We start from the raw sequence: 55,763 nt of genomic DNA on the forward strand, positions 1-55,763 counted from the left end.
CACGACGTCCACACAGCCCGCAAAACCGACACCGCCACGTCCCGGAACAAGAAGCCGACGACCCCACGACCTCGCCGCACAGGTTAAAGATCAAGCTAGACCGGGGCCCGGTCAGGCTCCGCCCCCGGCCCCGACGCCCCGGACCAGCAGCGCCACCGGGCGCTCGGCGAACAGTTCTCCGGCGGCCACCGCGCCGCCGGAGAACTTCCGGCCCGGCGTCAGCAGATCGCTCCACACCCCCTCGTCCGGCAGCGCCAGCGCGGTCTCCCGCCAGCCACCGGACTCCGCCAGCCGCAGCGACAGCCGGGTCACGGCCGTGACCACCTCGCCGGAGCGGCAGAACGCCAGACAGTGCCCGGCCGCCGGACCGGACGCGGCCAGCGGGGCGTAGGTGCCCGACTCGCCGAACACCTCGGGCCGCTCCCGGCGCAGCCGCAGCGCCGCCGCCGTCAGGGCGGCCTTCTCGTCGACGGGCGCGCCGTCGCCGGGCGGCGCGAACGGGCGGCGGTTGTCCGGGTCCACGAGGGCCAGGTACTCCCGTTCGCTGCCCTGGTAGAGGTCCGGTACGCCGGGCATCGTCAGATGCACCAGCGCCGCGCCCAGGACCTGGGCGCGCACATGGGGGGCGAGCCGTGCCGCGAAGCCTTCCAGGAGGGCGCTCGCCGGACCGGTGCGGGCGGCGGGACCCGCGCCCACGAAGTCGGTCACCGCGCGCTCGTAGACCGGATCGGGCTCGGTCCAGCTGGTGAAGAGACCCGATTCGCGCACCGCCTTGAGCAGGGCCGGCTCCAGCCGGGCCGCCCGCTCCCCGGCCGGCAGGCCCGCGCAGCCGAGCGCGGTCTGCCAGGCATGCCAGGCCAGTTGCGGATCGGGGGCGGCGGGCGCGACCCGGGTCAGCTCGGCGACCAGTTCCGCCCACTCCCCGGGGCACTGCGCGAGCACCGCGATGCCCGCCCGGACGTCCGCGCTGCGCTTGGTGTCGTGCGTGGTCAGCACCGTGCCGGTGGCGGGCCAGTCGCGGGCCAGCCGGGCGCAGAAGGCGTGGAACTCCTCCGGCTCCACCGCCGGCCGCCCCGGATCGCCGCCCACCTCGTTGGCCGAGACCAGCGGCACGTACCGGTAGTACGCCGTGTCCTCGACCGCCTTGGCCCGCAGCGCCGACGCGGTCTGCGCGAAGCGGGCGCAGAACGCCGCCCGGTCCTCGCCACCGCCGAGCCGGCCCAGAGCCAGCTCCCGCACCACGTCCACGGCCCCGGCCTCCTCCCGTACGGCGAAGGCCGCCTTGGCGTCGCTCACCGCCGTCGCGTCGAGCGCCGCCTCGGCCGTCCGGGTGCAGGGCCCGCCCGCCGTCGCGTACGGCCGGTAGACCGGCACCCGGACCAGCAGTTCGCGCACCGCCGTGTGCAGGGCCCAGGGGGCGTGGTCGCGCAGCGCGGGGTCCGTGTCGCAGATCCGCGAGGCCAGCCGGGCCAGCACGGCGGTCTCGGCGGCCAGTTCGTGTGTGACCACCCGGTACGCGGCCCGGCGCACGGTCCCCGACCAGTAGCCGCCCCGGTCCCCGGCCGGGGACGCGTGGTCGCGGTAGCCGCCGAGCAGCGCCGCCGCGCCCTCGGCGTCGGTGAACAGGCCGTCGATCCGGTGCAGCGCGTCGTAGCCCGTGGTGCCGGCGACCGCCCAGTTGGCGGGCAGCGGCTCCGTGCCGGTGAGGATCTTCTCCACCACCGTCCACACCCCGCCGCTCGCCGCCGAGAGCCGTTCCAGATAGCCGGCCGGGTCGGCGAGCCCATCGGGGTGGTCGATCCGCAGCCCGTCCACGACCCCGTCCCGGACCAGCTCCAGGATCTTCGCGTGGGTCGCCTCGAACACCGCCGGGTCCTCCACCCGCACCCCGATCAGCTCGGAGACGGTGAAGAACCGCCGGTAGTTCAGTTCGGTACGGGCCAGCCGCCACCAGGCGAGCCGGTAGTGCTGGGCGTCCAGCAGCTCGGGCAGCCCGAGACGGGCGGTGCCGGCCCGGAGCGGGAACTCCTGCTCCCCGTAGCGCAGCACCTCCCCGTCCACCCGCATCCGCTCCCGCTCCTCGCCCAGCCGTCCGGCCAGCACGGGCAGCAGCAGGCGCCCGCCGCCCGCCGCCCAGTCGATGTCGAACCAGCGGGCGTACGGGGAGCCGGGGCCCTCGCGCAGCACCTCGCGCAGGGCGTGGTTGTGGCGGGGGTCGGCGGCCATGTGGTTCGGCACGATGTCCAGCACCAGGCCGAGACCGTGCCGGCGCGCGGTGCGGGCGAGCCGCCGCAGCCCCTCCTCGCCGCCCAGTTCGGCGCGGACCCGGCCGTGGTCGACGACGTCGTACCCGTGCCGGGAGCCGGGCACGGCCTCCAGGACCGGGGACAGATGCAGATGGGAGACGCCGAGCGAGGCGAGGTACGGCACGGCGTCCTCGGCGGCCGAGAACGGGAACTCCGGCTGGAGCTGGAGCCGGTAGGTGGCGGAAGGCGTCATGGGGCGTTCGTACCCAGATCCGGGCCGCCTGTGTCACCCGGACGCGCACAACGCCCCGACCGGCGGCCCCCGCGCCCCGTCCCGGTCCTACGCCGGCCGCTGGAGCACCACCATGCTGCGGCCCACCAGCGTCACCCGATCGCCCGCCGCCACCTTGGGGCCCGAGCCGGTGAGGACGCCCACGGGGCGGGCCGTGTCGACGACCTTGAGCCACTGGCGTCCGTGGTTGACCGGCACGGCGAAGTCCAGGGTCTCCGCGCTCGCGTTGAACATCAGCAGGAAGGAGTCGTCGCAGATGCGCTCGCCGCGCGGACCGGGCTCGGAGATGGCGTGCCCGTTCAGGAAGACGGTCAGCGCCTTGGCGTGTGCGGCCTGCCAGTCCCGCTGCGTCATCTCCCGGCCCTCGGGGGTGAACCAGGCGATGTCCGACAGCTCGTCGTGGGTGCCCTCCACCGGCCGCCCGTGGAAGAAGCGCCGGCGCCGGAAGACCGGGTGGTCGCGGCGCAGCCACACCATGGCCCGGGTGAACTCCAGCAGACTGCTGCCGCCCCCGTCGCCGTCCTCCCCGGTCTCGTCGCCGTCGGCGCCGGCCGGTGCGGAGGGTTCCGGCCAGTGCACCCACGACAGTTCGCTGTCCTGGCAGTAGGCGTTGTTGTTGCCGTGCTGGGTGCGGGCGAACTCGTCGCCGTGGCTGAGCATCGGCACGCCCTGGGACAGCATCAGCGTGGCCACGAAATTGCGCATCTGGCGTTCGCGCAGCTCCAGCACCTCGGGGCGGTCCGTCTCGCCCTCCACGCCGCAGTTCCACGACCGGTTGTGACTCTCGCCGTCCCGGTTGCCCTCGCCGTTGGCCTCGTTGTGCTTGTCGTTGTACGCGACCAGGTCGTGCAGGGTGAAGCCGTCGTGGCAGGTGGTGAAGTTGATCGAGGCGAGCGGCCGCCGTCCGTCGTCCTGGTAGAGGTCCGAGGAGCCGGTCAGCCGTCCCGCGAACTCGGCCAGGGTGCGCGGCTCGCCGCGCCACAGGTCGCGGACCGTGTCCCGGTACTTGCCGTTCCACTCGGTCCACAGCGGTGGGAAGTTCCCCACCTGGTAGCCGCCCTCGCCCACGTCCCAGGGCTCCGCGATCAGCTTCACCTGGCTGACCACCGGGTCCTGCTGCACCAGGTCGAAGAAGGACGACAGCCGGTCCACCTCGTGGAACTGCCGGGCCAGCGTGGCCGCCAGATCGAAGCGGAAGCCGTCCACGTGCATCTCGGTCACCCAGTAGCGCAACGAGTCCATGATCAGCTGGAGCACGTGCGGGGAGCGCATCAGCAGCGAGTTCCCGGTTCCCGTGGTGTCCATGTAGTAGCGCGGGTCGTCGGCGAGCCGGTAGTACGAGGCGTTGTCCAGCCCCCGGAAGGAGAGCGTCGGCCCCAGGTGGTTGCCCTCGGCCGTGTGGTTGTAGACCACGTCGAGGATCACCTCGATCCCCGCCTGGTGCAGGGCCCGCACGGCCTGCTTGAACTCCAGCACCTGTTCGCCGCGGTCGCCCCAGGAGGCGTAGGCGTTGTGCGGGGCGAAGAAACCGATCGTGTTGTAGCCCCAGTAGTTGGCGAGGCCGGCGTCCGCCAGCCGGTGGTCCTGGACGAACTGGTGCACCGGCATCAGCTCGATCGCCGTCACCCCCAGCTCCGTCAGATGCGCGATGACCTCCGGATGGGCCAGCCCGGCGTACGTCCCGCGCAGTTCCTTCGGCAGCCCCGGATGGAGCATCGTCAGGCCCTTCACATGCGCCTCGTAGATCACCGTGCGGTGGTAGTCCGTCCGGGGCCGGCGGTCGTCGCCCCAGTCGAAGTACGGATTGACCACGACGGAGGTCATCGTGTGCGGGGCCGAGTCCAGGTCGTTGCGGGCGTCGGGCCGCCCGAAGGGGTAGCCGTACACCGCCTCGCCCCAGCGGATCTGTCCGGCGACCGCGCGCGCGTACGGGTCGAGCAGCAGCTTGGCGGAGTTGCAGCGCGCGCCGCGCTGCGGTTCGTACGGGCCGTGCACCCGGAACCCGTAGCGCTGACCGGGCATCACCCCGGGCAGATAGGCGTGGCGGACGAACGCGTCGGTCTCCCGCAGCTCCACCGCGGTCTCGGAACCGTCGTCGTGCAGCAGGCACAGCTCGATTCGGTGGGCGGCCTCCGAGAAGACCGCGAAGTTGGTGCCGGCGCCGTCGTACGTGGCACCGAGCGGGTACGCCTGTCCCGGCCAGACCTGCATGGATTCGACTCTTCCCCTTCTGATGCGGTTGCCTGGGGATTGCGGGCTCCTGGGGCAGATCTTCCCCGAAAGAGGGCCCCGTACCTAGGACCGCTCGGCAAACGGGGGACGGCGTCGCCCGCTCCGGTCAACTTCGCTCCCCTCGGTGTCGCCCGGAACCGGAATCCGGCGGCCGATCACGGCGCGACGACCGGAACCAGGCCCGTGATGGGGTGTTTAATCCCTATGAATCCGCTCACTCCGCCCGGAGGGGCTGCGGGGAACAGGCTTGATCCACGGGGGAGTTGAGATAAGGAGCCTGCGCATCCGGCTGCACCGGATCCCGCTCCCGGAGTACCCTTCCTTGATCGTTGGTGGGGGAGTGGAAGGCGGTGCGCGGGTGAGCTCGGGAGGGTTCGAGCTGCCCCCGGGTGACACGGGTCACGAGGGGGATCTGGCCGATGTCCCGCCCGGGGCGGTCTCGGTGGCGCAGCCGCTGGAGATCGGTGCGGAACTGGACTGGGGCGCGGACGCCTGGAGCGAGGTGCGCACCCGTGCGCAGCGGGCCGGCCGCGCCTACATCTGGCTGAACCTCGTGGAGCAGCGGCTGCGCGCGGTCGTCGCCGCGGTGCTGCGGCCCATCTACGAACCGGTCCACGGCGAGGACTGGGTGGTGGCCGCCGCCGGCCCGGCCGGCCAGGAGTGGGTGCAGCGCGCCGTCGCCGTGCGGGAGGTCTCCCGGCGCAAGGGCTATCTGCTGGACCCGGCCGACGACAACGTACTGAGCTTCCTCACCCTGCCGCAGCTGCGCGAGCTGATGGTCCAGCACTGGCCCTGCTTCGAGCCCTACTTCGACGACCGCCGCGACGTCGAGCTGGCGCTGGACGAGCTGGAGGTCGCCCGCAACGTGGTCTCCCGCAACCGCGCGCTCAACGAGGCGGTGCTCGCCCAGGCCGAGCGGGCCTCGGCCCGGCTGCTGGAAATCCTGGGCAGCGGGGCCGGGGTGCCCTCCGCCGACCGGCTCCCGGTCGACGCGGTGGAGGAGCTGGTCGGCGACCGGTACGCGGACGTGGTCTCCGTCCATCCCGACCGGGTGCGGCTCCAGCGCCAGCTGCCCGCCGAGGACCTGTTCGGCGGGGCGCGCCGGCTGGACGCGATCGGCATAGGGCTCAATCTGCTCGTGCAGAACTTCTCCGGGCGCCGGCTGATCCGGCTCGCGGAATCGGGCTGCCGGGTCCGGCTGCTGTTCATCAATCCGGCCAGCAGCGCGGTCAAGCGGCGCGAACGGGAGCTGGGGCTGAAGAAGGGCGAGCTGAGCCGCTCGGTGGAGATGAACATCCTCCACATGCGCCGGGTGCGCTCCAAGCTCCGCGACCCGGGCGCCTTCGAGATCCACGTCTTCGACGAGACCCCGCGCTTCACCGCCTACCTGGTGGACGGCGACGGGGCCAACGCGGTGGGCGTCGTCCAGACCTATCTGCGCCGGGCCCGGGGCATGGAGGCCCCGGTGCTGGTGCTGCGGGGCGGCGGGCGGGCGGTGGTGCGGGCCGGGCAGGACACCGAGCACGGACTGTTCGAGACCTACCGCGAGGAGTTCGAGTCCGTGTGGACGGACTCCCGTCCGGTCTCCTGAGACCGGGGGGCGGGCCCGGGGCGTTGTCAGTGGGCCGTGCGAAGGTGTTCGTCATCTGGGGGAGCACCACGAAGGAGGTACGGGATGAGCTGGCACCGGCAGGCGCTGGTCGGCTTCGACCTGGAGACGACGGGAACGGAGCCGCTGGAGGCCCGGATCGTGACGGCCGCGGTCGTCCGGGTCGACGGCGCGGGGGGCGAGCCGGCCGAGCGGCGCACCTGGCTCGCCGACCCGGGGGTCAGAATCCCGGCGCAGGCGTCCGCGATCCACGGCATCAGCAGTGAGCGGGCCGCCGCCGAGGGCCGGCCGGTGCGCGAGGTGGCCGACGAGATCGCCGACGCCCTGACGGACCACTGGCGCCGGGGGGTGCCCGTCGTGGCGTACAACGCGGCATTCGACCTGACGCTGCTCACGGCCGAACTGCACCGCCACAAACTGCCCTCGCTCACCGAGCGGCTGGGCGGCCGGGCCATCGGCCCGGTCGTCGACCCGTACACGATCGACCGCGCCGTCGACCGCTACCGCAAGGGCAAGCGCAATCTGGAGGCGGTCTGCGTCGAGTACGGCGTGGTCCACGGGGGAGCCCACGACGCGGGCGCCGACGCGCTGGCCGCCGTGCGCGTGGCGTACGCCATAGCCGCCCGGCACGGCTCGGTGGCCGACCTGTCGGCGGCCGAACTGCACGAGCGCCAGATCGTCTGGTACGCGGAGTGGGCCGACGACTTCCAGCGGTTCCTGCGCCGCAAGGGCACACCGGACGCCGTGGTCGACGGCCGCTGGCCGGTGCGGGAGCCGGTGTCCGAGTCGGCGTCGGCGTCGCCCCTGTCCGGCAGATAGGGCATAACGGGGCGGATCGTCCGGACGCGGGTGTGGGGGATGATCCGGTGCGGTTCCGTCAGAACGGGTGCCAGCGCACCTCCGGGTCGCCGTCGCGCAGGGACGCCACCCTGCGGCGGAACTCGGCGAGTGCCTTCGGGTTCGCCGGCGCGTGCTGGGCGACCCAGGCGCAGCTGGCCGTCTCCCGCGCCCCGCGCAGCACCGCGCAGCCGTCCCACTCGCGCACGTCCCAGCCGTAGGCCGCGGTGAACGCGTCATAGGACGCGGCCGGCAGGCCGTAGCGGTCGCGGGACAGGGCGAGGACGACCAGATCGTGCTCGCGCAGATCCGAGGAGAAGGTCTCCAGGTCCACCAGGACCGGGCCGTCCGGGCCGACATGGACATTGCGCGCGAGCGCGTCGCCGTGGATCGGGCCCGGGGTCAGCCGGGGGACGAGTCCGGCGGCGGCAGCCGCGAAACCGTCGCGCCGCTCGCGCAGATAGGCCGCGTCCGCCGGGTCGATCGCCTCGCCCGCCAGCCGCAGCCAGCGCTCGACACCGCCCAGCAGCTCGCGTGGGGGCAGCGTCAGGCCCTCCGGGGAGGGCAGCGCGTGCACGGCGGCGAGCAGCGGTGCCAGATCCTTCGCCTCGGCGGGGCGCACCGCGTCCGGCAGCCGGTGCCACACGGTCACCGGATGGCCGTCGACCAGCCGCGCCCCGGGCTCGGCGGCCCGCACGGCCGGCACGCCGGAGCCGGCCAGCCAGCGGGCCACGGCGACCTCGCGCTCGGCCCGGTCCCACAGCTCCGGGCTCGCCCCGGCGTCCCGGCCGACCTTGACGACCAGGTCCCCGACGGCGAAGACCGCGTTCTCGCCCAGCGCGATCAGCTCCGCGTCGCCGGACAGACCGGCGGCGCCCAGCACCTCGCGCGCTCGCATCTCGTTCATGGATCCGATTTTCGCATCCGTGCACGCCGCCTTGACGAACCGACGGCCCGTCAGGACCATGACGGTGGCCACCTGAGCGGCCAGAACGGTATCAAGCCGGTCGAATCACGCAAGGGGGTCGCTTTTATGACATTGGCTGGTGCAACCGTCTCCTCCGGGCGGAGTGCCCCACCGGGAACCCGGCGCGGCGGCCGGGGCGGACCGCCCGCCCGGAGCGGCGCGGGCGCCTGGTTCCTGGTGCTCCCCGCCCTCATCCCGATCCTGCTCCTGAGCGTCGTCCCGATCCTCTACGGCATCGCGCTGGCGTTCACCGACGCCCAGTCCGGCCGCACCCGCTCCACCCAGTGGATCGGCACCCTGAACTTCCGGGACCTGCTCCACGACGGACTCTTCTGGGAGTCGTTCCGGATCGGCCTGGTCTGGGCCGTCGGCGTCACCGTCCCGCAGTTCGCGCTGGCCCTCGGGCTGGCCCTGCTGCTCAACGAGAACCTGCGGCTGCGCTGGCTGGCCCGCGCCCTCGCGATCGTCCCCTGGGCGATGCCCGAGGTCGTCGTCGGCATCATGTGGCGGCTGGTCTACAACCCGGACGCCGGCATCCTCAACGAGACGATCCGCGACCTCGGACTCGGCGACGGCCGGGACTGGCTGACCGGGCTCGCCACCGCGCTGCCCGCCGTGGTCCTCGTCGGCGTCTGGGCCGGGATGCCGCAGACCACCGTCGCCCTGCTGGCCGGACTCCAGAACACCCCGCACGAACTCCACGAGGCCGCCGCGCTGGACGGCGCGGGCGCCTGGCGCCGGTTCAGGACGGTGACCTGGCCCGCGCTGCGGCCCGTCGCCCTGTCCATCACCGCGCTCAACTTCATCTGGAACTTCAACGCCTTCGCCCTGGTCTACGTGCTGACCAACGGCGGCCCCGGCGGCCGGACCCGGCTGCCGATGCTCTTCGCGTACGAAGAGGCTTTCCGCTACGGGCAGTTCGGCTACGCCGCCGCGATGGGCTGTGTGATGGTCGCGGTGATCTCCGTGATCCTCGCCGTGTACCTCGCCGGACGGCTCGGGGGAGGCGAGGACCGATGAGCATGCGCACCAGCCGGCCCGTACGCGCCGGACAGTACCTGGCACTCCTGTGCTACCTGGTCTTCCTGGCCTTCCCGTTCCTCTGGCTGATCTCCACCGCCTTCAAACCCGCGCCCGAACTGGGCTCGCTCCACCCCACCTGGATCCCCGAGCACCCCACGCTCGACAACTTCCGGCAGGCATTCGACGAACAGCCCCTGCTGCGTGCCGCCGCCAACTCCCTGCTCGTGGCGCTCGGCGCCGGGGTGATCGCGGTCGTCGTCGCGACCCCGCTGGCCTACGTCATCGCCCGCGCCCGCACCCGGCTCTCCGCCGCCGCGACCGGCTGGGTCGTCGTCAGCCAGGCGTTCCCCTTCGTCCTGCTGATCATCCCGCTCTTCCTGATCCTCAAGGAACTGCGCCTGATCAACACGCTCTGGGGGCTGACCCTCGTCTACGTGGTGTGGGCGCTGCCCTTCGCCCTGTGGATGCTCGTCGGCTACGTACGGGCCGTACCGGCCGAACTGGAGGAGGCGGCGGCGGTGGACGGGGCGGGCCGGCTGCGCGTCCTCGTCTCGGTCACCGCCCCGCTGCTCGCCCCGGGCATCGTCGCCACCGCGCTCTTCGCGTTCGTCACCGCGTGGAACGAGTTCTTCTTCGCCCTGGTCCTGCTCAAGACGCCCGAGAAGCAGACCCTGCCGGTCGTCCTGACCCACTTCCTGGGCGCGGAGGGCGCCAGCGACCTCGGACCGCTCGCCGCCGCCGCGTTCCTCGCCACCCTCCCCTCGCTCCTGCTGTTCGCGGTCATCCAGCGCCGGATCACCGGCGGGATGCTGGCCGGGGCGGTGAAGAGCTGATGCGCGCCCTCGCCCGCACCGCCGCCGCGGCCACCGCCCTCGCCCTGCTGCTCACCGGCTGCGCCGGGGGCGGCGACGGCGGGACGGACGGCACGATCCGGCTCCGCTTCCAGTCGCTGGCCTGGCAGAAGGAGTCCGTCGACATCAACAAGCGGCTGGTGAAGGAGTGGAACGCGAGCCATCCGGACGTCCAGGTCCAGTACGTCCAGGGCAGCTGGGACAGCGTCCACGACCAGCTCCTCACCTCCTTCGAGGGCGGCGAGGCGCCCGATGTCATCCATGACGCCTCCGACGACCTGGCGGACTTCGCGTACGGCGGCTACCTCGCCGATCTGCGCCCCCTGCTGCCGGACCGGCTGAAGGCCGACATCCCCGAACGGAGCTGGGAGACCGCCACCTTCGACGGCGGCGTCCACGGCGTGCCCTTCCTCCAGGAACCGCGCGTCCTGATCGCCAACAGCCGGATCCTCAGGGAGTCCGGGGTCCGGATCCCGACCCCGGCGAAGCCCTGGACCTGGCCCGAATTCCGGCAGGTCACCCGGGAACTGACCGGGAAGGGCCGCTACGGGGTCGCCTGGCCGCTCAAGGAACCGGTCTCCGTCACGCTCAACCTCGGCCTCTCGGCGGGCGGAGCCCTGTTCCACCGGGGCGCCGACGGCAAGGTCACCGTGGCCGCGGAAGCGGGCGACCGGGTGGTCCCCGACACCATCGCGGCCCAGGTGAACACCGACCGCAGCGCCGCCCGCACCGCGCTCGGCATGGGCGGCGGCGACACCCTCCCCGGCCTCTTCGGCGGCAAGTACGCGATGGTGCCGCTCGGCTTCTCCTACCGCCAGCAGGTGGCGGAACAGGCCCCGGAGGGCTTCGAGTGGACCGTGCTCCCCGCCCCGGCCGGCCGCGACGGCACCGCCCAGGGGGTGAGCCCGCAGACGCTGTCGGTCGCCGAGGACAGCCCGCACAAGAAGGAGGCCGTGGAGTTCATCGACTTCCTGCTGCGGCCGCGGAACATGGTCCGGCTGGCCAAGGGCGACTGGATGCTGCCCACCGGCACGGCCGCGCTGGCCGACCCGGCCCTGCACACCCCGGAACTGGGCTGGGCCACCGGCGCCGCCCTCGCCGCCGGGCTGCGCCCCGCCCCGGCCCAGTCCGTGCGCGGCTATCCCGAATGGAAGGACAAGGTCGCCACCCCCGCGTACCAGGAGTACTACAGCGGGGCCATCGACGCCGGGGAGCTGACCGGCCGTCTGGTCGGTGACGGCAACCGGGTCCTGGCCCGCTACCAGCGCTGACGCGCGGATCCGCCCTCCCCCAGGCTCGGGGGAGGGCGGATCCGTGTGCCGGCGTCAGCGGGCCTGCCCCCCGGGGCACCGGCTCAAAGCCCCTTGCGCGTAAAGGTGGTCGGGGCATCGCGAAACGGGTGCGGACGTCCTGTGACGAAAGATTCACGACTGCGTCGGAGCCGTGGCAGGCCCTTGAACTGTGCGCGTCAATCGGTCAGGGTTTCGAGCCAGCCCCCGGAGATCTTCCGGCCGAGGGCCAATCCCCCCACAAAGAATGACGAGGAGACCCCTCTTCATGGCACTTCACAAGCGCGCACGCCGGTTCAAGCTGACCGCCGCCGTCACCGCGGTGGCCGCGGCCGCCGGAGTCACCCTGCTGGGCACCCCGTTCGCCGGGGCCGCACCCGCCCCCGCCACCGGCAAGGTGTACGGCGCCGACGCGGCCACCGCCGTCGCCGGCAGCTACATCGTGATGCTGGACCACAAGGCCGACAAGTCCGAACTCGCCGCCAAGTACGGCGGAAAGCTCAAGCGCGACTACAGCTCCGCCATCAACGGCTTCTCCGCCAGCGGGCTTTCCGAGACCGAGGCGAGCCGTCTCGCCGCCGACCCGGCCGTCTCCAAGGTCGTCCAGAACAAGAAGTTCCACATCGACGCCACCCAGGACAACCCGCCCTCGTGGGGTCTGGACCGCATCGACCAGACGGAGACCGCCGGCGACAACGCGTACACCTACCCCGACAGCGCGGGCGAGGGCGTCACCGCGTACGTCATCGACACCGGGGTCCGCACCACCCACGAGGAGTTCGAGGGCCGGGCCACCTCCGGCTACGACGCCGTGGACAACGACGACAGCGCCGACGACGGCCACGGCCACGGCACCCATGTGGCCGGCACCATAGCCGGGGCGACGTACGGGGTCGCCAAGAACGCCAAGATCGTTGCCGTCCGGGTGCTCGACGACTCCGGCTCGGGCACCACCGAGCAGGTCGTCGCGGGCATCGACTGGGTCACCGAGAACCACGAGGGCCCGTCCGTCGCCAACATGAGCCTCGGCGGCGGCGCCGACGAGGCGCTCGACGCGGCCGTCCAGAAGGCCATCGCCTCCGGCGTCACCTTCGCGGTCGCCGCCGGCAACGAATCGTCCGACGCCGGCGGGGGCTCCCCCTCGCGGGTGCCCGAGGCCATCACCGTCGCCTCGTCCACGGTGGACGACGAGCAGTCCTCCTTCTCCAACTACGGACCGGTCGTGGACATCTACGCCCCGGGCTCGGACATCACCTCGTCCTGGAACACCAGCGACGACGCGTCCAACACCATCTCCGGCACCTCCATGGCGACTCCGCACGTCGTCGGCGCCGCCGCTGTCTACCTGTCCGGCCACCCGGACGCCACCCCGGAGGAGGTGGCGACGGCACTCACCGAGGGAGCCACCCCGGACGCCATCACCAACGCCACCGACGGCACCGCCAACAAGCTGCTGAAGATCGTCGAGTAGCCCGAAACCGCCCTCCTCAGCGACCGCCGCGCCCTCCCCCACGGGGCGCGGCGGCCGCGCGTTTCCCGAGGACTGTCCTAGGGTGCGCACATGATCAGAACCGAACAGACGGCCGGAGGCGCCGCGTGAGCGATCCGTCCCCGGCGCTGGCCGCGGCCGTCGAGGGCGAACTGCGCCTCCTCGACCCACTGGTCCGGTCCTCCGCCGATCTCCTCCTCCAGGTCCTGCACCCCGACTTCCACGAGGTCGACACCACCGGCCGCCGCTGGGACCGCGCCACGGTGGTCGCCGCCCTGATCGCGGACGAGGCCCCGAGGCCCGGCCAGCTCACGGCCTCCCGGATGCGCGGCGTCCAGCTCGGCGACACCCTCGTCCACCTCACCTACGAGACCGAGATCAAGGGCAGGCGCGCCCACCGCAGCTCCCTGTGGCGGCGCGCCGGGACGCGGTGGCTGCTCTACTACCACCAGGCCACCCCGTACGACGGCGCGGGACCGGCCCCCGGCAGCTGAGCCGGGGTCAGCGGCGCGCCGCCCGCCTTGCCCGCGCCGCCCACCGGCCGTCCGTGCGCGAGATCCGCACCGGATGGCCGAAGCAGTCGCTGACCAGCTCCGTCGTCAGCACCTCGTCGGCCGGCCCCGAGGCCGTGCACCGGCCGCCGCGCAGCAGCATCGCGTGCGTGGTGGAGGCCGGCAGCTCCTCCAGATGGTGGGTGACCAGCACCGTCGCCAGCTCCGGATGCTCCTCGCGCAGGGCGTCCAGGCTGTCCAGCAACTGCTCCCGGGCGGCGAGGTCGAGACCGGTGGCCGGCTCGTCCAGCAGCAGCAGCCGGGGGCGCGGCATCAGCGCGCGGGCGATCAGCGTCCGGCCCCGCTCGCCCTGCGAGAGCGCCGGCCAGCGCGAGCCCGTCTTGCCGCCCATGCCCAGCATCGTCAGCAGCCGCTCGGCCCGCTCCCGCTGCTCCGGCCGGGGCGACCAGCGCGGCACCGGCTCGACCGAGTTCGTCAGACCGGTCAGCACCACCTCGTGCACGGTGAGCGGGGAACGTAGCGGATGACGCGGATTGACGTGCCCCAGCAGGGTCCGCAGCTCCCGCAGATCGACCCGGCCCAGCGTGCGCCCCAGCACCTCCACCGAGCCCCGGGTGGGATGGGTGACCGCGCCCAGCAGCCCCAGCAGGGTGCTCTTGCCCGCGCCGTTGGCACCGAGCAGCGCCCAGTGCTCCCCGGCGCGGACGGTCAGCGAGACCGCGTCCAGCAGGACGTTCCCGTCGCGGACGAGCGCGACGCCGTCCGCCCGGATCACCGGGACCGGGTCGGTGGGGGAGGACGGGGCGGGGACGGTGGTCGTGGTCACGTGCGGGAGCTCCTTCATGCCGGTGCGAGCGCCTCCAGGCGGCTCATGTCCTCGGTGGTCAGCCGGATGTCGCGGGCCCCCAGGTTCTCCGCGAGATGGGCGGCCGAACCGGTGCCCGGGGTCGGGCACAGCACGGGGGAGCGGTGCAGCAGCCAGGCGAGGGCGATCTGTCCGCGGGTGGCCCCGTGGCCGTCCGCGACCGCGTCCAGCGCGGCGGCCGTGTCACCGGTCAGCGCGCCGTTCGCCAGGGGGAACCAGGGCAGGAACGCCAGGCCGTGGGCCTCGCACATCCTCAGCACCGCGTCCGAGGCGCGGTCGAGAAGGTTGAAGCGGTTCTGCACCGAGACGATCCCGGTCAGGGAGAGCGCCTGCTCCAGCTGCTCGGCGGTGAGGGTGTCCAGGCCGATGCAGCGGATCTTACCCTCCTGCCGCAAGCCCTCCAGTGCCCCCAGCTGCTCCTCCATCGGCACCCGGGGGTCCAGCCGGTGCAGCTGGTACAGGTCGATCCGGTCGGTCCGCAGCCGCCGCAGGCTCGCCTCGCACATCGCCCGCAGCTCCTCGGGCCGCCCCGCGATGTGCCAGGCGCTGTCGCCGGTCCGTACGACCCCGCCCTTGGTCGCGATCACCAGCCCGTCCCGGTACGGGTGCAGGGCCTCCGCGACCAGCTCCTCGGCCAGCTCCGGCCCGTAGTTGTCCGCCGTGTCGATCAGCGTCACCCCCGCGTCGACCGCCGCCCGCAGCACCGCGACCGCGTCCCGGCGGTCCCCGCGCGGGCCCCAGTACCCGGGGCCGGTGAGCTGGGCGGTGCCGTAACCCAGCCGGTGGACGGGCAGCTCGCCGCCCAGGAGGAAGGTGTCGCCGGGCGGAGGAAGTGCGCTGTTCATGGGGGAACGGTAGTCCGTGCCCGGAACCGGGCCGGGCCCCGGGGGCTGTCGCCTTTCTTCAATACGGGCCGCCCGCGCCCTCCTAGCGTGGAACGCATGAAGACCGAGCACGCCCATATGACCGAATGCGCCGCCGAGGCGGCCCGGGTGGCCCGCGCCGTGCGCCCCGCCCAGCTCGACGGCACCGCGACCCCCTGCGCGGACTGGGACGTCCGCACCCTCGTGAACCACTGGGTGCTCTACACCTCGCACGGCCTGGAGCACCGCGCCCTGCGCACCGAACTGCCCGGGGACCTGGTCGCCCGCGACTTCACCGCGGACGCCGACTGGGCCGAGCGCTACGCCGCCCAGCTCGACCGGGCGGTCGCCGCCTGGTCGGACCCCGCCGTCTGGGAGGGCACCATCGGCAGCGGCGACCTGGCCTCCCCGGCCGCCGAATACGCCGCCATGCTCATCGAGGAGACCGTCCTGCACACCTGGGACGTGGCCCGCGCCACCGGCCAGGAACTCCGGCTCTCCGACGAGGCCGCCGCCTTCGTCCTGGCGACCGTCGAGTCGAACGCCGCGCTGTACCGGCAGTACGAGGGCTTCGCCGGGGAGGTCGCTGTCGCCCCCGGGGCCACCGTGCTCACCCGCGCCCTGGCCGCGTCCGGCCGCGATCCCGAATGGCGCGCCGCCGGGTGAATGGCCCAGTGGAAGGCTCCCCGATTGGCCCGTGAGACCGAGCCACCGGGTGCCTAGGCTCGTCCCATGACCACACAGCGCGCCCCGGAGACGGGCAGGACCGCCGTCGACCTCTACTTCGACCCGGCCTGCCCGTTCGCCTGGATCACCTCACGCTGGCTGCTGGAGGTCGAACGGCACCGGCCGCTCGACCTCCGCTTCCATGTGATGAGCCTCTACCTGCACAACGCCGGCAACGAACTCCCCGACTGGTACCGCACCCTGGTCGACAAGTCGATCGGCCCGGTCCGCGTCGCCGCGGCGGCCGCGGCCCTGCGCGGCGAGGAGATCCTGCGGGACCTCTACACGGCCTACGGGACCCGGATCCACCGGGAGAAGAACGAGGACTTCGACGAGGTGATCGCCCAGTCCCTCGATGAGCTGGGCCTGCCCGCCGAGCTCGCCGCCGCCGCCCGCTCCGAGGAGTACGACGAGGCGGTCCGCGCCCGGCACGACGCCGGAAAGGACCCGGCCGCCGACGGCTATGTGGGCACCCCCACCCTGCACGTCGACAAAACCGTCTGGTTCGGCCCCGTCCTGCGGGCCGTCCCGCGCGGCGAGGAGGCGGCCCGGCTCTTCGACAGCTTCCGGGTGCTCGCCGCCCACCCCGACTTCTTCGAACTCAAGCGCACCCGCACCGGCGGCCTCGACCTCGGCTGAACCCGGACGGGACGCCCGGCCCGGGTCAGGCGCTCAGCCGGGCCGGACGCGTCCGCTCGGCGCGCGCCTCGTCGTACCGGTCCAGCAGCAGCCGCGCCAGCTCCGGCGCCGGGCCCAGCACCCCGGACAGCACGTCGGCACCGGCCTCGGCCGCCCCCGCCGCGATGCGGTCCGGGAGCCGGCCCGGCGCGACGACGTACGGGGCGACCGCCACCCTGCGGACCCCCTCGGCCCGCAGGGCCCGTACCGCGTCCTCGGTCCGGGGGAAGCCCCCGGCACGTACAGCGGAGGCGAACGCAGGCCGCACGGAACACCAACCGGTGTGCCGCAGCTCCCGCGCGATTTCAGCGATCACTGCGCTCGCCTCCGGGTCTGTGGAGCCCGCCGAGGCCAGGACCAGCCCCGTCGAGCCGCGGTCGCCGGGACGGACCCCGGCCTCCCGCAACCGCCGCTCCAGCGCGGCGTTCAGCAGCGGCGAGGGCCCCAGCACCTCGGCCTGCCGTACCCGCAGGCGCGGAAGCCCGGCACGGGCCTCCCGCAGCACCGCGGGGATGTCGGACTTGGCGTGGAACGCCCGGGTGAGCAGCAGCGGCAGCGCCACCACCTCGTCCGACCGCTCGGCGGCCAGCCGCTCCAGGACCCTCGGCACCGAGGGCGCGTTGAAGTCCAGGAACCCCGTCTCCACCCGCAGCCCCGGCCGCAGCGCCCGCACCCGCGCGGTCAGCGCGTGCACGGTCGCGGCGTGCCGGGGGTCACGGCTGCCGTGGGCGACGACGAGAAGCACCGGTGCGGTCATGACGGGCACTCAGTTCTTCACCAGGAGACCGCGGCTGCGCAGCACCCACCGCTCCAGCGGGCTGAAGATGAGCAGGTCGATCGCGATGCCGACGAACAGGATCAGGATGATGGCGAGGAAGATCCCCGGCATGTCCGCGTTGTTGCGCCCGTTCTCCAGCAACTGTCCCAGTCCCAGCCCGAGATCGGGCGAGGAGGCGATGATCTCGGCGGCCATCAGCGAACGCCAGGAGAACGCCCAGCCCTGCTTCAGACCGGCCAGATAGCCCGGCAGAGCGGCCGGCATGACGATGAACCAGGTCCCGCGCAGCCCGGTCGCGCCCAGCGTCCGGCCCGCCCGCAGGAAGAGCGGCGGCACCTGGTCGACCCCCGAGACCAGCCCGTTGGCGATCGACGGCACCGCGCCCAGCAGGATCACCGCGAACATCATCCGGTCGTTGAGGCCGAGCCAGATCACGGCCGGGGCCACCCAGGCCACCGACGGCAGCGACTGGAGCCCGGACAGGATCGGACCGATGGCGGCCCGCACCAGCTTGACCCGCGCCACCAGCAGCCCCAGCGGCGTACCGATCGCCACCGACAGCAGGAAGCCGAACAGACCGCGCGAGACGCTGGTCCAGACGACCTCCAGCAGGGTGCCCCGGCGCCACATGTCGCCGATGCTCTCCCCGACCGCGGACGGGGAGGGCAGCTTGTAGTCGTCGGTCACCTTCGCCCAGACCAGCACCTGCCAGACCACCAGGACCAGCGCCACCGCGACCACCGGCGGCAGCACCTTGCGCAGCAGCACCTCGCGGACCGGGGTGCGGTGGACCTGCACGGCGTCCAGGGCGTCCAGACCGGCCTCCAGGCCGGCCAGATCGTCCGGCTTCACGGCGCCCGGACCGCTCCCGCCGGACCCCGGTGCGTCCGACGTGACATCAGTGCTGGCCATGACGGCGGATCTCCCCACGCAGTTGTTCGGTGATCTCGACGGACAGTTCCGCCACGGCGGTGTCCTCGATACGGCGCGGGTGCTCGATGTCGACCGTCCACTCGCGGGCCACCCGGCCCGGCCGGGAGGAGAGCAGCACCACGCGCTGGGCGAGCCGTACGGCCTCGCGCACATTGTGTGTGACGAACAGGACCGACACGTTCGTCTCGCGCCAGATCCGGGTCAGCTCGTCGTGCAGCACATCCCGGGTGATCGCGTCGAGCGCCGCGAACGGCTCGTCCATCAGCAGCAGTTGGCTGTCCTGCGCCAGCGCGCGGGCCATCGCCACGCGCTGCCGCATCCCGCCCGACAGCTCGTGCACCCGCTTGCCGTACGCCCCGGACAGGCGGACCAGCTCCAGCAGCCGCTCCGCCTCCGGGCGCCGGTCCGCCTTGGGAACGCCGCGCAGCCGCAGCGCCAGTTCGATGTTCTTGCCCGCGGTCAGCCACGGGAACAGGGCGTGCTCCTGGAACATCAGGGCCGGCCGCCCGCCGGGGGTCTCGATGGACCCCCCGGTCGGGCGGTCGAGCCCGGCCACCAGGTTGAGCAGCGTCGACTTCCCGCACCCGGAGGCTCCCAGGAGGGTGACGAACTCACCCGGGGCGACATCGAGCGTGATGTCGTCCAGGACCAGCTGCTGTCCCGTGGGCCCGGAGAAGGACTTCGAGACGTGGTCGATACGAGCGGCGTGCCCGGCCGAGACGCGTTCCTCGGCCTTGGTGAGGGTGGTCGCCATGGTCGTCACCTCCTGGGGTCGTCGAGCGGCTGGGTTACTTGACGCCGAGACCGGCGTCGGCGACCTCGGGCTTGCCCGCGGCCTTGAGGACCTTGTTCAGCGGCTTCAGGTCGTAGATGCCCTTGAGGTCGGGCTGCTCCAGGAGACCGGCCTTGACGGCGTGCCGCGCCTGCGCGTCGAGCGTGGCGGCCAGCGGGTCGTCGGTGATCTGGATCGACTTCCAGGCCGGGTCGAGGATCTCGGCCGGAAGCTCCTTGCCGGTGAGCGACTTGAGCGCGGCGTTCGCGGACGCCTTCGCCTTGTCCTGGTTGGCGTTGATCCAGGCGTTGGTCTTCACCGACCCGCGCAGCACGGCCTCGACGACGTCCGGGTGCTCCTTGAGGAACGTCTGCGACACGATGATGTTCGTGATCACGAACTTGTCGTCGGGCCACAGCGTCGACTCGTTCAGCAGCTCCTTCGCGCCCTCGGCGACGAGCTTGGAGGCGGTCGGCTCGGGGACCCAGGCACCGTCGATGGAACCGGACTTGTAGGCGTCCGGGGTCACCTTGTTGTCCGTGCGGACCACGGAGACGTCGCCCTTGCCGCTCTGGGCGTCGACCTTCCAGCCCTTCTCGGAGATCCAGTTGAGGAAGGCCACGTCCTGGGTGTTGCCGAGCTGCGGGGTGGCGATCTTCTTGCCCTTGAGGTCGTCCAGGGTCTTGATCTTCTCGGGGTTCACCACGAGCTTCACCCCGCCGGAGGCCGAACCGCCGATGATGCGCAGGTTCTTGCCCTTGGACTTGGTGTAGCCGTTGATCGACGGCGAGGGGCCGATGAAGCCGATGTCGATCGAACCGGCGTTGAGCGCCTCGATCTCGGAGGGACCGGCGTTGAACGTCGCGGTCTTGAGCTGGGTGCCGCCCAGCTCCTTCTGGAACAGGCCCTCCTGGTCGCCCACGAGAGCGGTGGCGTGCGTCAGGTTCGGGAAGTAGCCGATCCGCACGGTGTCGGCGGAGAGCTTCTCCCCCTCGGCGGCGACCTTCGCCTTCTTGGCGTCGTCGTCCTTCGCCTCGGAGCCGTAGCCGCAGGCGGTCAGCGCCACGGCGAGCAGGGGCAGGGCGGCGACGGCGGCCACGGAACGGCGCAGCGTGGTACGGGGGGCAGACACGGATGGTCTTCCTCTCAAAGGCCCTGGCTCAGCTCCCTCGGAAGTCCGGGGAGGCGGCCGGGCGGTCGGCAGGTCTTCGTCTGTACGGGCGGTGCGGGTGGTACGGCCGGGCGCGCAAGCGGTGCGCGTACGTCATCGCGCACATCGCGCCACCCCGCCCTGGCCGCTGCCGAGGGCGCCGCTGCCGACCCGGCCGCCCTCCTTCGCGAAGGTCGAGAAGATGTCGGTCCTCATCAGAAGTCCCACTCCGCGTCGTCGTCCGGCGCGGTCTCCGGCTCCGCGACGGCGGCGAAGGAGGCGCCCGCCATGCCCGCGGTGAGCGTGGTGCCGTCGGCCGGGTCGATCAGCAGGAAGGAGCCGGTGCGGCGGGAGTCGGCGTACGCGTCCAGCGCCAGCGGCTCCGCGGTGCGCACGACCACGCGGCCGATGTCGTTGGCGACCAGCCGGCCCGGGGACGGGTGCTGCGAGAGGTCGTCCAGGGTCAGCCGGGAGGGGATGTCCTTGACGATGGCCTTGACCGTGCGGGTGGTGTGCTTGATCAGCACCCGCTGGCCGACGGTGAGCGGCTGGTCCGCGACGTGGCAGACGGTCGCCTCGACGTCCTGCGTCACGGCCGGGGCGTCGTCGGCCGGGGCGATCAGATCGCCGCGCGAGACGTCGATGTCGTCGGCCAGGCGCAGCGTCACGGACTGCGGGGCCCAGGCGATGTCCACGCTGTCGCCGAGCAGGTCGATCCCGGCGATGGTGGAGGCGCGTCCGGAGGGCAGCACGGTGACGGACTCGCCGACCCGGAAGACGCCCGCGGCGATCTGACCCGCGTAGCCCCGGTAGTCGGGGTGCTCGGCTGTCTGCGGCCGGATCACGTACTGGACGGGGAACCGGGCGTGGCAGCCGGTCAGGTCGTGGCTGACCGGGACGGTCTCCAGGTGCTCCAGGACCGTCGGCCCGCCGTACCAGTCCATGTGCGCGGACGGCTCCACGACGTTGTCGCCGGCCAGCGCGGAGATCGGGATCGCGGTGATCTCCGGGACGCCCAGGGACGCCGCGTAGGCGGTGAACTCCTCGGCTATGGAGGCGAACACCGGCTCCGCGTAGTCGACCAGGTCCATCTTGTTGACGGCCAGCACCACGTGCGGCACCCGCAGCAGCGCGGCGACGGCGGCGTGCCGGCGGGTCTGCTCGACCACGCCGTTGCGCGCGTCGACCAGCACCACGGCCAGCTCGGCGGTCGAGGCGCCGGTGACCATGTTGCGGGTGTACTGCACGTGGCCCGGGGTGTCCGCCAGGATGAAGCGGCGCCGGGGGGTGGCGAAGTAGCGGTAGGCCACGTCGATGGTGATGCCCTGCTCGCGCTCGGCGCGCAGTCCGTCGGTCAGCAGCGCCAGGTCGGGCGCCTCCTGGCCCCGGTTGCGCGAGGCGTGCTCGACGGCCTCCAGCTGGTCGGTGAGGACCGACTTGGAGTCGTGGAGCAGCCGGCCCACGAGCGTCGACTTGCCGTCGTCGACGGAGCCCGCGGTGGCGAAGCGCAGCAGCGTGGTGGTGGACAGCTGGTCGGCCAGCCGGGTGGTGGTGGTCATGGTTAGAAGTACCCCTCGCGCTTGCGGTCTTCCATCGCGGCCTCGGACAGCTTGTCGTCGGCGCGGGTCGCGCCCCGCTCGGTGAGGCGGGAGGCGGCGATCTCGGCGATCACGGCGTCCAGGGTGGTGGCGTCCGAGTCGACGGCGCCCGTGCAGGACATGTCGCCCACCGTGCGGTAGCGCACCTGGCGGGTCTCGGTCCTCTCGTGCTCCCGGGGCCCGCCCCAGTCGCCCGCGGTCAGCCACATGCCGGAACGGCTGAACACCTCGCGCTCGTGCGCGAAGTAGATCTCCGGCAGTGCGATGCCCTCGCGGGCGATGTACTGCCAGACGTCCAGCTCGGTCCAGTTGGAGATGGGGAAGACCCGGACGTGCTCACCCGCGGCGTGCCGGCCGTTGTACAGCTGCCACAGCTCGGGGCGCTGGCGGCGCGGGTCCCACTGGGAGAACTCGTCGCGCAGCGAGAAGACCCGCTCCTTGGCGCGCGCCTTCTCCTCGTCGCGGCGCCCGCCGCCGAAGACCGCGTCGAAGCGGTGCTGTTGGATCGCCTCGGTGAGCGGCACCGTCTGGAGCGGGTTGCGGGTGCCGTCGGGGCGCTCGCGGAGCTTCCCGGCGTCGATGTACTCCTGGACGGAGGCAACGTGCAGCCGCAGCCCGTGCTCGGCGACCACGCGGTCGCGGTAGGCCAGCACCTCGGGGAAGTTGTGCCCGGTGTCCACGTGCAGCAGCGCGAACGGCACCGGCGCGGGCGCGAACGCCTTGAGCGCCAGATGCAGCATCAGGATCGAGTCCTTGCCGCCGGAGAAGAGGATCACCGGCCGCTCGAACTCGCCCGCCACCTCGCGGAAGATGTGCACCGCCTCGGACTCCAGGGAGTCCAGGTGGCTCAGTGCGTACGGATTGCCGGTGCCTTCCGACACGGTCGCGACGGTCGTCACACCGCACCCCTCTCGCTCAGCAGCGCGTACAGCTCCGCCGCGGACTCCTGCACGGTCTGACGGTGCGACTCGATCCGCAGGTCGGGCGCCTCGGGCGCCTCGTAGGGGTCGTCCACCCCGGTCAGCCCGCTGATCTCGCCCGCCGCCTGCTTGGCGTAGAGGCCCTTCACATCGCGCTCCGAGCAGACCTCGACCGGAGTGGCGACGTGCACCTCCAGATACGGGGTGCCCTCGGCCTGGTGCCGCTTGCGGACCGCGTCACGGCTGTCCGCGTACGGGGCGATGACCGGGACCAGCACCTTCACGCCGTTGGCCGCCAGCAGGCCGGCGACGAAGCCGATCCGCTGGACGTTGGTGTGCCGGTCCTCGCGCGAGAAGCCGAGCCCCGCCGAGAGGAACTCGCGGATCTCGTCCCCGTCGAGGACCTCCACCCGGTGCCCCTCGCCGCGCAGCCGCCCGGCGAGTTCGTACGCGATGGTGGTCTTGCCCGCGCTCGGCAGACCGGTCAGCCAGACGGTGGCTCCCGTCTCCGTCACGCTCATCGAATTCTCCTGCTCCGTCGTCATCAGTCGTGCAGCCCGCACTCGGTCTTGCCCCGTCCGGCCCAGCGGCCGGCGCGGGCGTCCTCGCCCTCCAGCACCCGCCGGGTGCAGGGGGCGCAGCCCACGGAGGCGTAGCCGTCCATCAGCAGCGGGTTGGTGAGCACCCCGTGCTCGGTGACGTAGGCGTCCACGTCGTCCTGGGTCCAGCGGGCGATCGGCGAGACCTTGACCTTCCGCCGCTTCTCGTCCCAGCCGACCACCGGGGTGTTCGCCCGGGTGGGGGACTCGTCGCGGCGCAGCCCGGTGGCCCACGCGGTGTACCCGGTCAGGCCCTCCTGGAGCGGCTGGACCTTGCGCAGCTTGCAGCACAGGTCCGGGTCGCGGTCGTGCAGCCGGGGGCCGTACTCGGCGTCCTGCTCGGCCACCGTCCGGCGCGGGGTCAGCGTGATGACGTTGACGTCCATCACGGCCTCGACCGCGTCCCGGGTGCCGATGGTCTCCTCGAAGTGATAGCCGGTGTCCAGGAAGACCACGTCCACGCCGGGCATGGCCCGGGAGGCGAGGTGGGCGACGACGGCGTCCTCCATCGACGAGGTGACGCAGAAGCGTTTGCCGAAGGTCTCCGCGGCCCAGGTGAGGATGGCGAGCGCCGAGGCGTCCTCCAGCTCCCGGCCGGCCTTCTCGGCCAGCTCCCTCAGCTCGGCGTCGGTGCGGTCCCCGGCCAGCAGACTGTCCGTCATATCCCGTCCCCTTCCACGTCGTCGCGCGCCAGTCCCCGGGTCAGCAGGCCCAGGAACTTCAGCTGGAACGCCCGGTTGCAGGAGGCGCATTCCCAGGCCCCGTGCCCCGCCTCGTGGGGGCGCAGGTCCTCGTCGCCGCAGTAGGGGCAGTGGAACGGCGCGGCCCGTCCGCTCATGACAGGGACTCCGCACTGGCCCGAGCCGCCCAGGTCGCGAAGCGCTCGCCCTCCTCGCGCTCCTCCTGGAACTTCCCGAGCACCCGCTCGACGTAGTCCGGCAGTTCGTCCGAGGTGACCTTGAGGCCGCGGACCTTGCGGCCGAAGCCGGCGTCGAGCCCGAGGGCCCCGCCCAGGTGCACCTGGTAGCCCTCCACCTGGTTGCCCTCGTCGTCCAGCATCAACTGGCCCTTGAGGCCGATGTCGGCGGTCTGGATCCGGGCGCAGGCGTTCGGGCAGCCGTTGATGTTGATGGTCAGCGGCTCGTCGAAGTCCGGGAGCCGGCGCTCCAGTTCCTCGATGAGGGAGGCGCCGCGCGCCTTCGTCTCGACGATGGCGAGCTTGCAGTACTCGATGCCGGTGCAGGCCATCGTGCCCCGGCGGAACGTGGACGGCTCGACCTGGAAGCCCAGCGCCTCCAGCCCGGCGGAGAGCGATGCGATCCGGTCGGCCTCCACGTCGAGGACGATCATCTTCTGCTCGACGGTGGTGCGCACCCGGCCGGAGCCGTGCGCCTCGGCCAGATCGGCGATCTTGGCGAGCGTGGAGCCGTCCACCCGGCCCACGCGCGGGGCGAAGCCCACGTAGAAGCGGCCGTCCTGCTGGGGGTGGACGCCGATGTGGTCGCGCCAGCGGCTGCTGGGCTCGGCGGGGGCCGGGCCGTCCAGCATCGGGCGCTTGAGGTACTCGTCCTCCAGCACCTGGCGGAACTTGGCGACGCCCCAGTCGGCGACCAGGAACTTCAGCCGGGCGCGGTTGCGCAGCCGGCGGTAGCCGTAGTCCCGGAAGATCCCCACGACCCCGGCCCAGACGTCCGCGACCTCGTCCAACGGCACCCAGGCGCCCAGGCGTTCGGCCAGCCGCGGGTTGGTGGACAGCCCGCCGCCGACCCAGAGGTCGAAGCCGGGTCCGTGCTCGGGGTGGTCGACGCCGACGAAGGCGATGTCGTTGATCTCGTGCACCACGTCCTGGACCGGCGATCCGGAGATCGCGGTCTTGAACTTGCGGGGCAGGTTGGAGAATTCGGGGCTGCCGATGTAGCGCCGGTGGATCTCCTCCAGGGCCGGGGTGCCGTCGAGGATCTCGTCGGCGGCGATGCCCGCGACCGGGGAGCCGATCATCGTACGCGGGCAGTCGCCGCACGCCTCGGTGGTGGAGAGCCCGACGGCCTCCAGCTTCTCCCAGATGGCCGGGACGTCCTCGATGCGGATCCAGTGCATCTGGACGTTCTGCCGGTCGGTGATGTCCGCGCTGCCCCGGGCGTACTCCTGCGAGATCTCGCCGATGACGCGCAACTGCTCGGTGGTGAGCTTCCCGCCGTCGATGCGCACCCGCATCATGAAGTACGAGTCCTCCAGCTCCTCGGGCTCCAGGACCGCGGTCTTGCCGCCGTCGATCCCGGCCCGGCGCTGGGTGTACAGCCCCCACCAACGCATGCGTCCGCGAAGGTCGTTGGGGTCGATGGAGTCGAATCCACGCTTGGAGTAGATCGTCTCAATGCGTGTCCGCACATTGAGACTGTCGTCGTCCTTCTTGAACTGCTCATTGCCGTTCAGCGGGGTGTAGTGCCCCAGGGCCCACTGACCTTCGCCGCGGTGGCGTCCCGCCTTGCGGCGGGGTGCGGCGGGCGCAGGCTGTTCCGGGGTAGCGGCCATGACAGTACGTCCTTCGGGACTGCAGGAGGGCGGCTCTGAACTGCACACTCGCGTAAGGCGCGGCGGTGCGCAGGCGTTGCAGAGAAAAGGGGGAGCGCGGCGGTGCTGGGACTCTCAGCTCGCCGGACAGATGGCGCTGGACACGCGGCCGAGGTCGACGTGACGCCGACTCACCAAGGCAATTCCAGTTCCAGACATGACGGAAGCGTGTCACGCGGATCTCGGGCCAGTCCACTACTATCCGCGATGTGGACGCGAGAGTCCCGACAGGTGAGACGCTGTGGCGCCCGTCACGTCGATGACGGGCGCCGGGTTCCCCGGAAATCCGGACAACCATGTGCATTTCTTTCGCGCCTCTCGGGCGCGAGGGGCCTCCGCGAGGAATTCCGGGACGCGGCCCCGCGAGGCGTTCTCAAGCGTTCAGGGACGCGACGTCGGGCCGGCCTCCGGCCACGGGCCGGGGGTCGCCACGTCGGGCTCCCGTTCCGTCGTGGTGTCGAAGAGCCGGAAACCGCGCCGCTCGTAGTTGGCCAGCGCGTACGGACCGTCCTTGGAGCAGGTGTGCACCCAGACCCGCTTCGTCGCCGGCCGGCCGGGCCACCGCTCCGCCAGGTCCCACGCCCGCGCCGTCCCGTACGACAGCAGGTGCCCGCCGATCCGGCGGCCCCGGAACGCCGGGATCAGACCGAAGTACATGATCTCCACGACCCCGTCGTCCTGCGGGTCCAGCTCGATGTACCCGGCCGGGGTGCCGTCGACGTAGGCCACCCACGTCTCCGCGCCGGGCCGCTCCAGCACCTCGCGCCACTGCGCGTAGGTCATCGGCAGGCGGTCCGTCCACCGGACGTCGCCGCCGACCGCCGTATAGAGGAACCGGCTGAACTCGGGCAGCGGCACCTCGGAGCGGACGATCCGCACCGCGCCCTCGGGCTCGGCGGCGGGCCGCAGATCGTCGGGGGAGGTCTGTTCGAGGGACCAGACGGTCACCTCGGCCAGGGCGGGACCGGACACGGGTTCGGATGTGCTCATACCCGCCAGACAACCATGCCCTGCGCGCCCGCCCCAAGCCGGGACCTGCGTGAACGCCGTCTCAGGAAGCCCCGCGCGCCGCCACCACCACCGGCGCCGTCGACCGCGGCAGCAGATCGACCGGGTCCGCCGGGCGCACCACCTCCACCTCGACCCCCTCGCCGAACCGGTACGGGCGGTGCGCCAGCACCTCCGCGAGATGGCGCCGCAGCCGGGAGATCTCCGCCCGGACCGTCACCGTGCGGGTCGGATCCCCGAACAGGTCCTCCGCCAGCTCCGAGGCCGTACGCCCCTCCCGGTGCAGCGCCAGCGCGTACAGCAGCTCGGCGTGGCGCGGCGAGAGCCGCTGCGTCCACGTCCCCACCGGGGAGACCACATGCGCGGCGAGCGCCTGCGGCACGCTCAGATCCAGCACCACCCGGCGCGGCGGGCTGTCCAGCATCCCGTCCGCCACCTGCACCAGCCAGCCGCCCGGCAGCGGCTCCACGCGGCACATCCCCAGCGACGGCAGCCACACCCGGCCGGGCGCGAGCGATTTGGGCAGCGGCAGCCGCTCCATCGGCGGCATCCCGGTCACCGCGGCCAGCCAGCCGTGGCCGTCCACCGCCAGCGCCCGGCCGCCCAGCCGGCAGAGCATCGGCGCCGCCACCGACCGCAGCCGGTCGATCGACTGGAGATGGCGGTTCTTGATCTCGCTCTCGGCCAGCCGCGCCACCGACCCCACCAGGGCCAGCGTCGTCGGATGGAAGGTGCTCGCCGGACCGCTGATGTCGACGATCCCCATCAGCCGGCCGTCCCGGGGATCGCGCACCGGGGCCGCCGCGCACGTCCAGCTGTGCAGACTGCGCACGAAGTGCTCGGCCGAGTGCACCTGCACCGGGGCGCGCGAGGCCAGCGAGGTACCGATCGCGTTGGTGCCGGTGCTCTCCTCCGACCAGGCCGCGCCCTCGGCCAGACAGATCGCGTCGGCCCGGCGCAGCACCCCCGTGTTGCCCTGGCGCCAGAGCACCCGGCCCTCCGCGTCGGTCACCACCATGATCTGCTGCGAGACGTCCGCGATGCCCACCAGCCCGTCGCTCAGAAGCGGCATCACCTCGCCCAGCGCGGAACTGCGGCGCCGGTGCTCGATCTCCTCCTGCTCCAGCAACCGGCTCTGGGTGGACTGCTCGGGGTCGATGCCGCTGCGCAGCACCCGGTCCCACGAGGCCCCGATCTCCGCGCGCGGGCGCACCGGCATCCGCCCGCCCTCCAGCCGCGCCTCGCGCGCCCGGTGGAGCCGCGCGTCCTGGCCGGGCTCCCGGACGGCCGGCCGCATCACCTCGACAGGGCCTGTCTCCACGTCGGTATCTCCCTCGGGGATGGAACGTGCGGGCCGCCCCATCCTGACGGGGCGCGGAGCTGTGTGCCGCAACTCCGCACAATGGTTGCAACCCTCTGCAACTCTGGCGACGGCCCCCCGACCGTACAAGAGTAGAAGTACACCGCTCGGCAGGGTTTCGGCCCTTTCGGTCGGTGTGTACTGCATGGGGGGTGGTGCCGTGTCGGCGCAGCACCACCCCCTGTTGCCGTACCGGACGCCCCGTCAGTGCTCCACGGCCCTGGCCCGCGCCACCACCGCCGCCAGGTCCAGCGTGTGCGGCAGCGTCCCGAACGCCCTGCCCCCGTCCCCGCCCAGCCGCGACGCGCAGAACGCGTCGGCCACCTCCGGCGGCGCCCAGCGCACCAGCAGCGACCCCTGGAGCACCAGCGCCATCCGCTCCACGAGCCGGCGGGCCCGCGCCTCGATCCCCTCCAGATCGGCCAGCTCCGTCAGCAGCCCCCGGATCGCCCGGTCCAGCCGGTGGTCGGCGCCCCGCGCCCGCCCCACCTCCTGGAGGAAGGCGTTCAGCGCGGCGGGCTCCCGCTGGAGCGCCCGCAGCGCGTCGAGCGCCTGCACATTGCCCGGGCCCTCACCGATCGAGTGGAGGGGCGCCTCGCGCAGCAGCCGGGGCAGCCCCGACTCCTCCACATAGCCGTTGCCGCCCAGGCACTCCAGTGCCTCGGCCACCAGCGGCGTGCACCGCTTGGCCACCCAGTACTTCGCCACCGGCACCGCGAGCCGCAGGAACGCCGTCTCGGCCGCGGACCCCGCGTCGAGGGCCGCCGCCAGCCGCAGCGCCAGGACCGTCGCCGCCTCCGACTCCACCGCCAGATCGGCCAGCACGTTGCGCATCAGCGGCTTGTCGGCCAGCGCCCCTCCGAAGGCGTGCCGGTAGGTGGTGTGGTGGACGGCCTGGGCCACCGCCTGCCGCATCAGCGCCGCCGAACCGGTCACACAGTCCAGCCGGGCCGCCGCCACCGTGCCCATGACGGTGCGCACCCCGCGCCCCTCCTCACCGACCCGCCGCGCCCACGTCCCGTCGAACTCGACCTCGGCCGAGGCGTTGGACCGGTTGCCCAGCTTGTCCTTGAGCCGCTGGATCGCGAAGACGTTGCGAGTGCCGTCGGGCAGCACCCGGGGCAGCAGGAAGCAGGTCAGCCCGCCCGGGGCCCGGGCCAGCACCAGGAACCCGTCGGACATCGGCGCCGAGCAGAACCACGAGTGCCCGGTCAGCAGATAGGCGCCGTCCTCGGACAGCGGCTCGGCCCGCGTCGTGTGCGACCGTACGTCGGAGCCGCCCTGCTTCTCCGTCATGGCCATCCCCAGCAGCGCCCCGGACTTGAGACCCACGGGGCGCAGCCCCTCCTCGTACACGTGCGAGGTCAGCAGCGGCTCCCAGAGGGCCGCCAGCTCCGGTTCGGTCCGCAGCGCCGGCACCGCGGCGTGGGTCATCGAGACCGGGCAGCCGTGCCCGGCCTCGGCCTGCGTCCACACCAGCAACCCCGCGGCCCGGCGCACATGCCCGCCCGGCACGTCCCAGGCGTCCGTCAGGCCCGCGCCCACGGCATGGCCGAGCAGCCGGTGCCAGGCCGGATCGAACTCCACCTCGTCGATCCGGTGCCCGTAGCGGTCGTGGGTGCGCAGCCTCGGCGGACAGGCGTCGGCCCGCTCGGCCCATTTCGCGGCCTGCGCGGAACCGGCCGCCCGGCCCAGCTCGCCCAGCGCCGTCCGGGCCGGCCCGAGCAGATCCTCCGGAAGATGCCGCTCCACCGCCTCCACGAGCACCCGGTCCGCCGCGAAGACGTCGTAGCCGAGGAGCGGAGGGGGCTGATTGGACACGGTGTGGGTGCTGGCTGCCATGCCGATACGGTAAGGACGTGCAGGCAGCAAATGAAACACCCGAGCGGCGGGCGGGCCGGCTCCACCGGGCCCGAGTGCTCTACCGCAACGTGTCCAAGCGGCACATGGCCTGGCAGTTGCTCAAGGACACCGTCAACTCGTGCATGGAGTACCGCATCCTGGGACTCGCCGCCGAGGCGGCGTTCTTCACCCTGCTGTCCCTGCCGCCGCTGCTGCTCGGTCTGATCGGCCTGCTCGGATACGTCGACGAGTGGACCAGCACCACCACGGTCGCCTCCATCGAGCGCAACATCCTCAGCGCCGCCCAGACGGTGCTCTCCGAGCGGGGCGTCAACGACTTCGCCAAACCGCTGCTCGCTGATGTCACGACCGGGGCCCGCCCCGACGTCATCTCCATCGGCTTCGCGATCGCCCTCTGGTCCGGTTCGCGCGCGGTCAACGTCTTCATCGACACGATCACCGTGATGTACGGACTCGACGGGCACCGGGGCATCGTCAAGACGCGGATGCTCGCCTTCCTCCTGTACGTGGTGGCGCTGCTGCTCGGCGCGGTGGTGCTGCCGCTGCTCGTCGTCGGTCCGGACCGGGTGGTGGAGCTGATCCCCTGGGGCACCGAGCTCATAAGCGTCCTGTACTGGCCGCTGGTGATCGTGCTGTCCATCGCCTTCCTGACGACGCTCTACCACGTGTCCGTCCCGGTCCGCTCGCCGTGGATCGAGGACACCCCGGGCGCCCTGGTGGCCCTGACGATGTGGGTGCTCGGAAGCTTCCTGCTGAGGATCTACCTCACCAGTACGGTCGAGGGCCCCACGATCTACGGTTCGCTCGCGGCCCCGATCGCGGTGCTGCTGTGGATCGGCATCTCCGCCTTCGCGGTTCTGGTGGGCGCGGCCGTGAACGCGGCCATCGACCGCGTCTGGCCGTCGGTGGCGACGGCCGCCGCCCGCGCGGCGAGCGACCGGGCGCGGGCCGCCCAGGCGGCCGAGCTCGTGGCCCGCGCCCAGGCGGAGCACGGGGACGGGGGAGAGGACGACGACATCGAGGACGGCGACCTGCCGTACATGCCGTCCGAGTTCCCCGAGCGCTGGTCGCGGTTCCTGCCGCCGGACGACGTGAAGTCGCGGCTCCAGCCGAGCCGCGAGAAGGAGAAGGAGCCCGACCGGACGGAGAAGCCGCACCCCCCTCCGCAAGGGGAGTGAGCGGCGCCCCGGGCCGTCAGCCGGCCGGCGGGACCGCCGGGGGAGCGGGCGGGGCCGGTGCGGGGACCGGCGGCGTCGGGGCCGGAACGGCGGGCGGGGGAGCGGCCGCCGGCGGTGCGGGAGGCACGGCGGGCTGGGAGCCCGGGGACCACGACAGCTTGACCACGAGATGGCCCTCCATCGCGCTCTTCGCGATCACCGCCCCGGCCTCCGAGGTGATCTTCACCCCGAACTCCAGCTCCACCCCGTCCGGCTTCAGCACCCCGTCGCGGAACACGGCGAGCGCCGACTCGGCCGCCGACCGGATGCCCTGGAGGGCGCTGTCGAAGGTGCGCCCCGCCCGCGCCAGTGCGTGCCCGTCGCGCGCGACCAGCCGGGCACCGGGCACATGCCGGTCGACTTCGACCGTCACCGTCGCACCGCTCTCCGTCGTGAACTCCATCATCGACGCCATGAACGCCCCCGGGATGCCGATACCGCGTGTGCGTGCCGAACCCTGCGTCCACGAGACTAGTGGCATGGGCCACAGCTACGAAGAGCGCGCGTCGAGGCTGGAGGGCGCCCTGCTCTGGACGCTGACCGTGTCCCCGGGCGCGGCGCGGCCGGTGCTGCCCGACGGCTGCATGGACCTGCTCTGGATCGGCGGACGGCTCCTCGTGGCCGGTCCGGACACCCGGGCCCAGGCCCCCGCCACGACCGGCGGCACCTTCGCCGGCGTCCGGTTCGCCCCCGGTACGGCGCCCGCGCTGCTCGGCGTACCGGCGCACGAACTGCGCGACCGCCGGGTCCCGCTGGAGGCGCTGTGGTCCGGGGCCCGCGTCCGCGAACTGACCGAACGCGTCGCCTCGGCCGCCGACCCCGCGACCGCGCTGGAGTCCATCGCCCTGCACCGGGCCGCCCGCACCGAGCCGCCCGACCCGCTGATGCGCGCCGTCGCCGCCCGCCTCGACGCGGGCCGGAGCGTCGCGGACACCGCCCGCTCCGCCGGACTGGGCGCCCGGCAACTGCACCGCCGCTGCCTGGACGCGTTCGGCTACGGCCCCAAGACGCTCGCCCGGGTGCTCCGGCTGCAACGGGCCCTGGCCCTGGTCCGCGCCGGAGCGCCGTACGCGCAGGCCGCCGTCGCGGCGGGCTGCGCCGACCAGGCGCACCTGGCCAGGGAGATGCGCGCCCTGGCCGGCACCACCCTGACCGCCTATCTGGAAGGGCGCTGACGCGGTCAGTCCGCCGGGGCGAACAGCGACACCCCGCAGCCGTCCGGGTCGAGGACCACCGCGTACCGCTGCCCCCACACCGCGTCCCACGGCTTCAGATGCCCCCGGTACCCGGCCCCGGTCAGCTCCTCGTAGACGGAGTCGACCTCAGCGGGACTGTCGCAGAGGAAGGCGAGACCGAGCCGTTCCGAGCCGTGTCCCGGGGTCCCGTGGGGATCGAAGGAGCGGACGACGTCCTCGGTGTCCCACAGCAGGCGCTGTCCGCCCGGGAGCGCCGCTTCGACATGGGGCGCCGATTCCGCGCCTTCGGGGATGTCGATTCCGAGCCTGCGGTAGAAGGCGAGCGAGGCCGCCAGGTCCGCCGTGACGATGCCGATCGCGTCGAGTCGTGGAGTCATGACCCGACCGTAGGGCCGCGCACGCCCCCGGGTCTTGAACGAATCGGTCGCGTCCCTTGCCGTGGCAGGCCGGCCCGTGCGGCCCCTCCCACCTCGGACGATGCCGGACCCACCGCGTCCGGGGACCCGGGCGTGGCATAGGTTCACGGGCGGGGAGGTCGAGAAATGACACGTGGAGCGATCGTCGCGCGGGCACCACTGGCGGTGGCCTGCGCGCTGCTGGCCTGGCAGGTCTGGATGCTCTTCCACATCAGCTCCGCCGAGAGCGCCCGGGTCCGCTGGACCTGTGACGCCTCCGAGTGTGCCACCGACGACCTCGCGGGCGGCGCCCCCTTCCTGGGCGCGGTCCTCGTGGCCGCCCTGGCGCTCCTGGCGCGGCGCTTCCTGCACCGTGCGGCCCCCGGGGCGGCCCTGACCCTGGCCGCCCTCGCGTTCGGAGCGGGCTGGCGGACGGCCGTGGACCGGGGCGAGCCAAGGGCCGACGAATCCGCGGGCTGGCTGCTGGACCCGCTCACCGCCGCCGACTGGATCACCGTCTCCGACGTCGCCGCCGCGCTCTTCGCCCTGGCCGCCGTCGCGGGCGCCGCGAGCAGCCTGCGCAGGACCAACGGGCTGCACCGGCTGCGGCTGCGCGGCCGGCTGGCCACCGCCGAGGCGGAGCTGCACGGCTGGGACCGGGTGAGCCGCCACCGAGGCCGGGTCCAGGTCGTCTTCACCGACGGGGACGGGGTGCGCCGCACCTTCCCCGCCGTCGTCGCCCGCGCCGCGCTGGGACGGCGCACGGTCGTGCTGTACGACCGGGAGCGCCCCGGCGACCCCGCGCGCAGCCGGGTCTCCCTGCCGCGCACGGGGCTGCTGTGACCGTGTCCCCGGGACCGGCCCGGCGACGGGCTGCCGCGACCCCGGCCGCCGCGCCCCGGGAACGGCCGGCCGACGGGTCGACGCGGTGGGGTGGGCGAGCGGCCGTCCGGGGCTACGCCTCCGGGTCCGTGCAGTCCTCGGGCGAGGTGCCCGGGTCCGTCAGAGCCAGGCCGAGCGCGGCGCGTTCGGTCACCCAGCGGGTCGGACGGTGGCGCGGATCGCCCGTGGTGGTGTGCAGCGCCCGGTGGAGTTCCAGCATCCGGCCCGCGCCGATCCGGTCGCCCCAGGCCAGCGGGCCGCACGGGTAGCCGAGTCCGGCCGTGACCGCCAGATCGATCTCGGCCGGTGCGGCGGGCCCGCGCTCCGCGATCGACGCGGCGACGGACACGATCGACGCGAGGAGCCGCTGCGCGACCGAGCCCGCCGTGTCCCGCACCACCGACACCGCGAACGGCTCCCCGCCGTCTGCCGCCCGCGCCAGCACCGCCCGCGCGTCCCGCGCCGCGTCCGGCCCCGCCGCCGGGGTCACGGCCAGCACCCGGCGCCGCCCGGCGGCCGGCAGCGGGTCCACCCCGAAGGTGCGGCCGGCGGGCAGCCCCAGCTCCGCGACGGCCGAGGCGACCGTCGTCCCCCACACCGGGACCAGCACCAGCGCGCCGTCCGACGGTTCCGGGCCGTCCTGGACCCGGGCGCCCGCCGAGGCCAGCGCCGCGCGCAGCCGGGCCGCGTCCCCCTCACCGGACGGGGAGGCGGCCACCACCAGGACCGGCCGGTCCGGATCGCCGGTCACCGGGGCCTCCGGGGCGGGCCCGGCGGCCCCGGGCCCGTAGGCGAACCAGCCGCGCCCCGTCTTGCGGCCGTGCAGTCCGGCGGCCACCCGGTTCGGGGTCAGGCTGGAGGGGCGGAGCCGGTCCTCGTACCGGAAGCCCTCCCAGATGGAGTCGATCACCGCGGCGGTCACATCGAGTCCGGTGAGGTCCATCAGCTCGAAGGGGCCCATCCGCAGCCCCAGCACGTCCCGGGCCACCCGGTCGATGCCCGCCGGGTCGGCGACCCGCTCCTCCAGCAGCGCCAGTGCCTCCGTCACCAGACCGCGCCCCGCGTGGTTGACGAGGAATCCCGGGGTGTCGGCGACCGTCACCGCGCGGTGTCCACAGCTCTCCACCAGGGCGGTCAGCAGCGGCGGGATGTCCGGCCGGGTGGTGGCGCCGGGGACCACCTCGACGATCCGCATCAGCGGAACCGGGTTGAAGAAGTGCAGTCCGGCCAGCCGCGTCGGATCCTTCAGCGTGGCCGCGATCCGGGTGACCGAGAGCGAGGAGGTGTTGGTCGCCAGCACCGTGGAGGCCGGCAGCACCCGCTCCAGCCGGCCGAACACCTCCGCCTTGGTCTCCAGGTCCTCGCGCACGGCCTCGACGACGAGGTCCACGTCGGGACCGGCCGCCCACGGATCGTCCAGCGGGACGATCCGGTCCACCGCGTCCGCCGCGTCCCCGGCCGACATCCGGCCCTTCTCGACGGCCCGGCCGAGCATGGACCGGACGAAGGCGACCGCGTCGGCCACCGCCTCCGCGCGGACGTCGGCCAGTTCGACGGTGTGTCCGGCCGAGGCCGCCCACTGGGCGATGCCCCGCCCCATGGCTCCGGCGCCGACGATCCTGATACGCATGCGGGTCACGGTCCTTTCGAGGGGCGGGGTGCCGCCGGCCTGATCGTGTACGCGGTCGCCTCCGCGGGTGCGGGGAGGCGGCCCCACCCTGCCAGCCGTCATTGATCGGCGTCCACTACCGAATTAGTCTCGGATCAGGACGCCGTACGCATCAATGGCGGCGAACGGGAGGGACCGGTATGGAACTGCGCCATCTGGAGGCGTTCCTCGCCGTGGCCGAGGAACTGCACTTCGGACGGGCCGCCCGGCGGCTCCAGATGGCCCAGCCGCCGCTGAGCCAGCAGATCCGCCGGCTGGAGAGGGAGCTGGGCGTCCAGCTCTTCGAACGCAACACCCGCTCGGTGCGGCTGACCGGTGCCGGGGAGTCCTTCCTGGAGCCGGTGCGCGGGGTGCTCGACGATCTGGACACGGCGGTACGGGCGGCGCGGGCCGCCGGGCGCGGCGAGTACGGCCGGGTCAGCATCGGCTTCGCCGGTGCCTCCAGCCACGAGACGCTGCCCCTGCTCACCCGGGCGGTCCGGGCCGCCCACCCCGCGATCGAGCTGGTCATGACCGGGCAGACCTACGCCAACGTGGCGCTCGCCCGGGTCGCGGACGGCTCGCTGGACCTGGGGTTCGTCCGGCTGCCGGTGAACCGGCCCGGGGTGGAGGTGCGGGTGATCGGGGAGGAGGAGCTGGTGTGCGCGCTGCCCTACGACCATCCGCTCGCCGCCCGCGAGGAGATCCCGCTCGACGCGCTGGCCGGGGAGCCCTTCGTCTCCTTCCCGGCGAACGCCGGCTCCACCGTCCGCGACGCCATGGTCGAGGCGTGCGAGTCCGCCGGGTTCACCCCCCGGGTGGTGCAGGAGGCCCCCGACTCGTACACCATCCTGGCGCTGGTCGCGGCCGGTGTCGGGGTCACGCTGACCGTCAGCTCCGTCCAGCACATCCGGCAGAGCGGCCTGGTCTACCGCAGGCCGGCCGGACCGCCCGTCCGCCGCCAGGCCGCGCTCGCCTGGCGGACCGACAACCCCTCGGCGGCGCTGCGCGCCGTGCTCGCCGTCGCGGAGACCGCGCTGCCCACCCCGGCCCGTCCGGTCACCGGCCCGCGCCGAGGAACGCCAGCAGACTGACCGCCGCCGGGCGGGCCCCGCCGAGCACCGAGCGGTGGAGGTCGCGCACGGACCGCACGACGGCCCGGGTCACCACGTCGGTCCCGGCCCGGTGCTCGAACCAGTCCCGGTCCCCGTGCGCGTTCACCTCCAGGAACACCGGCTCGTCCCCGGCCCGCAGCAGGTCGAACGCCCCGTGGACGACGCCGAGGTCCGCGCCCAGCGCCCGGACCGCCGAGGCCACGGCGTCCGGCACCGGGACCCGCCGCACCGCCACCGCGTCCGGCCGGGTCCAGACGTCCTCGGGGTGCTCCTTCGCCACCTCGAAGGCGTGCAGTTCGCCCCAGGTCATGTAGACCCGGTACTCCGCGTCGTGCGCGACGTACTCCCGCACCACGACCGGTGTGCCCGCCGGGAGCCCCGGCAGGTTCGCGAGCCCGGACCGCTCCACCACGCGGGGCAGGTACCAGGCGATACGGCCCGGCTCCGGTTCCACGTAGTGCCGGTCCAGGACCTTCACGACGTACCGCGCGGCGGGCAGCAGCCCGGTCGCGCCCTGGCCGATCCGGAGCGCTTCGGCGCCGCCCTCGACTCCGCCCGCCGGCTCTGCGCGGAGACCGGGGCACGGTCGGCCGCCCCGCGCCGCCACGACGAGATCCGCTACCGGCAGACCCTGGCCGCCGAGGGGCTGACGGCCACCTGGGCGCGCGACGCGATCGCCGTGTTCAAGGACCCCGAGCACTTCTCCCACCCGCCGACCTACGCCCAGGCGGTCGCGGTGATGAGCCGCTGGTGGGAGCTGCTGGCCCTGGAGATGCCGCCACCGAGACCCGGGCGGAGGCGCTGGCCACCTACGAGTTCCTGCGCGACCAGGAGAAGCTCTGGACGAACTGACCGGGGTCGACGATCTGATGGCCGAGGTCGGACGGCGCGGCCGGGCGCATCTGGACACCACGTCCGCCGCCTACGGCGAGTGGCTGGGCGGCGCCGGCACGGCACGGACCGGTTCCTGCGGCGTCCTGGTCCTCGCCCACGGCGAGCTGGTCGAGGTGCCGGCCGGGGTCTGACTTCGGTGAGGACAACGCGCTGACCCGGGCCCTGCGGCTGATGCTCGCCACCCAGACCCGCGTCTGACGGAACCGGCACGGCGGGGCCGTCCGAGGAGCGGCCGAGCGGTCGATTGAGACGTTCTCCGTCTTGAACCCGGGGAAACCGGATATTGGACCGAATCAGTCCGGGGTGCGAGGGTCGTGTTCGACCCCTGTCTCCCGCTCCCCGGAAAGGCCCCGCCGTGCCCGACCCTCTCGACGTCGTGATCTGCGAACCCCTGCGCACCCCGATCGGCCGCTTCGGCGGGGTGTTCGCCGGGCAGAAGCCGGCCGCCCTCGCCGCCCGCGTGATCGGCGAGGTCGTCGCCCGGACCGGCATCGACCCCGACCGGGTGGACGAGGTGATCCTCGGCCACTCCTACCCGTCGGCCGAGGCCCCGGCCATCGGCCGGGTCGCCGCGCTGGACGCCGGACTCCCGCAGACGGTCACCGGCTCGCAGATCGACCGCCGCTGCGGTTCCGGGCTCCAGGCGGTCCTGGACGCCGCGATGCAGATCCGGGCCGGCTTCAGCGAGGTCGTGATCGCGGGCGGCGTGGACGTGATGAGCGCGGCCCCCTACTACACGCACGAGGGCCGCTGGGGCATCAAGGGGCCCGGCCTCCAGCTCCACGACGCGCTGGCCCGCGGCCGGGTCACGGCCGGCGGCGAGAACCACCCGGTCCCCGGCGGCATGATCGAGACCGCCGAGAACCTGCGGCGCGCCTACGGGATCAGCCGCGCCGACCAGGACGCCCTGGCCCTGCGCTCGCAGCGGCGCGCCGGGCGGGCGGCGGCGGAGGGGCGGTACGCGGCGGAGACCGTCGCCGTCACCGTCAAGGGCCGCAAGGGCGACACCGTGGTCACCGCCGACGAGCACCCCCGGCCCGACACCACCGCCGAACAGCTCGCCGCGCTCCGCCCGGTCATGGCCACGTCGGACCCGGACGCCACGGTCACCGCGGGCAACGCCAGCGGGCAGAACGACGCGGCCGCCGCCTGCCTGGTCACCAGCGCCGCCACCGCCGAACGCCTCGGGCTGACTCCGCTGGTGCGGCTGGTCTCCTTCGCCCGCGCCGGGGTCCCCGCCGCCACGATGGGCATCGGCCCGGTCCCCGCCACCCGCGCCGCCCTCGACCGCGCCGGGCTCACCCTGGCCGACCTCGACCTGATCGAGCTGAACGAGGCGTTCGCCGCCCAGGTCCTCGCCTGCACCCGGGAGCTGGGTCTGGGGGAGAAGGACCACGAGGAGCGGATCAACGTCAACGGCTCCGGCGTCTCCCTCGGCCACCCCGTCGGCGCCACCGGGGCCCGTATCCTCGCCACCCTCACCCGCGAACTGCACCGCCGCGAGGCCCGCTACGGCCTGGAGACGATGTGCATCGGCGGCGGCCAGGGCCTGGCCGCCGTCTTCGAACGCCTCGCGGTCTGACGGACGCAGGGGCGGGCCCGTCGCGGGCCCGCCACCTCGCTCACCGCCGGACGGGGACCGGTGCCCCGGCCCGCGGGGCCGCGGCCAGATGGTCGTCCCCGGCCGACGGGTCCGCCAGCCGGTTCAGCCGGGCCGGCACGTCGAAGCCGACCAGCGCGACCACGATCACGGTGCCGGCGAAGGTCAGCACGGCGAGCGCCTGCCCGAGGTCCATCCCGGAGGCCAGATGCGCCCCGAGGACCGGGGCGACGGCCCCGCCGAGCGCGCCCACGTTGTAGGTGAAGCCGAGCGCCGCTCCCCGGCTCCGGGTGGGGAAGTGGCCGCCGATCCAGCGGGGGAGCAGCCCGGAGATGCCGAAGCTCGTGGCCTGGAGCAGGAAGAGCAGGACGCCCAGGAGCACCAGGTGGTCGCGCACCGCGAAGACCGGATAGACGAAGGCGAGCGAGGCCAGCAGCGTCAGCGCGTACGCCTTCTTCGTACCGATCAGGTCACCGAGGAAGCCGGCCGCCCAGCAGCCCACCATGGTCCCGAAGCCCGCGAAGTACAGGACGTCGGTGACCTGGTCCGTGGTGTAGCCCAGCTCGGTCTTCAGATACGTGGGCAGCAGGGCCTGGATCGGCCAGGAGTACAGGAACGCGAAGAACAGCGTCACGATCATCGACAGGTACAGCACCCAGCCGCGCCGCCCGCCCAACTGCACCGCGAGCGCGGCGAGCGAGAGGCCGGCAACCACCGAGAGAGCGGGCACCGCTCCGGCGCCGCCCGGGGTGAAGACGAGGAACAACGACACGGTGGCGACCGCGACCAGGACCGTGTTGGCGGTGGCCCGGCGCGGGGTGAGGAACAGCGGCCGGAGCGGACGGGGCCGCTCGGCCTCCTCCGCGACGGACTCGGTCCACTCCTCGGCCTCCGGCAGAGCCCGCCGCATCCACAGCGCGACGGCGATCGGGATCAGCCCGAGGTAGAACATCCAGCGCCAGCCGAGCGAGGGCACCACCCAGTCGTAGACCTGCGCCGCGAGCACCGAGCCCACCGAGAAGCCGGAGATCAGAAAGCCGCTGGCCCGGTTGCGCAGCGCGGCGGGCCAGCTCTCCATGACGTACGTGGAGCTGGCGCTGTACTCCCCGGCCATGCCCATCCCGATGGCCAGCCGGGCCGCGAACAGGCTGTGGTAGTTCCACGCGAAGCCGCAGGCGAAGGTGCCCAGCGAATACAGCAGGATGCTGAGCACCATGGAGACCTTGCGGCCGTAGCGGTCGCCCAGCGCGCCGAGCACGGCGCCGCCCAGCCAGCGGGTGATGAACGCGCCGGAGACCAGACTGGCCGCCTGCACCGTGCTCAGACCGAAGTCGTCGCTGATCTCGGTCAGCACGAGGGTGATCAGCACGAAGTCGAAGCCGTCGAGGACATAGCCGATCCAGGCGGCGAAGAACGACTTCCACTGGGTGCGGCTCACCTGGCGGTACCAGGGGAGCGCGGGGGGTGAGGTGTGCACGGTGACTCCAGGATGCGGGACGGTGTTCGCCGTTGAACAGCCGTCCCGCGCGGTGGGGATCGTCAGGGCCGGGTGATTTCCGCGACAAAACGCGCGGTCAGGGCCGTGGGGGCGGTGATGGCTGTGCCGACGACGACGCTGTGCGCGCCGAGCTCCAGCGCCTTCGCCGCCTCCTCGGGGGTGGCGATCCGGCCCTCGGCGACCACGGGGACGTCGATCGCGGCGGACAGCTCCGCGACCAGCGCGAGATCAGGACCGGTCTGCTTCGGCTGCCCCGGTACGTAACCGGACAGGGTCGTGGAGACGAAGTCCGCGCCCAGCGCGGCGGCCGTGACGCCTTCGGCGAGCGTGGACACATCGGCCATCACCAGCGCGCCGGCGGCGTGCACCGCCTCGACCAGCTCGGCGAAGGTCGAGCCGTCGGGGCGCGGCCGGTCGGTGGCGTCGGCGGCGACGACGGCCGCCCCCGCCCCGGCCACGGCCAGGGCGTGCCGGACGGTCGGGGTGATGTAGACCCCGGTGTCGCCGTCCTTCCACAGCCCGATCACGGGCAGGTCCACGGCGGCGGCGACCGCCGCCACGACCTCGGGCTCATTGGCCCGGATCGCCGCCCCGCCCCCGGCCGCCGCCGCGCGGGCGAGCCGGACCAGGGTGGACGTCTCCCGCATCGGATCGCCCGGAGGGGCCTGACAGGACACGATCAGCCTGCCCCGGAGGGCGGCGGCCAGGTCCCGTGCGGTCGTTTCGGTGCCGGTCATCGAAGTGCTCCCGGGTGGTGGAGGGGAAGGGTGGTGGTGAGGGCGGCGGCGCCGCGCACGGCCGCGTCGTGTCCGAGGACCGGGGCCCGGGGGACGAGGCCGCGCAGCGGGGGCATCAGCTCCTGCGCGAAGGCGTCCCGCAGGGCGTTCCCGTACAGCGGACCGATCCGGGGGACCCCGCCGCCGACGACGACCCGGTCCGGGCCGAGCGCGTTGGCGAGGCCGCCGAGGACCCGTCCGGCCGCCGCCGCGCCGGTGGTGATGGCGGTGACGGCGTGGGCCTCGCCCCGCGCGGCGCGCGCGGCGACGGTCTCCAGCCGGTCCACGGCGCCTCCGGTCAGCCGCTCGTAGTGGGCGGCGATGCCCGGTCCCGAGGCGATGACCTCCAGATGGCCGGTGGCTCCGCAGGTGCACGGCAGCCCGGCCGCCTCGGGGCTCGGCACATGCCCCAGGTGCCCGGCGACACCGGCCGCCCCGTGCAGCATCCGGCCGTCCACGGCGACGGCGCCGCCGACCCCGGTGCCGATCGCGGCGAAGAGCAGCGAACCGTGGCCGCCGCCCTCCGCCAGGAGCGCGGCCAGCTCCGGACCGGCGGTGGCGCGTACGTCGTTGTCGCAGGCCACCGGGTAGCCCGTGCGGTCGGCCAGGCCGGTGCCCAGCGGGGTGCCCGCCCAGCCGCTGAGTGAGTCGGTGGCGCTGGTGACCCTGCCGGTACGGGGGTCGATCACCCCGGCCGCCGCGATGCCGAGGGCGGCGGCGGTGCGGTCCGGGTCGACCTCGGCCGCCGCCGCCGCGAGCGCGTCGAGCACCGCCGCCGCGCCCTCCCGGGCGGGGGTGGGCCTGCTGTGCCGGGCCAGCACCGTGCCGTCCGGGCCGAGCAGCGCCGCGTCGATCTTCGTCCCGCCGAGGTCGAGCCCGACGACGGGCCTGCCGCCGGTCCGCGCCGCGGCGGTCATCGGACCGGCTGCAGGCCGGCGCCGCGCAGCCGCCCGGAGACCACCGCGACGGACTCGGCCGAGAGCGGGATCTGCGGGAACGCGGTGTCGCCGCACTCGATCACGCCCAGCAGTTGGAGCGCCGCCTTGAACGCGCCGAGCGCCGAGGAACTGCGGCCCATGTCCGCCTCGGGGCCCGCGTCGACCATGGCGAACAGCTCGACCAGCCGCTCCTGCTCCTTCGCGGCGAGCGTCCAGTCGCCGCCCCGCGCGGCCTCGTACAGCCGGACGTATCCGGCCGGGTCCACGTTGCCGAGGCCCGGGACGACACCGTCGGCGCCGGCCAGCAGGGCCGCGTCCACGGTCAGTTCGGAGCCGGTCAGGACGCTGAAGTCCGGGGCCGGGCCGTCCGCGCGGCCCTCCCGGCCACCCAGGGCGACGACGAGCCGGCGCAGCCCGCCCTCGTCGCCGCTGCTGTCCTTGAGCCCGGCGAGCGTGCCGTCCTCGGCCAGTTCGCGCACCAGGGCGGCGGAGAGCTTGCTGTGCACGGCGACCGGGATGTCGTACGCGAACAGCGGCAGGTCCACCTCGGCGCGCAGCCGGCGGAAGTGGCCGGCGATCTCGCGGGCGTGGGTGCGGGTGTAGAAGGGGGCCGTCGCCACGAGGGCGTCGGCGCCGAGGGCGGCGGCGGTGCGGGCGTGCTCGACGACCCGGGGCGTGGTGGTGTCGATGACGCCGGCCAGGACCGGGACGCGGCCGTCGGCCGCGTTGACGACGGTCTCCAGGGCCGTGCCGCGCTGTTCGTCGGTGAGGTAGGCGACCTCGCTGGTGGAACCGAGCGCGAAGAGCCCGTGCACGCCCCCGCTCACGAGGTGGTCGACGAGCCGGGCGAGGGAGGCGGTGTCGACCTCCCCCCGGGGATCGAGCGGGGTGCAGACCGGCGGGACGACGCCGCGCAACGGTGCGGTCAGAGGCATGGTGAGGGGCTCCAGCTGATCGGGACAGCGGTCCGGGGCCCGAGCGGCTACCCGGATCAAAACATGAGACGTAAGATGTCTGATGTCTGGCTCACCTTAAACAGATGCTCCTGCGAACGGTCAAGGGGCAACGGCACTCCGGGAGGACGTTGTGGCGCGGCCCACCATGGCGCAGGACATCGAGCGCAGGCTCAAGGAGCTGATCCTCGAACGGCGGCTCGCCCCGGGCGACATGCTGCCCACCGAGGGCGAGTTGATGGAACTGTTCGACGTGGGCCGGGTCTCGGTGCGCGAGGCTCTGAAATCCCTCCAGGCGGTCAACGTCGTCGAGATCCGGCGGGGCTACGGCACCTTCGTGGGCTCGCTCTCCCTGTCGCCGTTCGTCGAGGGCCTGGCCTTCCGCGCCGCCGTGCGCCATCGCCAGGGCGAGCCCGGTCTCGCCGAACTGATGAAGGTGCGCGAGGCGTTGGAGGCGGGGCTGGTCGGGGCGGTGGCGGCCGGGGTCCCGGAGGGGGACCTCGCGGTGCTCCGGGGGCTGGTGGCCGCGATGGAGCGGGAGGCGGCCACCGGTCGCGTCGCCCGCGCCACCGACCGGGCCTTCCATCCCGCGCTCTACGCCGCTCTGGACAACCACCTGCTCAGCGAGGTGCTCGACGCCTTCTGGGCGGCCATGGACCGGGTCCGCGAGGACTTCGACGACGGCCACCAGGACCCGGCGGTCACCTGCGCCCAGCACCGCGAGATCGTCGAGGCCGTCGCGGCGGCCGACGGCGAACGCGCGGTCCGGGCCATGCGCACCCACTTCGACGGCATCCGCGCCCGCCTGGAGCCGGCGCCCGTTCGCTAGCGGGGCCGTTCCGGTACGGGGAAGAGGGGCGGCCGGCGTCGGTGCCTCAGTCGTCCACCGGGTGCCAACCGGGTCCGCCGCCGTCGCGCCGGACCCGCCCGAACACCACGTCGGCGAAGTGGACGCCGAAGCCGATCGTGTCCGGCTCCTCCAGCTCCGCGAGGAGGCGCCGGCGGTGCGCGGTCGCCGCGGCCCGGTCGTGGTCGTAGACGCAGGACAGCTCGGGATGGTCCACCTGGACCGGGGTGTGCAGGGAGTCGCCGAAGGCGATCAGGCGGGTCCCGCCCCCGGTGATGACGAACTCCGTGTGTCCCTCGGTGTGGCCGGCGGCGATGCGGGCCCGCACGCCCGGGAAGATCTCCTGTCCGTCGGTCATCGTGCGCACGCGGGGGGCGAGGGCCGCGGTGACCTCGTCGGGCGTTCCGCCCGCCTGCTGTGCCGCCCGCAGGGCGGCCCACTCCGGTTCGGCCACCAGATGGTCGGCGGAGGCGAACGCGGACCGGCCGGTGCCCGGGGCGGGGTGCGTGGCCCAGCCGACGTGGTCGGGGTGCAGGTGGGTGAAGGCCAGCGCCTCGATCCGCTCCGGCCGGCGGCCGAGCGCGGCCAGGCCGTCCAGGAGGGCGCCGCCGTGCAGCGCGCCGTTCGGTGTCGACGGATCGGCCGGAGCCGAGAGCGGGCCCAGCCCCGCGTCGATCAGCAGGGCGCGGTCCCCGTACTCCACCAGGAGGCCGCCCGTGCTCGCCACCAGATGGCCGGACGCGTCCAGGTACTCCGGGCGGTCCGCCCAGAACTCGGCCGTCGTGCCCGGCAGCCAGGCGCTCGGCCGGCCCTGGATGGCCCCGTCCGGCACGAAGGACACCGTCGTGTCGCCCAGCCGTAGGCTGCGCGGCCCCGCGGGACGCCGCAGCCGCTCGCCCCGGTCCTCGCGCGGATCCGTCATGGCTCGCTCCCTCGTTCGTCAGGCGCTTCGGTCGCCACCGGGTCCGGCGGCGGGCGCTCGGCCACCATAAGCGTCAAGCTAGAAACATTCAAGCTGTAATTATTATGACTTGATGGAGTGGGTAGACTGAGGTCATGACGACCTCTCCGCACGCGCGGTTCATCGCCGAACGGGAGCTGTGCGGCCTGGTGAACGGGCTCGCCCACCGCATCGCCGACCACGTGCGCCGCTGTGCCGCCACCCTGGGCCTGACCGCCGCGCAGGCGACCGCGCTGCGGGAGATGACCGGGCCGATGACCATGCGGGAGCTCGCCGAGCGCATGAGCTGCGAACCTTCCAACGCCACCTTCGTCATCGACAAGCTGGAGAAGCAGGGCCTGGCCGAACGGCGCGCCCACCCCACCGACCGCCGCGCCAAACACCTCGTCCTCACCGCCGAGGGGGGAGCCCTGCGTGAACGGCTCCTCCAACTCCTCTCCCAGGACTCGCCGCTGGAGGCGCTGGGCCCCGAGCAGCAGCGCGCCCTCCAGGCCCTGCTGGAGAAGACCGTCACCGGCTCGTAGGGCGTGCGGGGCCGCCGCCCCGGCGCCGCTCGGCGTACCGGAAGTCCGTACGCGAAGATCGCTCCCGGCGCCCGGACGCCGCCATGCCCGCGTCGGGCGCGGACGGCTCAGCCCTCGTTCCGGCCGTTCCGGCCGTTCCGGCCGTTCCGGCCGTCCCCGGACCCGGTGACCGCGGTGACGGCCATCCGGACCGCCCGGTCCGTCACCGCCGCGCTGTCGTCGCCGTTCTCGATCGCCGTGGTGGCCGCGTTGACGATGCCCTGGAGGAGCAGCGCCGTGCGCCGGGGGTCCTGTTCGCCCAGCTCGGTCAGCGCCCCGATCAGCGGGGTCAGCAGCTCGTGGTGGACCCGCGCCGCGCTCTCCCGCACCAGCGTCGCGTCCTTGACCCGGGCCAGCGCCTGGGCGATCCGGTGTTCGCCGCCGCGCACGAGGTCCAGTTGCGAGGACACGTAGGCGGCGATCTTCTCCGCGGGGGTCGTGGCCGCCGACATGCCCGTCCTGATGGCGTCCGTCCAGCGCGGCATCGCGTCCTCGACGACGGCGGCCAGCAGCTCGGGGCGGCCGGGGAAGTACTTGTACACGCTGTTGCGGGCCAGGCCGGTGGCCCTGGCGACCGAGGTGAACGTCACCGCCTCGGCGTCCCCGCCCTCCAGGAGCTCACGCGCGGCCCGCACCAGCGCCAGCCGCTGCTGGGCGTGGTGCTCGGCGACGGTCGCGGCGCTGATCCTGGGCACCGGCCCAGTTTAGGCCGTGTCCCGCGGGCCGGACCGGGCTCGCCCCGCTATCCGGCAGCCACCCACCCCCCACTTAGGGACGCCACGTCGCCATCATCTATGTTGGCGACATACCGTCCCTAACATCGATCCACCGAAGGGAACCGCCGTGTTCCTCGCACTGCTGGAGCTGCGCGCCGCCCGGGGCCGCTTCCTGCTCATGGGGTCTGTCGTGGTGCTCGTCGCCGCACTCGTCGGCATCGTCTCCGGCTTCACCACCGGACTGGGCGACGACACCATCTCCGCCCTGCGGCGGCTGCCCGCCGAACGTCTCGTCTTCTCCTCGGACGCCCGCTCCGACCAGTTCGCCCGCAGCCTCCTCGACGAGAAGACCGCCACCGCCTGGCGCGAGGGGTCCGACACCGACCTCACCCCGCTCGGCGTCTCCATCACCCGGGGCACCACGGACCGGGGCGCCGAGGTCGACATCGCCGCCTTCGGCGTCGACCCGGAATCCTTCCTCGCCCCCTCCACCACCGAGGGCGAGGGCCTGAAGGGCGCCGGCGAGAACACCCTGGTGATGTCCGCCCAGCTCGCCGACGACGGCGTGCGCGTGGGCGACACCCTCGTCATCGACCGCCTGAACATCCGGCTGCGCGTCGTCGGCGCCACCGAACGCTCCAGCTACGGCCATGTGCCCGTCGCCTACGTTCCGCTGACGACCTGGCAGCGCATCCGCTTCAGCACCCCCGGAGCCCCCGCCGCCACCGCCGCCGCGATCCCCGCCCAGTACAGCGCCCTGGCGCTGCGCACCGCGCCGGACGGGCAGACGGCCGACGCCCTCGACGCCCGCCTCTCCACCACCACCCTCACCAAGGAGAAGGCGTACGAGGCCGCCCCCGGCTACACCGGCGAGCGCGTCACCATGAACTCCATCCAGGTCTTCCTGTACCTGATCGCCCCGCTCGTCGTCGGCGCCTTCTTCGCCGTGTGGACCGTGCAGCGGCAGCCCGAACTCGCCCTGCTGCGCGCCCTGGGCGCCTCCCGCCGCCGACTGCTCGGCCACACCCTCTTCCAGGCCGCCGCCGTCGTCGTCCTCGGCACCGCGGCCGGTGCCCTGCTCGCCGGAGCCGTCGGCCTGCTGGTGGGCGAGAAGGTGCCGTTCAGCCTGCCCGCCACCACCCTCACCGCCACCATGTGCACCGTCGCGGCCGTCGGCCTCGCGGGCACCGTCCTGACCCTGCGCCGGGTCACCCGAGCCGACCCGCTGACCATGCTGGGAGCCAACCGATGAGCCTCGAACTGAGCGGCGTCACCGTCGCGTTCGGCACCGACGATGCCCGTACCACCGTCCTCGACGGACTCGACGTCACCTTCGAACCGGGCAGGATGACCGCCCTCGTCGGCCCGTCCGGCTCGGGCAAGTCCACCCTCCTGGCCGTCGCGGGCGCCCTGCTGCGGCCCACCGCCGGCACCGTCCTGCTCGACGGGGAGGACCTGGCCGCGCTCTCCGACGCCCGGCGCGCCCAGGCCCGCCGGGAACGGATCGGCTACATGTTCCAGAGCGGCAACCTGCTCTCCGGACTGAGCTGCGTCGACCAGCTCCTCGCCGTCGTCTCGCTCACCGGCGAACGCCCCCGTGCCCACCGCACCCGCGCCGAGGAAGCGCTGACCCGCGTCGGCCTCGGCCACCGGCTGCGCCACCGCCCCGATCAGCTCTCCGGCGGCGAACGCCAGCGCACCGCCCTGGCCCGGGCCCTCTTCCTCTCGCCCACCCTGCTGCTCATCGACGAGCCGACGGCGGCCGTCGACCGCTCACAGGCCGGGGACCTGGCCGCGCTCCTCGCCGAGCGCACCCACCAGGACCGCTGCGTCACCGTCGTCGCCACCCACGACCCGGCCGTGGCGGAAACCGCCGACCGGATCGTGGACATGGCCGCCCTGACTGCGGCGGCGTCCCCGGCCGGCTGACCGGGGGCGTCGCGACGTGACCGTTGCGTCGTGTTGTGGGTGCTGCGACGGGACGGTCTCGTTGCGACGGTCGGGCCGCGACGGGACGGTCTCGTCGTGACGATCGCACGGCGACGGAACGGTTGCGGCGCGACGCCCACGTAACGACGGGACGGATGCGTCGTGACGCCCACGCCACGACGCATCCGTCCCGTCCCGTCCCGTCCCGACGCTCACGTCCCGACGCCCACGCCACGACGTTCACGTCCCAACGATCACGGCGCGACGGTCACCGTTGTACTGCCCGACGCCTGCTTGCCGTCCGCGCGGTAGGTCGCGGTCAGTACGGCGGAACCGGAGGCGCCCGCGGGCACGGTCACCGGCACGGTGACGTTGGCGCCCTCGCCCGGCCGCGTCGCCGGGAACGCCACCGTCGCGCCCGTCCAGCCGGCCGGCCCGGAGAGTTGCACCGTGCCCGCGCTCCGGGTCACGTCCATGCGGTTGACCACCCGGACCGTGACCTGGGCCGTCGTTCCGGCCCTCAGTGACGCCGGCGGGGTGATGGTGATGTCGGCGCAGGTTCCGCCCAGCCACTTCAGATCGAACGACGCGTACGTGATGTGCTCGTAGGCGCCCCGCTCGTACAGCAGCCCCAGCCGGCCGTCCGGCAGTCGGGTGAGCGTCGAGTACGCGGAGGCGCCCGCGTCCACCACCTTCTTGATCGGCCACGACTTCCCGTTGTCGCAGGACATCTTGACCGTGAGGTTCTTGCGCGAGGTGGCCTCGGTGTTGCTGAACAGCAGCCAGGAGGACTGCGGGTTGGACGCCGGGGCGTCGGGGGCGTAGCGCATGATCGACGCGTTGTTGGCCGGGTCGGGCAGTTCGGTGTCCTGGACGAACGGGGTGTAGGTGACGCCGCCGTCGGTCGAGTAGGCGACCGTGCGGTAGGGCGCTGAGCGGTTGTTGAGCATGACCGTGCCGTCGTTCAGCTCGACGGTCTTGTTCTCGTCGCCGCCGGGCCCGACCGGGGTGCCCGTCCTCCACGTCGCGCCGTGGTCGTCGCTGTACGCGCTGACCGCGTAGTTGGCGCCGTTGTTCCGGATCGCGTACTGCTGGATCAGCCGGCCCTTGTGGGGGCCGTTGCGCAGTTGGATGCCCTCCCCGGACGCGGCGAACATGCCGCCCCAGGCCGGATTCTTGATCTGCTTGGTGATCCGGCGGTGGGTCCAGGTGAGTCCGTCGTCGTCGGAGTAGCTGTAGTCGGCCTGGAGGACGTTCGGGTCGGACTCGTCGGTACCGGTGGCCGAGCCGAAGAAGCCCTGGTTGACCCCGGCCGCGTAGAACAGGAAGATCCGGCCGGTCTGCCGGTCGACGAGCAGGCTCGGGTCCCCGTAGCCGGCGGGCGCGGCGTCCTTGCGGACCACCTGCTGCGCCTGCCAGGTCGTCCCCCCGTCCGTGCTGCGGCGCAGCACGATGCCGATGTTGGAGGGCAGGTCGGCGAGGGTGGGACGGGCGTCGTACGCGGCCAGCACCGTGCCCTTGACCGAGGTGGTCAGGGCCGGGATGCGGTAGTGCGGGGAGCCGACCCCGTCGACGGTCAGGTCCTGGGAGGTGAGGGTGCCGGGGGTGGCGGCCGCGGCCTGGCCGGTGACGGCCGTGGCGGCCACCAGCAGGACGGCGCCGAGCAGGGCTGCGGGGACTGTTCGCTGCATGGACGGTCTCTCTTCTCGGAAGGGGTGGTGCTTCTCGGAAGGGGGGCTCGCGGGGGAGTGAGTACGGCGCCCGGGGTTACGGGACGCGCAGGGAGCACACCGCGCTGCCCGCGTCGAAGATCCGCAGGTCCTTGATCATCTTGAGGGCCATGCGGTGGTGGCCCCGCTCATTGGGGTGCAGCCCGTCACTGAGCAGGGAGAGGGGTACCTGGCCGCCGTCGCCGGTCAGCCAGTCGTGGTAGTGGTCGACGAAGACCGTCTTCTCCTGGGCCGCGACCTCGCCCATGATCTCCGCGTACCGCGAGAGCCCCACCCGCCCCGGCCACCTCGCCGGATCGACCGGATTGGGCGACTGAAGCACCGGGACGGGGGAGCCGGGCAGTGCGCGTACCGCGCGGACGAGCGAGACCAGATCGGCCCGGTACACCTCGGGGCCGAGCCCGGGTGTCGCGATGTCGTTCGTCCCGATCATGATCGAGGCGACATGAGGCGAGAAGGCGCTGATCCGCGGGGCGAACTGCGCGAGGAGTTCCGCGCCGGTCGCGCCGCTCACCCCGGAGTCGATGACGAAGTCCCGGTTCTTCGGCTTGCCCAGTTCCCAGCGGACCCGCTCCGTCCAGTGCTCGGGATAGCTGCGCCAGCCGTGGGTGTGCAGCGCGCCGTGCGTGATGCTGTCGCCGGTGACGACCCAGGTGGCCGGGGTGTCGCCGTTGAGGGCGAGGGAGATCCGGCCCAGGTCGGAGAGGTCCGGCTCCGGACACTGCGCGACCAGTTCGCTCTCGCTCAGCACCCGGTCCCAGACGGCGGCCCGCTCGATCGTTCCGGTGCAGAACCACTCGCCGCCGGGGTGGTCACTGTCGGTGTTGCGGCCGAGCGAGAGCGAGGCGAGCCCGGATACTCCGGAGAAGAAGGGGTGCGGGGCGGTTTCGAGGACCGTACGGCCTCCGGCGTGCAGCCGGGTGCCCGAGGCGCCGACCGTCACGGCGACGGTGTGGCTCCGGCCGTCGTCGTAGCGTGTCCTGGTCATGACATTCACGAGTACGGCACCCTTCTCCCGTACGGAGAACTGCAGGGCGCCCCCGCTCAGGTTCAGCGTGAGGTTGGAGGAGGGGGCGGTCGGGTCCGAGGCGCTGAGCAGGGTCATCGCCTGGTTGTGGCTGGTGGTGCGGAAGGTGACGACGAGCGTGCCGGTGGTGAGCGGGGCGAGCGCACCGACCTGCTTCGACAGGTCGACGTACTCACTGCCGTCCAGGTCCACGGGGGTGGCGTGGTCCAGGACGGGCCCGCGCTCCGCGGCGAGGGCGCGGCCCCCGAACTGGCTGCCCAGGGTCGCCGCGCCGGCGGCGAGAAGCATGGATCGTCTGCGCACGGAAGGTGCCTCCGGTCAGGAGTGGTCGGCCCGCCCCGTTGGGGAGCCGGCGAACAGGGAACGCACCCAGGCCAGTTGCTCCCGCCGCTGGTACTCCGCCCCGCCCTCGTGGCCGTTGAAGGCGTAGACCCGTACGTTCTTGGGTCCGGCGTAGCCGTTGTACGCGGCGAAGCACGTGGAGGGCGGGCAGATCTCGTCCATCATCGCTATGGAGAACAGGGCGGGGGCGGTGGCCCGGGTGGCGTGCAGGGCCGCGTCGAAGTACGCGAGCGTCCCGAAGACGGTCTCGGCGCGGTCGCGGTGGAGGGCGAGGTATTCGGCGATCTCGGTGAAGGGCGGGCGCCCCGCGATCTCGGCCCCGCGCCGGATGTCGCACAGGAACGGCACGTCCGGCATCACCCCGGCCAGCCCCGGTGCGAGCCCCGCGACGGCCAGCGCGATGCCGCCGCCCTGGCTGATCCCGGTCACCACGATCCGGTCCGGGTCGATCTCCGGCCGCTCGCGCACCGCGTCCACGCACCGCACGGCGTCGGTGAACAGCCGGCGGTAGTAGGACGTCTCGGGGCTCTCGACGCCCCGGGTGAGGAAGCCGGGGACGGTCCCGGGCGTGCCGTCGTGCGGATCGGCGGTGTCGCCCGCGGCCGAGGACCAGCCCTGCCCGCGGGTGTCCATGAGCAGGTGCGCGTGCCCGGCCGAGGCCCAGAGCAGGTTCTCGTGGGCGAGACCCCGGCCGCGCCCGTACCCCAGGAACTCCACGACGCAGCCCAGCGGTTCGCTCGCCCCGGCCGGCAGCCGGAGCCAGCCGCGCACCGGCTGCCCGGCGAAGCCGGGAAGCGTCACGTCGTACGTACGGACCTGGGTGAGCCCGGTCTCCACCTCGGTGAACCGTGCCGTCCCGGCCGAGTGGGCACGGGCCTCGGCGAGGGTCCGCGCCCAGAAGGCGTCGAAGTCGGCGGGGACCGACAGGTCGGGCCGGCGGGCGAGGCAGTCCGCGAGCGAGAGATCCGTCAACGGCATGGGGGTGCCCTCCTGGGGCGGTGGCGCGGGTGCGGGGGTGCGGTGCAGGTACGAGAGCCGGCCAGGTCATCAGACGGATGACGTCAGATGTCCTGTCGGCACACGGACCCTAGGCATCCCCGCACGGGGGCGTCAAGGGTCCGTCCGGACGGGGTCCGCGGGCTCCGGGAGGTGCGGGCGGGCAGTCAGCGGCGGGCGCGGGCCTCGGAGATCCGGCGCCTGACCGGGGCGTAGTGCTCGCCGAGCGCCTTGATGAAACCGGCGATGTCGCCGGCGCGGGCGGCGTTCACGATGTTCTGGTGGGCGGTGATCGTCTCGGTCTCGTCGGCGTGCGTGAAGCCGTCCAGGTGCGGCGCGACGATCGCGTAGACGTCCCAGAACGCCATCGAGAGCTGACCGATGAGGTCGTTGCCGAGCGGGGCGACGAGCAGGGCGTGGAAGGCCCGGTCGGCGTCGACGAAGCCGTGCCCCTCCTGGGCCCCCGTCGCGCGCATGGTCGCCACGAGCGCGTCCAGGCTGTCGAGCTGCTCGGGGGTGAGCAGCGAGACGATCCGGTCGGCCATGCCGCGCTCGAAGAGTTCGCGTACGTCCACCAGGTCGGCCATCACCTGGAAGTCGTCGTCGGGGGAGAGCAGGCCGCGGAAGGTCAGGCTCTCCACCAGCGCGGACAGGCTGAGCCGGCCCACGTAGGTGCCGTGGCCGTGCCGGACCTCCACGATGTCCAGCGCGTTGAGGATCTTCACGGCCTCCCGGACGCTGGAACGGCTGGCGCCCAGCGCCTCGCACAGGGCGGGCTCGGTGGGCAGCGGGTCCCCGGGGCGCAGTCGCTCCTCAAGGATGTACCGCTTGATGCCGTCGACGACTTCCTGCCGGAGCAGCTGCCGGCCGGGCCTCGTTCCGGACATATGTGAACTCCCCACCTCTTGACCCCTCTCGATTGTCAAGCTACGTTCCCACGCTATCAAGGCATCAGACATCTGACGTCTGATGCTCCACGCTCCGCGGCGGTTCCGCGGACCCCGCGGAACACCCGTTCCGACCCATCTCGCCCCACTTCACGTCCCTGGAGGACCCGTGCCCGAGCTGAGAGCAGCCGGTGTCGAGCGCCGCACCTTCCTTCGTTACACCGGCGCCATCGGTGCCGCGGCCGCCATCACGGCGGGCCTGTCCGCCTGCGGCGGACCGTCCTCGACCTCCGACGGCTCGGCGGGCAAGGGCGCGGGCACCGGCCTCATCGAGGCCGGCCTGTCCTACCCCCTGTCGACCGGCTTCGACCCGATGATCACCTCGGGCGCGACCCCGTACGCCGCCAATATGCACATCTTCGAGGGCCTGGTGGATCTCGATCCGGCAACACTCGTGGCCCGCCCCGCGCTCGCCACCGAGATGCCGAAGAAGATCAACGCCACCACCTACCGCGCCACGCTCCGCAAGGGCGCCACCTTCCACGACGGTTCGCCCGTCACCGCCGACGACGTGGTCTTCAGCTTCGAACGCATCCTGGACCCGAAGAACGCTTCCCTCATGGCGCAGTTCGTGCCCTTCATCGACAGGGTCGAGGCGGTCGACGCCGGAACGGTCGAGTTCAAGCTGAAGTACCCGTTCGCGCTCTTCCCGTCCCGGATCGCCGTGGCCCGGATCGTGCCGAAGAAGGTCGTCGAGGCCGACGTCAAGGGCTTCGACGCCAAGCCCGTCGGCTCCGGCCCGTACGCGTTCGTCTCCGCCACCCGCGAGGACAAGATCGTCTTCAAGAAGTTCGACGCCTACAACGGGCCCCACCCCGCCAAGGCCGACAAGATGATCTGGCGCCTCATCTCCGACCAGTCGGCCCGTGTCAGCGCCATGCGCTCCGGCCGCGTCCAGGCCATCGAGGACGTCCCGTACATCGACGTCGACGGACTCGCCTCCAGCGCCAGGACCGAGGCCGTGCAGTCCTTCGGCCTGCTCTTCCTGATGTTCAACACCGCCGACAAGCGGTTCGCCGACAAGCGGGTCCGGCAGGCCCTGCACTACGCGCTGGACACCGAGAAGATCATCAAGACCGCCATGGTCGGCAACGCGGCCGCCGCGACCGGCTACGTCCCCGCCACCCACCCCGACTACCACAAGGCCGCCACCGTCTACACCCACGACGTGGCCAAGGCCAAGCAGCTCCTCGCCGACGCCGGCGTCAAGAACCTCAGGTTCACCGTCCTCACCACGGACACCGGCTGGGTCAAGGACATCGCCCCGCTCATCAAGGAGAGCTGGGCCGAGGCCGGCATCGAGGCCACCCTCGGCATCGCCCAGTCCGCCGCCCAGTACGCCAAGGTCGACAGCGGTGACTTCGAGGTCCTCGTCGCCCCCGGCGACCCCTCCGTCTTCGGCAACGACGTCGACCTGCTCATGCGCTGGTTCTACTACGGCTTCTGGCCCGAGAAGCGCTACGCCTGGTCGAAGACCCCCGCGTACAAGCAGGTCAAGAAGCTCCTCGACCAGGCCGCCGCGGCCGCCGACGAGGCCACCCGCAAGCGGCTCTGGGGACAGGTGACCGACCTCGTCGCCGACGAGGTCCCGCTCTACCCGATCCTCCACCGCAAGCTGCCCACCGCCTGGAACGAGAAGTCCCTCACCGGCTTCAAGCCGCTGCCCACCACCGGCCTGTCCTTCCTGGACGTCGCCCGCGCCTGACCGGCCCGCGCCCCCCACCCCCGGTCCGGGGCGCCACCCCCCCCGGCGTCCCGGACCGGACCCCCCCGCCCAACCGCAAGGAACCCGACGATGGTTGCTTTTCTCCGGCTCGCGCTGCGCCGCGTCGCGATGATGCCGGTGATGATCCTCGGCATCGCGTTGCTCGTCTTCGTGGTGCTGCAGTTCTCGCCGGTCGACCCGGCCTTCAACGCGCTCGGGGAGAGCGCCACCCCCGAGGCACGGCGGGCCTTCGCCGAGGCCAACGGCCTCGACGACCCGCTGCCCGTCCGCTACGTGCACTTCCTCGGCCAACTGCTCCACTTCGACCTCGGTACGACGGTCCCGCCCAGCCAGCCCGTGACCGACCGGATCACCGCCGCCTTCCCGCTCACCCTCCAGCTGACTGTCCTCGGCCTGCTCATCGCCGTCGTCCTCGCCGTCATCGGCGGCGTCATCGGCGCGATGTACCGCGACCGCTGGCCCGACCAGCTCTTCCGGGTGCTCTCCATGGCCGGGGTCGCCGTCCCGTCCTTCTGGCTCGGCGTCCTGCTCATCCAGCAGTTCGCCCTGAACACCCAGCTCTTCCCGACCGGCGGCTACACCAACATGGCCGACTCCTTCGGCGGCTGGCTGCGCACCATGTTCCTGCCCGCCGTCTCCCTCGCCGTCCCCGTCGCCGCCTCGCTGGCCCGCCTCATCCGCACCGCGATGGTCACCGAACTCGACCGGGACTACGTCCGCACCGCCCAGGGCAACGGACTCCCCGTCCTCCTCGTCATCCGCTCGGTGCTGCGCAACGCGCTCGTCACCCCGCTCACCGTGCTCGGCGTCAAGGTCGGCTACCTGCTCAGCGGCGC

At 73.1% G+C, this 55,763-nt stretch carries 53 protein-coding genes and 1 pseudogene (1 of these 54 running past the window's edge); 21 read left to right on the top strand and 33 right to left on the bottom strand.

What is annotated here, in order from left to right; translation table 11 throughout:
• Positions 1 to 111: 111 nt before the first annotated feature.
• Both treY and glgX read right to left on the bottom strand, forming a co-directional pair.
• On the bottom strand, positions 112 to 2,499 hold the full coding sequence (gene treY, locus ACWCXC_RS14775) for a malto-oligosyltrehalose synthase (RefSeq protein ID WP_450888968.1): 2,388 nt from the start codon (positions 2,497 to 2,499) through the stop codon (positions 112 to 114).
• Between the two features lie 87 nt (positions 2,500 to 2,586).
• Positions 2,587 to 4,749, bottom strand: a complete 2,163-nt coding sequence (glgX, locus tag ACWCXC_RS14780) for a glycogen debranching protein GlgX (RefSeq protein ID WP_450888970.1) — start codon at positions 4,747 to 4,749, stop codon at positions 2,587 to 2,589.
• A 379-nt stretch (positions 4,750 to 5,128) separates the two neighbouring features.
• On the opposite strand from glgX, the gene ACWCXC_RS14785 reads away from it, so the two are divergent.
• Both ACWCXC_RS14785 and ACWCXC_RS14790 read left to right on the top strand, forming a co-directional pair.
• A complete protein-coding gene (locus ACWCXC_RS14785) occupies positions 5,129 to 6,361 on the top strand; it encodes an SAV2148 family HEPN domain-containing protein (RefSeq protein WP_383641837.1) in 1,233 nt (410 codons plus the stop codon).
• An 84-nt stretch (positions 6,362 to 6,445) separates the two neighbouring features.
• Positions 6,446 to 7,198, top strand: a complete 753-nt coding sequence (locus ACWCXC_RS14790) for an exonuclease domain-containing protein (protein ID WP_450680521.1) — start codon at positions 6,446 to 6,448, stop codon at positions 7,196 to 7,198.
• Positions 7,199 to 7,256: 58 nt separating this feature from the next.
• Here the strand turns inward: ACWCXC_RS14790 and ACWCXC_RS14795 are convergent, their stop codons facing one another.
• Entirely contained in the window at positions 7,257 to 8,123 is an 867-nt protein-coding gene (locus ACWCXC_RS14795) for a phosphotransferase enzyme family protein (protein ID WP_450680520.1), read from the bottom strand.
• Positions 8,124 to 8,249: 126 nt separating this feature from the next.
• Between ACWCXC_RS14795 and ACWCXC_RS14800 the strand changes: the two genes are divergently transcribed.
• The 5 genes from ACWCXC_RS14800 (at position 8,250) to ACWCXC_RS14820 (ending at position 13,329) form a co-directional block, all read left to right on the top strand.
• Positions 8,250 to 9,203 carry a carbohydrate ABC transporter permease gene (locus tag ACWCXC_RS14800; protein ID WP_450680519.1) on the top strand — a complete coding sequence of 318 codons (954 nt, stop codon included), beginning with the start codon at positions 8,250 to 8,252 and terminating at the stop codon, positions 9,201 to 9,203.
• Positions 9,200 to 10,039: a carbohydrate ABC transporter permease gene (locus ACWCXC_RS14805; RefSeq protein WP_450888973.1), complete on the top strand. Its 840-nt coding sequence runs from the start codon at positions 9,200 to 9,202 to the stop codon at positions 10,037 to 10,039. Before ACWCXC_RS14800 ends, ACWCXC_RS14805 begins: the two co-directional genes overlap by 4 nt.
• Entirely contained in the window at positions 10,039 to 11,328 is a 1,290-nt protein-coding gene (locus ACWCXC_RS14810; protein WP_450888975.1) for an ABC transporter substrate-binding protein, read from the top strand. The genes ACWCXC_RS14805 and ACWCXC_RS14810 overlap by 1 nt, the downstream gene beginning before the upstream one ends.
• A 286-nt stretch (positions 11,329 to 11,614) precedes the next feature.
• On the top strand, positions 11,615 to 12,817 hold the full coding sequence (locus ACWCXC_RS14815) for a S8 family serine peptidase (RefSeq protein WP_450680516.1): 1,203 nt from the start codon (positions 11,615 to 11,617) through the stop codon (positions 12,815 to 12,817).
• Between the two features lie 125 nt (positions 12,818 to 12,942).
• Complete coding sequence (locus ACWCXC_RS14820; protein ID WP_450680515.1) at positions 12,943 to 13,329, top strand: nuclear transport factor 2 family protein; 387 nt, start codon at positions 12,943 to 12,945, stop codon at positions 13,327 to 13,329.
• 7 nt (positions 13,330 to 13,336) lie between these two features.
• Here the strand turns inward: ACWCXC_RS14820 and ACWCXC_RS14825 are convergent, their stop codons facing one another.
• Positions 13,337 to 14,173, bottom strand: a complete 837-nt coding sequence (locus tag ACWCXC_RS14825; protein ID WP_450680514.1) for an ABC transporter ATP-binding protein — start codon at positions 14,171 to 14,173, stop codon at positions 13,337 to 13,339.
• Positions 14,174 to 14,187: 14 nt separating this feature from the next.
• Positions 14,188 to 15,057, bottom strand: a complete 870-nt coding sequence (locus ACWCXC_RS14830) for an aldo/keto reductase (RefSeq protein WP_450680513.1) — start codon at positions 15,055 to 15,057, stop codon at positions 14,188 to 14,190.
• A 96-nt stretch (positions 15,058 to 15,153) separates the two neighbouring features.
• Here ACWCXC_RS14830 and ACWCXC_RS14835 point away from each other — a divergent pair, with 96 nt between their 5' ends.
• Together ACWCXC_RS14835 and ACWCXC_RS14840 are read left to right on the top strand one after the other, a co-directional pair.
• Positions 15,154 to 15,741 (top strand): TIGR03086 family metal-binding protein, encoded by a 588-nt coding sequence (locus tag ACWCXC_RS14835; RefSeq protein ID WP_450888979.1) that lies wholly within the window; start codon positions 15,154 to 15,156, stop codon positions 15,739 to 15,741.
• Between the two features lie 66 nt (positions 15,742 to 15,807).
• The gene (locus ACWCXC_RS14840; protein ID WP_450888981.1) at positions 15,808 to 16,440 is read left to right on the top strand and encodes a mycothiol-dependent nitroreductase Rv2466c family protein; all 633 of its coding nucleotides are present in this window, start codon (positions 15,808 to 15,810) and stop codon (positions 16,438 to 16,440) included.
• 25 nt (positions 16,441 to 16,465) lie between these two features.
• On the opposite strand, the gene ACWCXC_RS14845 is transcribed toward ACWCXC_RS14840, so the two are convergent.
• The 14 genes from ACWCXC_RS14845 to ACWCXC_RS14910 all read right to left on the bottom strand — a co-directional run bounded on the left by ACWCXC_RS14845 (position 16,466) and on the right by ACWCXC_RS14910 (position 30,010).
• On the bottom strand, positions 16,466 to 17,236 hold the full coding sequence (locus ACWCXC_RS14845) for a sirohydrochlorin chelatase (RefSeq protein ID WP_450680510.1): 771 nt from the start codon (positions 17,234 to 17,236) through the stop codon (positions 16,466 to 16,468).
• 9 nt (positions 17,237 to 17,245) lie between these two features.
• Complete coding sequence (locus ACWCXC_RS14850; protein WP_450680509.1) at positions 17,246 to 18,169, bottom strand: ABC transporter permease; 924 nt, start codon at positions 18,167 to 18,169, stop codon at positions 17,246 to 17,248.
• A complete protein-coding gene (locus ACWCXC_RS14855) occupies positions 18,156 to 18,944 on the bottom strand; it encodes an ABC transporter ATP-binding protein (RefSeq protein ID WP_450680508.1) in 789 nt (262 codons plus the stop codon). The genes ACWCXC_RS14850 and ACWCXC_RS14855 overlap by 14 nt, the downstream gene beginning before the upstream one ends.
• Before the next feature lie 34 nt (positions 18,945 to 18,978).
• The gene (locus ACWCXC_RS14860) at positions 18,979 to 20,094 is read right to left on the bottom strand and encodes an aliphatic sulfonate ABC transporter substrate-binding protein (RefSeq protein WP_450680507.1); all 1,116 of its coding nucleotides are present in this window, start codon (positions 20,092 to 20,094) and stop codon (positions 18,979 to 18,981) included.
• A 233-nt stretch (positions 20,095 to 20,327) separates the two neighbouring features.
• Positions 20,328 to 21,671, bottom strand: coding sequence for a sulfate adenylyltransferase subunit 1 (locus ACWCXC_RS14865; protein ID WP_450680506.1), 1,344 nt, complete (start codon positions 21,669 to 21,671; stop codon positions 20,328 to 20,330).
• A gap of 2 nt (positions 21,672 to 21,673) precedes the next feature.
• A complete protein-coding gene (cysD, locus tag ACWCXC_RS14870) occupies positions 21,674 to 22,609 on the bottom strand; it encodes a sulfate adenylyltransferase subunit CysD (protein WP_450680505.1) in 936 nt (311 codons plus the stop codon).
• Positions 22,606 to 23,151, bottom strand: a complete 546-nt coding sequence (cysC, locus tag ACWCXC_RS14875; protein WP_450680504.1) for an adenylyl-sulfate kinase — start codon at positions 23,149 to 23,151, stop codon at positions 22,606 to 22,608. Before cysC ends, cysD begins: the two co-directional genes overlap by 4 nt.
• 23 nt (positions 23,152 to 23,174) lie before the next feature.
• Positions 23,175 to 23,891 (bottom strand): phosphoadenylyl-sulfate reductase, encoded by a 717-nt coding sequence (locus tag ACWCXC_RS14880; protein WP_450888986.1) that lies wholly within the window; start codon positions 23,889 to 23,891, stop codon positions 23,175 to 23,177.
• Positions 23,888 to 24,067, bottom strand: a complete 180-nt coding sequence (locus ACWCXC_RS14885; RefSeq protein WP_383641778.1) for a hypothetical protein — start codon at positions 24,065 to 24,067, stop codon at positions 23,888 to 23,890. The genes ACWCXC_RS14880 and ACWCXC_RS14885 overlap by 4 nt, the downstream gene beginning before the upstream one ends.
• Positions 24,064 to 25,761, bottom strand: coding sequence for a nitrite/sulfite reductase (locus ACWCXC_RS14890; protein WP_450888988.1), 1,698 nt, complete (start codon positions 25,759 to 25,761; stop codon positions 24,064 to 24,066). Before ACWCXC_RS14890 ends, ACWCXC_RS14885 begins: the two co-directional genes overlap by 4 nt.
• Positions 25,762 to 25,875: 114 nt before the next feature.
• The gene (locus ACWCXC_RS14895) at positions 25,876 to 25,959 is read right to left on the bottom strand and encodes a putative leader peptide (RefSeq protein WP_311203059.1); all 84 of its coding nucleotides are present in this window, start codon (positions 25,957 to 25,959) and stop codon (positions 25,876 to 25,878) included.
• A 222-nt stretch (positions 25,960 to 26,181) separates the two neighbouring features.
• Entirely contained in the window at positions 26,182 to 26,790 is a 609-nt protein-coding gene (locus ACWCXC_RS14900) for a GNAT family N-acetyltransferase (protein ID WP_450888990.1), read from the bottom strand.
• A 61-nt stretch (positions 26,791 to 26,851) separates the two neighbouring features.
• A complete protein-coding gene (locus ACWCXC_RS14905) occupies positions 26,852 to 28,105 on the bottom strand; it encodes a GAF domain-containing protein (RefSeq protein ID WP_450680530.1) in 1,254 nt (417 codons plus the stop codon).
• 267 nt (positions 28,106 to 28,372) lie between these two features.
• On the bottom strand, positions 28,373 to 30,010 hold the full coding sequence (locus tag ACWCXC_RS14910) for an acyl-CoA dehydrogenase family protein (RefSeq protein WP_450680500.1): 1,638 nt from the start codon (positions 30,008 to 30,010) through the stop codon (positions 28,373 to 28,375).
• A 74-nt stretch (positions 30,011 to 30,084) separates the two neighbouring features.
• On the opposite strand from ACWCXC_RS14910, the gene ACWCXC_RS14915 reads away from it, so the two are divergent.
• A complete protein-coding gene (locus ACWCXC_RS14915; RefSeq protein ID WP_450680529.1) occupies positions 30,085 to 31,209 on the top strand; it encodes a YihY/virulence factor BrkB family protein in 1,125 nt (374 codons plus the stop codon).
• Positions 31,210 to 31,336: 127 nt separating this feature from the next.
• On the opposite strand, the pseudogene ACWCXC_RS14920 reads toward ACWCXC_RS14915, so the two are convergent.
• Positions 31,337 to 31,663, bottom strand: a pseudogene (locus ACWCXC_RS14920) (CU044_2847 family protein); the annotation flags it as partial.
• 64 nt (positions 31,664 to 31,727) lie between these two features.
• Between ACWCXC_RS14920 and ACWCXC_RS14925 the strand changes: the two are divergent.
• Positions 31,728 to 32,423, top strand: a complete 696-nt coding sequence (locus ACWCXC_RS14925; RefSeq protein WP_450680499.1) for a helix-turn-helix domain-containing protein — start codon at positions 31,728 to 31,730, stop codon at positions 32,421 to 32,423.
• 5 nt (positions 32,424 to 32,428) lie between these two features.
• On the opposite strand, the gene ACWCXC_RS14930 is transcribed toward ACWCXC_RS14925, so the two are convergent.
• Entirely contained in the window at positions 32,429 to 32,821 is a 393-nt protein-coding gene (locus ACWCXC_RS14930) for a VOC family protein (RefSeq protein ID WP_450680498.1), read from the bottom strand.
• Positions 32,822 to 32,986: 165 nt separating this feature from the next.
• On the opposite strand from ACWCXC_RS14930, the gene ACWCXC_RS14935 reads away from it, so the two are divergent.
• Complete coding sequence (locus ACWCXC_RS14935; RefSeq protein WP_450680497.1) at positions 32,987 to 33,682, top strand: hypothetical protein; 696 nt, start codon at positions 32,987 to 32,989, stop codon at positions 33,680 to 33,682.
• 112 nt (positions 33,683 to 33,794) lie between these two features.
• Here ACWCXC_RS14935 and ACWCXC_RS14940 read toward each other — a convergent pair whose 3' ends face one another.
• Positions 33,795 to 35,351, bottom strand: a complete 1,557-nt coding sequence (locus ACWCXC_RS14940; protein WP_450680496.1) for a 3-hydroxyacyl-CoA dehydrogenase — start codon at positions 35,349 to 35,351, stop codon at positions 33,795 to 33,797.
• A 179-nt stretch (positions 35,352 to 35,530) separates the two neighbouring features.
• On the opposite strand from ACWCXC_RS14940, the gene ACWCXC_RS14945 reads away from it, so the two are divergent.
• Positions 35,531 to 36,463, top strand: a complete 933-nt coding sequence (locus ACWCXC_RS14945; RefSeq protein ID WP_450680495.1) for a LysR family transcriptional regulator — start codon at positions 35,531 to 35,533, stop codon at positions 36,461 to 36,463.
• Here ACWCXC_RS14945 and ACWCXC_RS14950 read toward each other — a convergent pair.
• A complete protein-coding gene (locus ACWCXC_RS14950; protein ID WP_450680494.1) occupies positions 36,429 to 37,091 on the bottom strand; it encodes a hypothetical protein in 663 nt (220 codons plus the stop codon). The two genes, ACWCXC_RS14945 and ACWCXC_RS14950, sit on opposite strands and share 35 nt — an antisense overlap.
• A 262-nt stretch (positions 37,092 to 37,353) precedes the next feature.
• Here ACWCXC_RS14950 and ACWCXC_RS14955 point away from each other — a divergent pair, with 262 nt between their 5' ends.
• Entirely contained in the window at positions 37,354 to 37,509 is a 156-nt protein-coding gene (locus ACWCXC_RS14955; RefSeq protein WP_450680493.1) for a hypothetical protein, read from the top strand.
• A 224-nt stretch (positions 37,510 to 37,733) separates the two neighbouring features.
• Entirely contained in the window at positions 37,734 to 38,960 is a 1,227-nt protein-coding gene (locus ACWCXC_RS14960; RefSeq protein WP_450680492.1) for an acetyl-CoA C-acetyltransferase, read from the top strand.
• Between the two features lie 40 nt (positions 38,961 to 39,000).
• On the opposite strand, the gene ACWCXC_RS14965 is transcribed toward ACWCXC_RS14960, so the two are convergent.
• From ACWCXC_RS14965 to ACWCXC_RS14980, 4 genes are all read right to left on the bottom strand, one after another.
• Positions 39,001 to 40,455 (bottom strand): sialate:H+ symport family MFS transporter, encoded by a 1,455-nt coding sequence (locus tag ACWCXC_RS14965; protein WP_450680491.1) that lies wholly within the window; start codon positions 40,453 to 40,455, stop codon positions 39,001 to 39,003.
• A gap of 62 nt (positions 40,456 to 40,517) precedes the next feature.
• Positions 40,518 to 41,213 (bottom strand): N-acetylmannosamine-6-phosphate 2-epimerase, encoded by a 696-nt coding sequence (locus tag ACWCXC_RS14970; RefSeq protein ID WP_450680490.1) that lies wholly within the window; start codon positions 41,211 to 41,213, stop codon positions 40,518 to 40,520.
• Positions 41,210 to 42,169 carry an ROK family protein gene (locus ACWCXC_RS14975; RefSeq protein WP_450888995.1) on the bottom strand — a complete coding sequence of 320 codons (960 nt, stop codon included), beginning with the start codon at positions 42,167 to 42,169 and terminating at the stop codon, positions 41,210 to 41,212. Before ACWCXC_RS14975 ends, ACWCXC_RS14970 begins: the two co-directional genes overlap by 4 nt.
• Positions 42,166 to 43,125: a dihydrodipicolinate synthase family protein gene (locus ACWCXC_RS14980; RefSeq protein ID WP_450888997.1), complete on the bottom strand. Its 960-nt coding sequence runs from the start codon at positions 43,123 to 43,125 to the stop codon at positions 42,166 to 42,168. Before ACWCXC_RS14980 ends, ACWCXC_RS14975 begins: the two co-directional genes overlap by 4 nt.
• A gap of 151 nt (positions 43,126 to 43,276) precedes the next feature.
• Here ACWCXC_RS14980 and ACWCXC_RS14985 point away from each other — a divergent pair, with 151 nt between their 5' ends.
• Complete coding sequence (locus tag ACWCXC_RS14985; RefSeq protein WP_450888999.1) at positions 43,277 to 43,972, top strand: FadR/GntR family transcriptional regulator; 696 nt, start codon at positions 43,277 to 43,279, stop codon at positions 43,970 to 43,972.
• Positions 43,973 to 44,018: 46 nt separating this feature from the next.
• Here the strand turns inward: ACWCXC_RS14985 and ACWCXC_RS14990 are convergent, their stop codons facing one another.
• A complete protein-coding gene (locus ACWCXC_RS14990) occupies positions 44,019 to 44,912 on the bottom strand; it encodes an MBL fold metallo-hydrolase (protein WP_450889000.1) in 894 nt (297 codons plus the stop codon).
• 134 nt (positions 44,913 to 45,046) lie between these two features.
• Between ACWCXC_RS14990 and ACWCXC_RS14995 the strand changes: the two genes are divergently transcribed.
• Positions 45,047 to 45,475: a MarR family winged helix-turn-helix transcriptional regulator gene (locus tag ACWCXC_RS14995; RefSeq protein WP_450680485.1), complete on the top strand. Its 429-nt coding sequence runs from the start codon at positions 45,047 to 45,049 to the stop codon at positions 45,473 to 45,475.
• A gap of 107 nt (positions 45,476 to 45,582) precedes the next feature.
• On the opposite strand, the gene ACWCXC_RS15000 is transcribed toward ACWCXC_RS14995, so the two are convergent.
• Entirely contained in the window at positions 45,583 to 46,209 is a 627-nt protein-coding gene (locus tag ACWCXC_RS15000; protein WP_450889001.1) for a TetR/AcrR family transcriptional regulator, read from the bottom strand.
• 148 nt (positions 46,210 to 46,357) lie between these two features.
• Between ACWCXC_RS15000 and ACWCXC_RS15005 the strand changes: the two genes are divergently transcribed.
• Positions 46,358 to 47,482, top strand: coding sequence for an ABC transporter permease (locus ACWCXC_RS15005; protein ID WP_450680483.1), 1,125 nt, complete (start codon positions 46,358 to 46,360; stop codon positions 47,480 to 47,482).
• The gene (locus ACWCXC_RS15010; protein ID WP_450680482.1) at positions 47,479 to 48,159 is read left to right on the top strand and encodes an ABC transporter ATP-binding protein; all 681 of its coding nucleotides are present in this window, start codon (positions 47,479 to 47,481) and stop codon (positions 48,157 to 48,159) included. Before ACWCXC_RS15005 ends, ACWCXC_RS15010 begins: the two co-directional genes overlap by 4 nt.
• 254 nt (positions 48,160 to 48,413) lie before the next feature.
• Here ACWCXC_RS15010 and ACWCXC_RS15015 read toward each other — a convergent pair whose 3' ends face one another.
• The 4 genes from ACWCXC_RS15015 to ACWCXC_RS15030 form a co-directional block, all read right to left on the bottom strand.
• On the bottom strand, positions 48,414 to 49,850 hold the full coding sequence (locus ACWCXC_RS15015) for an exo-alpha-sialidase (RefSeq protein WP_450680481.1): 1,437 nt from the start codon (positions 49,848 to 49,850) through the stop codon (positions 48,414 to 48,416).
• Between the two features lie 76 nt (positions 49,851 to 49,926).
• Positions 49,927 to 51,219, bottom strand: a complete 1,293-nt coding sequence (locus ACWCXC_RS15020) for a GDSL-type esterase/lipase family protein (RefSeq protein WP_450889004.1) — start codon at positions 51,217 to 51,219, stop codon at positions 49,927 to 49,929.
• 15 nt (positions 51,220 to 51,234) lie between these two features.
• Entirely contained in the window at positions 51,235 to 52,236 is a 1,002-nt protein-coding gene (locus ACWCXC_RS15025; protein WP_450889006.1) for an acetylxylan esterase, read from the bottom strand.
• A gap of 185 nt (positions 52,237 to 52,421) precedes the next feature.
• Positions 52,422 to 53,141, bottom strand: coding sequence for a FadR/GntR family transcriptional regulator (locus tag ACWCXC_RS15030; RefSeq protein WP_450680478.1), 720 nt, complete (start codon positions 53,139 to 53,141; stop codon positions 52,422 to 52,424).
• A gap of 169 nt (positions 53,142 to 53,310) precedes the next feature.
• Between ACWCXC_RS15030 and ACWCXC_RS15035 the strand changes: the two genes are divergently transcribed.
• Together ACWCXC_RS15035 and ACWCXC_RS15040 are read left to right on the top strand one after the other, a co-directional pair.
• Complete coding sequence (locus tag ACWCXC_RS15035) at positions 53,311 to 54,906, top strand: ABC transporter substrate-binding protein (protein WP_450889009.1); 1,596 nt, start codon at positions 53,311 to 53,313, stop codon at positions 54,904 to 54,906.
• 90 nt (positions 54,907 to 54,996) lie between these two features.
• Positions 54,997 to 55,763, top strand: partial view of an ABC transporter permease gene (locus ACWCXC_RS15040; protein WP_450680476.1) — the 5' portion only. 184 nt of this gene lie beyond the right edge of the window; only the first 767 of its 951 coding nucleotides appear in the window; its start codon is at positions 54,997 to 54,999; its stop codon lies beyond the right edge, outside the window.

This window comes from Streptomyces sp. NPDC001515, assembly GCF_053597115.1.

Coding starts and splice junctions, on each gene's coding strand:
- treY (WP_450888968.1), bottom strand. CDS start 2,499: ATGACGCCTTCCGCCACCTACCGGCTCCAGCTCCAGCCGGAGTTCCCG.
- glgX (WP_450888970.1), bottom strand. CDS start 4,749: ATGCAGGTCTGGCCGGGACAGGCGTACCCGCTCGGTGCCACGTACGAC.
- ACWCXC_RS14790 (WP_450680521.1), top strand. CDS start 6,446: ATGAGCTGGCACCGGCAGGCGCTGGTCGGCTTCGACCTGGAGACGACG.
- ACWCXC_RS14795 (WP_450680520.1), bottom strand. CDS start 8,123: ATGAACGAGATGCGAGCGCGCGAGGTGCTGGGCGCCGCCGGTCTGTCC.
- ACWCXC_RS14800 (WP_450680519.1), top strand. CDS start 8,250: ATGACATTGGCTGGTGCAACCGTCTCCTCCGGGCGGAGTGCCCCACCG.
- ACWCXC_RS14805 (WP_450888973.1), top strand. CDS start 9,200: ATGAGCATGCGCACCAGCCGGCCCGTACGCGCCGGACAGTACCTGGCA.
- ACWCXC_RS14810 (WP_450888975.1), top strand. CDS start 10,039: ATGCGCGCCCTCGCCCGCACCGCCGCCGCGGCCACCGCCCTCGCCCTG.
- ACWCXC_RS14815 (WP_450680516.1), top strand. CDS start 11,615: ATGGCACTTCACAAGCGCGCACGCCGGTTCAAGCTGACCGCCGCCGTC.
- ACWCXC_RS14830 (WP_450680513.1), bottom strand. CDS start 15,057: ATGAACAGCGCACTTCCTCCGCCCGGCGACACCTTCCTCCTGGGCGGC.
- ACWCXC_RS14835 (WP_450888979.1), top strand. CDS start 15,154: ATGAAGACCGAGCACGCCCATATGACCGAATGCGCCGCCGAGGCGGCC.
- ACWCXC_RS14840 (WP_450888981.1), top strand. CDS start 15,808: ATGACCACACAGCGCGCCCCGGAGACGGGCAGGACCGCCGTCGACCTC.
- ACWCXC_RS14845 (WP_450680510.1), bottom strand. CDS start 17,236: ATGACCGCACCGGTGCTTCTCGTCGTCGCCCACGGCAGCCGTGACCCC.
- ACWCXC_RS14850 (WP_450680509.1), bottom strand. CDS start 18,169: ATGGCCAGCACTGATGTCACGTCGGACGCACCGGGGTCCGGCGGGAGC.
- ACWCXC_RS14855 (WP_450680508.1), bottom strand. CDS start 18,944: ATGGCGACCACCCTCACCAAGGCCGAGGAACGCGTCTCGGCCGGGCAC.
- ACWCXC_RS14865 (WP_450680506.1), bottom strand. CDS start 21,671: ATGACCACCACCACCCGGCTGGCCGACCAGCTGTCCACCACCACGCTG.
- cysC (WP_450680504.1), bottom strand. CDS start 23,151: ATGAGCGTGACGGAGACGGGAGCCACCGTCTGGCTGACCGGTCTGCCG.
- ACWCXC_RS14880 (WP_450888986.1), bottom strand. CDS start 23,891: ATGACGGACAGTCTGCTGGCCGGGGACCGCACCGACGCCGAGCTGAGG.
- ACWCXC_RS14885 (WP_383641778.1), bottom strand. CDS start 24,067: ATGAGCGGACGGGCCGCGCCGTTCCACTGCCCCTACTGCGGCGACGAG.
- ACWCXC_RS14890 (WP_450888988.1), bottom strand. CDS start 25,761: ATGGCCGCTACCCCGGAACAGCCTGCGCCCGCCGCACCCCGCCGCAAG.
- ACWCXC_RS14895 (WP_311203059.1), bottom strand. CDS start 25,959: ATGTCTGGAACTGGAATTGCCTTGGTGAGTCGGCGTCACGTCGACCTC.
- ACWCXC_RS14900 (WP_450888990.1), bottom strand. CDS start 26,790: ATGAGCACATCCGAACCCGTGTCCGGTCCCGCCCTGGCCGAGGTGACC.
- ACWCXC_RS14905 (WP_450680530.1), bottom strand. CDS start 28,105: ATGCGGCCGGCCGTCCGGGAGCCCGGCCAGGACGCGCGGCTCCACCGG.
- ACWCXC_RS14910 (WP_450680500.1), bottom strand. CDS start 30,010: ATGGCAGCCAGCACCCACACCGTGTCCAATCAGCCCCCTCCGCTCCTC.
- ACWCXC_RS14925 (WP_450680499.1), top strand. CDS start 31,728: ATGGGCCACAGCTACGAAGAGCGCGCGTCGAGGCTGGAGGGCGCCCTG.
- ACWCXC_RS14930 (WP_450680498.1), bottom strand. CDS start 32,821: ATGACTCCACGACTCGACGCGATCGGCATCGTCACGGCGGACCTGGCG.
- ACWCXC_RS14935 (WP_450680497.1), top strand. CDS start 32,987: ATGACACGTGGAGCGATCGTCGCGCGGGCACCACTGGCGGTGGCCTGC.
- ACWCXC_RS14940 (WP_450680496.1), bottom strand. CDS start 35,351: ATGCGTATCAGGATCGTCGGCGCCGGAGCCATGGGGCGGGGCATCGCC.
- ACWCXC_RS14945 (WP_450680495.1), top strand. CDS start 35,531: ATGGAACTGCGCCATCTGGAGGCGTTCCTCGCCGTGGCCGAGGAACTG.
- ACWCXC_RS14955 (WP_450680493.1), top strand. CDS start 37,354: ATGGCCGAGGTCGGACGGCGCGGCCGGGCGCATCTGGACACCACGTCC.
- ACWCXC_RS14970 (WP_450680490.1), bottom strand. CDS start 41,213: ATGACCGGCACCGAAACGACCGCACGGGACCTGGCCGCCGCCCTCCGG.
- ACWCXC_RS14975 (WP_450888995.1), bottom strand. CDS start 42,169: ATGACCGCCGCGGCGCGGACCGGCGGCAGGCCCGTCGTCGGGCTCGAC.
- ACWCXC_RS14980 (WP_450888997.1), bottom strand. CDS start 43,125: ATGCCTCTGACCGCACCGTTGCGCGGCGTCGTCCCGCCGGTCTGCACC.
- ACWCXC_RS14990 (WP_450889000.1), bottom strand. CDS start 44,912: ATGACGGATCCGCGCGAGGACCGGGGCGAGCGGCTGCGGCGTCCCGCG.
- ACWCXC_RS14995 (WP_450680485.1), top strand. CDS start 45,047: ATGACGACCTCTCCGCACGCGCGGTTCATCGCCGAACGGGAGCTGTGC.
- ACWCXC_RS15010 (WP_450680482.1), top strand. CDS start 47,479: ATGAGCCTCGAACTGAGCGGCGTCACCGTCGCGTTCGGCACCGACGAT.
- ACWCXC_RS15015 (WP_450680481.1), bottom strand. CDS start 49,850: ATGCAGCGAACAGTCCCCGCAGCCCTGCTCGGCGCCGTCCTGCTGGTG.
- ACWCXC_RS15025 (WP_450889006.1), bottom strand. CDS start 52,236: ATGCCGTTGACGGATCTCTCGCTCGCGGACTGCCTCGCCCGCCGGCCC.
- ACWCXC_RS15030 (WP_450680478.1), bottom strand. CDS start 53,141: ATGTCCGGAACGAGGCCCGGCCGGCAGCTGCTCCGGCAGGAAGTCGTC.